Source organism: Acidovorax sp. GW835-FHT14G06 (genome assembly GCF_058793595.1).
In genome coordinates, this window is record NZ_JBXAGA010000006.1 from 281,300 (window position 1) to 336,251 (window position 54,952).

Annotated in this window: 55 protein-coding genes (2 of these 55 cut by a window edge); 30 read left to right on the forward strand and 25 right to left on the reverse strand. The window is 65.4% G+C overall.

Features of this window, described 5'->3' with window-relative positions:
* Window positions 1-693 carry the 5' portion of a heavy metal translocating P-type ATPase gene (locus AC1Q64_RS12845; RefSeq protein ID WP_492251583.1) on the reverse strand. The gene continues 1,569 nt to the left of window position 1, outside the view, so the window shows 693 of its 2,262 coding nt (coding positions 1-693); its start codon is at window positions 691-693; the stop codon falls past the left edge of the window.
* Window positions 694-859: 166 nt separating this feature from the next.
* Between AC1Q64_RS12845 and AC1Q64_RS12850 the strand changes: the two genes are divergently transcribed.
* Together AC1Q64_RS12850 and cueR are read left to right on the forward strand one after the other, a co-directional pair.
* A complete protein-coding gene (locus tag AC1Q64_RS12850; protein WP_121421756.1) occupies window positions 860-1,063 on the forward strand; it encodes a heavy-metal-associated domain-containing protein in 204 nt (67 codons plus the stop codon).
* 32 nt (window positions 1,064-1,095) lie between these two features.
* Entirely contained in the window at window positions 1,096-1,638 is a 543-nt protein-coding gene (gene cueR / locus AC1Q64_RS12855) for a Cu(I)-responsive transcriptional regulator (RefSeq protein ID WP_492251584.1), read from the forward strand.
* A 65-nt stretch (window positions 1,639-1,703) separates the two neighbouring features.
* On the opposite strand, the gene AC1Q64_RS12860 is transcribed toward cueR, so the two are convergent.
* Window positions 1,704-2,561, reverse strand: coding sequence for a TetR/AcrR family transcriptional regulator (locus AC1Q64_RS12860; RefSeq protein WP_492251585.1), 858 nt, complete (start codon window positions 2,559-2,561; stop codon window positions 1,704-1,706).
* 155 nt (window positions 2,562-2,716) lie between these two features.
* Here AC1Q64_RS12860 and AC1Q64_RS12865 point away from each other — a divergent pair, with 155 nt between their 5' ends.
* The 10 genes from AC1Q64_RS12865 (at window position 2,717) to AC1Q64_RS12910 (ending at window position 14,146) form a co-directional block, all read left to right on the forward strand.
* The gene (locus AC1Q64_RS12865) at window positions 2,717-3,580 is read left to right on the forward strand and encodes an ABC transporter ATP-binding protein (RefSeq protein ID WP_492251586.1); all 864 of its coding nucleotides are present in this window, start codon (window positions 2,717-2,719) and stop codon (window positions 3,578-3,580) included.
* Window positions 3,577-4,458 carry a branched-chain amino acid ABC transporter permease gene (locus AC1Q64_RS12870; protein WP_492251587.1) on the forward strand — a complete coding sequence of 294 codons (882 nt, stop codon included), beginning with the start codon at window positions 3,577-3,579 and terminating at the stop codon, window positions 4,456-4,458. The genes AC1Q64_RS12865 and AC1Q64_RS12870 overlap by 4 nt, the downstream gene beginning before the upstream one ends.
* A 94-nt stretch (window positions 4,459-4,552) precedes the next feature.
* Window positions 4,553-5,590 carry a branched-chain amino acid ABC transporter permease gene (locus AC1Q64_RS12875; protein WP_492251588.1) on the forward strand — a complete coding sequence of 346 codons (1,038 nt, stop codon included), beginning with the start codon at window positions 4,553-4,555 and terminating at the stop codon, window positions 5,588-5,590.
* Window positions 5,591-5,607: 17 nt separating this feature from the next.
* Entirely contained in the window at window positions 5,608-6,786 is a 1,179-nt protein-coding gene (locus AC1Q64_RS12880; protein WP_492251589.1) for an ABC transporter substrate-binding protein, read from the forward strand.
* Window positions 6,787-6,799: 13 nt separating this feature from the next.
* On the forward strand, window positions 6,800-7,618 hold the full coding sequence (locus AC1Q64_RS12885) for an ABC transporter ATP-binding protein (RefSeq protein WP_094289924.1): 819 nt from the start codon (window positions 6,800-6,802) through the stop codon (window positions 7,616-7,618).
* On the forward strand, window positions 7,615-9,417 hold the full coding sequence (locus tag AC1Q64_RS12890; RefSeq protein ID WP_492251590.1) for an AMP-dependent synthetase/ligase: 1,803 nt from the start codon (window positions 7,615-7,617) through the stop codon (window positions 9,415-9,417). Before AC1Q64_RS12885 ends, AC1Q64_RS12890 begins: the two co-directional genes overlap by 4 nt.
* An 86-nt stretch (window positions 9,418-9,503) precedes the next feature.
* On the forward strand, window positions 9,504-10,337 hold the full coding sequence (locus AC1Q64_RS12895; RefSeq protein WP_492251591.1) for an enoyl-CoA hydratase/isomerase family protein: 834 nt from the start codon (window positions 9,504-9,506) through the stop codon (window positions 10,335-10,337).
* Between the two features lie 167 nt (window positions 10,338-10,504).
* A complete protein-coding gene (locus AC1Q64_RS12900; RefSeq protein ID WP_291433579.1) occupies window positions 10,505-11,278 on the forward strand; it encodes a pirin family protein in 774 nt (257 codons plus the stop codon).
* Between the two features lie 32 nt (window positions 11,279-11,310).
* Window positions 11,311-12,063, forward strand: a complete 753-nt coding sequence (locus AC1Q64_RS12905) for a gamma-glutamylcyclotransferase (RefSeq protein ID WP_291433581.1) — start codon at window positions 11,311-11,313, stop codon at window positions 12,061-12,063.
* A gap of 220 nt (window positions 12,064-12,283) precedes the next feature.
* Window positions 12,284-14,146, forward strand: coding sequence for a beta-galactosidase (locus tag AC1Q64_RS12910; protein ID WP_492251592.1), 1,863 nt, complete (start codon window positions 12,284-12,286; stop codon window positions 14,144-14,146).
* A gap of 127 nt (window positions 14,147-14,273) precedes the next feature.
* Here the strand turns inward: AC1Q64_RS12910 and AC1Q64_RS12915 are convergent, their stop codons facing one another.
* On the reverse strand, window positions 14,274-15,329 hold the full coding sequence (locus tag AC1Q64_RS12915) for a recombination-associated protein RdgC (RefSeq protein WP_291433585.1): 1,056 nt from the start codon (window positions 15,327-15,329) through the stop codon (window positions 14,274-14,276).
* Window positions 15,330-15,674: 345 nt separating this feature from the next.
* On the opposite strand from AC1Q64_RS12915, the gene AC1Q64_RS12920 reads away from it, so the two are divergent.
* The gene (locus AC1Q64_RS12920; RefSeq protein ID WP_291433586.1) at window positions 15,675-16,247 is read left to right on the forward strand and encodes a Spy/CpxP family protein refolding chaperone; all 573 of its coding nucleotides are present in this window, start codon (window positions 15,675-15,677) and stop codon (window positions 16,245-16,247) included.
* 1,188 nt (window positions 16,248-17,435) lie between these two features.
* Here AC1Q64_RS12920 and AC1Q64_RS12925 read toward each other — a convergent pair.
* Entirely contained in the window at window positions 17,436-22,328 is a 4,893-nt protein-coding gene (locus tag AC1Q64_RS12925) for an EAL domain-containing protein (protein WP_492251593.1), read from the reverse strand.
* A gap of 310 nt (window positions 22,329-22,638) precedes the next feature.
* Between AC1Q64_RS12925 and AC1Q64_RS12930 the strand changes: the two genes are divergently transcribed.
* Together AC1Q64_RS12930 and AC1Q64_RS12935 are read left to right on the forward strand one after the other, a co-directional pair.
* Entirely contained in the window at window positions 22,639-23,094 is a 456-nt protein-coding gene (locus AC1Q64_RS12930; protein WP_291433588.1) for a MerR family DNA-binding transcriptional regulator, read from the forward strand.
* A 46-nt stretch (window positions 23,095-23,140) separates the two neighbouring features.
* Window positions 23,141-23,632, forward strand: a complete 492-nt coding sequence (locus AC1Q64_RS12935; RefSeq protein ID WP_492251594.1) for a PaaI family thioesterase — start codon at window positions 23,141-23,143, stop codon at window positions 23,630-23,632.
* Window positions 23,633-23,649: 17 nt separating this feature from the next.
* On the opposite strand, the gene AC1Q64_RS12940 is transcribed toward AC1Q64_RS12935, so the two are convergent.
* From AC1Q64_RS12940 to leuA, 3 genes are all read right to left on the reverse strand, one after another.
* On the reverse strand, window positions 23,650-24,750 hold the full coding sequence (locus AC1Q64_RS12940; RefSeq protein WP_492251595.1) for a 3-deoxy-7-phosphoheptulonate synthase: 1,101 nt from the start codon (window positions 24,748-24,750) through the stop codon (window positions 23,650-23,652).
* Between the two features lie 93 nt (window positions 24,751-24,843).
* The gene (locus AC1Q64_RS12945; RefSeq protein ID WP_291433591.1) at window positions 24,844-25,353 is read right to left on the reverse strand and encodes a C40 family peptidase; all 510 of its coding nucleotides are present in this window, start codon (window positions 25,351-25,353) and stop codon (window positions 24,844-24,846) included.
* Window positions 25,354-25,524: 171 nt separating this feature from the next.
* Window positions 25,525-27,222 (reverse strand): 2-isopropylmalate synthase, encoded by a 1,698-nt coding sequence (gene leuA, locus AC1Q64_RS12950; RefSeq protein WP_492251596.1) that lies wholly within the window; start codon window positions 27,220-27,222, stop codon window positions 25,525-25,527.
* Window positions 27,223-27,630: 408 nt separating this feature from the next.
* Here leuA and AC1Q64_RS12955 point away from each other — a divergent pair, with 408 nt between their 5' ends.
* From AC1Q64_RS12955 to AC1Q64_RS12980, 6 genes are all read left to right on the forward strand, one after another.
* On the forward strand, window positions 27,631-27,984 hold the full coding sequence (locus tag AC1Q64_RS12955) for a YciI family protein (RefSeq protein WP_291433595.1): 354 nt from the start codon (window positions 27,631-27,633) through the stop codon (window positions 27,982-27,984).
* A gap of 207 nt (window positions 27,985-28,191) precedes the next feature.
* Window positions 28,192-28,608: a YciI family protein gene (locus tag AC1Q64_RS12960; protein ID WP_291433597.1), complete on the forward strand. Its 417-nt coding sequence runs from the start codon at window positions 28,192-28,194 to the stop codon at window positions 28,606-28,608.
* A 25-nt stretch (window positions 28,609-28,633) separates the two neighbouring features.
* Window positions 28,634-29,170, forward strand: a complete 537-nt coding sequence (locus tag AC1Q64_RS12965; protein ID WP_291433599.1) for an SRPBCC family protein — start codon at window positions 28,634-28,636, stop codon at window positions 29,168-29,170.
* Window positions 29,171-29,244: 74 nt separating this feature from the next.
* Entirely contained in the window at window positions 29,245-29,664 is a 420-nt protein-coding gene (locus AC1Q64_RS12970; RefSeq protein ID WP_492251597.1) for a VOC family protein, read from the forward strand.
* On the forward strand, window positions 29,665-30,957 hold the full coding sequence (locus AC1Q64_RS12975) for an RNA polymerase sigma factor (RefSeq protein WP_492251598.1): 1,293 nt from the start codon (window positions 29,665-29,667) through the stop codon (window positions 30,955-30,957).
* A 48-nt stretch (window positions 30,958-31,005) separates the two neighbouring features.
* A complete protein-coding gene (locus AC1Q64_RS12980; RefSeq protein WP_291433605.1) occupies window positions 31,006-31,533 on the forward strand; it encodes a GFA family protein in 528 nt (175 codons plus the stop codon).
* A 22-nt stretch (window positions 31,534-31,555) separates the two neighbouring features.
* Here the strand turns inward: AC1Q64_RS12980 and AC1Q64_RS12985 are convergent, their stop codons facing one another.
* From AC1Q64_RS12985 to AC1Q64_RS13000, 4 genes are all read right to left on the reverse strand, one after another.
* A complete protein-coding gene (locus AC1Q64_RS12985; RefSeq protein WP_291433607.1) occupies window positions 31,556-32,053 on the reverse strand; it encodes a ribonuclease HI family protein in 498 nt (165 codons plus the stop codon).
* Window positions 32,050-32,313 (reverse strand): DUF3297 family protein, encoded by a 264-nt coding sequence (locus AC1Q64_RS12990; RefSeq protein ID WP_015011863.1) that lies wholly within the window; start codon window positions 32,311-32,313, stop codon window positions 32,050-32,052. The genes AC1Q64_RS12985 and AC1Q64_RS12990 overlap by 4 nt, the downstream gene beginning before the upstream one ends.
* A 78-nt stretch (window positions 32,314-32,391) precedes the next feature.
* Complete coding sequence (locus AC1Q64_RS12995; protein WP_492251599.1) at window positions 32,392-32,973, reverse strand: NnrU family protein; 582 nt, start codon at window positions 32,971-32,973, stop codon at window positions 32,392-32,394.
* A gap of 196 nt (window positions 32,974-33,169) precedes the next feature.
* On the reverse strand, window positions 33,170-33,778 hold the full coding sequence (locus AC1Q64_RS13000; protein ID WP_492251600.1) for a 3'-5' exonuclease: 609 nt from the start codon (window positions 33,776-33,778) through the stop codon (window positions 33,170-33,172).
* Between the two features lie 146 nt (window positions 33,779-33,924).
* Between AC1Q64_RS13000 and AC1Q64_RS13005 the strand changes: the two genes are divergently transcribed.
* On the forward strand, window positions 33,925-35,334 hold the full coding sequence (locus AC1Q64_RS13005) for a serine hydrolase domain-containing protein (protein ID WP_492251601.1): 1,410 nt from the start codon (window positions 33,925-33,927) through the stop codon (window positions 35,332-35,334).
* Window positions 35,335-35,351: 17 nt separating this feature from the next.
* Here the strand turns inward: AC1Q64_RS13005 and AC1Q64_RS13010 are convergent, their stop codons facing one another.
* The 5 genes from AC1Q64_RS13010 to dinG all read right to left on the reverse strand — a co-directional run bounded on the left by AC1Q64_RS13010 (window position 35,352) and on the right by dinG (window position 40,633).
* Entirely contained in the window at window positions 35,352-36,614 is a 1,263-nt protein-coding gene (locus AC1Q64_RS13010; protein WP_492251602.1) for an extracellular catalytic domain type 1 short-chain-length polyhydroxyalkanoate depolymerase, read from the reverse strand.
* A gap of 58 nt (window positions 36,615-36,672) precedes the next feature.
* Window positions 36,673-37,098: a hypothetical protein gene (locus AC1Q64_RS13015; protein WP_056057652.1), complete on the reverse strand. Its 426-nt coding sequence runs from the start codon at window positions 37,096-37,098 to the stop codon at window positions 36,673-36,675.
* A 297-nt stretch (window positions 37,099-37,395) separates the two neighbouring features.
* Entirely contained in the window at window positions 37,396-37,899 is a 504-nt protein-coding gene (locus AC1Q64_RS13020) for a pyridoxamine 5'-phosphate oxidase family protein (RefSeq protein ID WP_492251603.1), read from the reverse strand.
* 149 nt (window positions 37,900-38,048) lie between these two features.
* On the reverse strand, window positions 38,049-38,408 hold the full coding sequence (locus AC1Q64_RS13025; RefSeq protein WP_291437983.1) for a zinc ribbon domain-containing protein YjdM: 360 nt from the start codon (window positions 38,406-38,408) through the stop codon (window positions 38,049-38,051).
* Between the two features lie 62 nt (window positions 38,409-38,470).
* The gene (dinG, locus tag AC1Q64_RS13030) at window positions 38,471-40,633 is read right to left on the reverse strand and encodes an ATP-dependent DNA helicase DinG (protein ID WP_492251604.1); all 2,163 of its coding nucleotides are present in this window, start codon (window positions 40,631-40,633) and stop codon (window positions 38,471-38,473) included.
* Window positions 40,634-40,796: 163 nt separating this feature from the next.
* Here dinG and AC1Q64_RS13035 point away from each other — a divergent pair, with 163 nt between their 5' ends.
* Window positions 40,797-41,096 (forward strand): hypothetical protein, encoded by a 300-nt coding sequence (locus AC1Q64_RS13035; RefSeq protein WP_492251605.1) that lies wholly within the window; start codon window positions 40,797-40,799, stop codon window positions 41,094-41,096.
* Between the two features lie 101 nt (window positions 41,097-41,197).
* Here the strand turns inward: AC1Q64_RS13035 and AC1Q64_RS13040 are convergent, their stop codons facing one another.
* The 3 genes from AC1Q64_RS13040 to pdxR form a co-directional block, all read right to left on the reverse strand.
* Window positions 41,198-43,066, reverse strand: coding sequence for a B12-binding domain-containing radical SAM protein (locus AC1Q64_RS13040; RefSeq protein WP_492251658.1), 1,869 nt, complete (start codon window positions 43,064-43,066; stop codon window positions 41,198-41,200).
* Window positions 43,067-43,196: 130 nt separating this feature from the next.
* Window positions 43,197-43,775, reverse strand: coding sequence for a gamma carbonic anhydrase family protein (locus AC1Q64_RS13045; RefSeq protein ID WP_492251606.1), 579 nt, complete (start codon window positions 43,773-43,775; stop codon window positions 43,197-43,199).
* Window positions 43,776-43,877: 102 nt separating this feature from the next.
* Entirely contained in the window at window positions 43,878-45,347 is a 1,470-nt protein-coding gene (gene pdxR / locus AC1Q64_RS13050; protein ID WP_492251607.1) for a MocR-like pyridoxine biosynthesis transcription factor PdxR, read from the reverse strand.
* 108 nt (window positions 45,348-45,455) lie between these two features.
* On the opposite strand from pdxR, the gene AC1Q64_RS13055 reads away from it, so the two are divergent.
* Window positions 45,456-45,935 (forward strand): OsmC family protein, encoded by a 480-nt coding sequence (locus tag AC1Q64_RS13055; RefSeq protein ID WP_492251608.1) that lies wholly within the window; start codon window positions 45,456-45,458, stop codon window positions 45,933-45,935.
* Window position 45,936: 1 nt separating this feature from the next.
* Window positions 45,937-46,572: an FMN-binding negative transcriptional regulator gene (locus tag AC1Q64_RS13060; RefSeq protein WP_291437990.1), complete on the forward strand. Its 636-nt coding sequence runs from the start codon at window positions 45,937-45,939 to the stop codon at window positions 46,570-46,572.
* 108 nt (window positions 46,573-46,680) lie between these two features.
* Here the strand turns inward: AC1Q64_RS13060 and AC1Q64_RS13065 are convergent, their stop codons facing one another.
* The 3 genes from AC1Q64_RS13065 to AC1Q64_RS13075 form a co-directional block, all read right to left on the reverse strand.
* On the reverse strand, window positions 46,681-48,084 hold the full coding sequence (locus tag AC1Q64_RS13065; protein ID WP_492251609.1) for a homoserine dehydrogenase: 1,404 nt from the start codon (window positions 48,082-48,084) through the stop codon (window positions 46,681-46,683).
* 126 nt (window positions 48,085-48,210) lie between these two features.
* On the reverse strand, window positions 48,211-48,360 hold the full coding sequence (locus tag AC1Q64_RS13070; protein WP_156358827.1) for a hypothetical protein: 150 nt from the start codon (window positions 48,358-48,360) through the stop codon (window positions 48,211-48,213).
* Window positions 48,361-48,429: 69 nt separating this feature from the next.
* Window positions 48,430-48,675 carry an ATP-binding protein gene (locus AC1Q64_RS13075; protein ID WP_291437993.1) on the reverse strand — a complete coding sequence of 82 codons (246 nt, stop codon included), beginning with the start codon at window positions 48,673-48,675 and terminating at the stop codon, window positions 48,430-48,432.
* Between the two features lie 70 nt (window positions 48,676-48,745).
* On the opposite strand from AC1Q64_RS13075, the gene AC1Q64_RS13080 reads away from it, so the two are divergent.
* A complete protein-coding gene (locus AC1Q64_RS13080) occupies window positions 48,746-49,048 on the forward strand; it encodes an acylphosphatase (RefSeq protein ID WP_492251610.1) in 303 nt (100 codons plus the stop codon).
* 11 nt (window positions 49,049-49,059) lie between these two features.
* Here the strand turns inward: AC1Q64_RS13080 and AC1Q64_RS13085 are convergent, their stop codons facing one another.
* From AC1Q64_RS13085 to AC1Q64_RS13095, 3 genes are all read right to left on the reverse strand, one after another.
* Window positions 49,060-49,860, reverse strand: a complete 801-nt coding sequence (locus AC1Q64_RS13085; protein ID WP_492251611.1) for a DUF72 domain-containing protein — start codon at window positions 49,858-49,860, stop codon at window positions 49,060-49,062.
* A 61-nt stretch (window positions 49,861-49,921) separates the two neighbouring features.
* On the reverse strand, window positions 49,922-51,241 hold the full coding sequence (locus AC1Q64_RS13090) for an ATP-binding protein (RefSeq protein WP_492251612.1): 1,320 nt from the start codon (window positions 51,239-51,241) through the stop codon (window positions 49,922-49,924).
* A complete protein-coding gene (locus tag AC1Q64_RS13095; RefSeq protein WP_492251613.1) occupies window positions 51,238-51,999 on the reverse strand; it encodes a response regulator in 762 nt (253 codons plus the stop codon). The genes AC1Q64_RS13090 and AC1Q64_RS13095 overlap by 4 nt, the downstream gene beginning before the upstream one ends.
* 179 nt (window positions 52,000-52,178) lie before the next feature.
* Between AC1Q64_RS13095 and AC1Q64_RS13100 the strand changes: the two genes are divergently transcribed.
* The 4 genes from AC1Q64_RS13100 to AC1Q64_RS13115 form a co-directional block, all read left to right on the forward strand.
* Window positions 52,179-52,691, forward strand: a complete 513-nt coding sequence (locus AC1Q64_RS13100; protein ID WP_056056836.1) for a DUF2147 domain-containing protein — start codon at window positions 52,179-52,181, stop codon at window positions 52,689-52,691.
* Window positions 52,688-53,410, forward strand: a complete 723-nt coding sequence (locus AC1Q64_RS13105; RefSeq protein ID WP_492251614.1) for a cytochrome c biogenesis CcdA family protein — start codon at window positions 52,688-52,690, stop codon at window positions 53,408-53,410. Before AC1Q64_RS13100 ends, AC1Q64_RS13105 begins: the two co-directional genes overlap by 4 nt.
* Before the next feature lie 36 nt (window positions 53,411-53,446).
* Entirely contained in the window at window positions 53,447-54,019 is a 573-nt protein-coding gene (locus AC1Q64_RS13110; RefSeq protein WP_492251615.1) for a thioredoxin family protein, read from the forward strand.
* A gap of 71 nt (window positions 54,020-54,090) precedes the next feature.
* On the forward strand, window positions 54,091-54,952 hold the 5' portion of the coding sequence (locus tag AC1Q64_RS13115; RefSeq protein ID WP_492251616.1) for a serine hydrolase domain-containing protein. Its footprint extends 461 nt past the window's final position; the window shows 862 of its 1,323 coding nt (coding positions 1-862); its start codon is at window positions 54,091-54,093; its stop codon lies beyond the right edge, outside the window.

Consider the following 54,952-nt stretch of genomic DNA (forward strand, 5'->3'; position numbering starts at 1 on the left):
GCGGATGGCGGCCGTGGTCTGCCGCTTGGCGCGCGCCTCCAGCCACTTGCCCAGCAACACCAGCGTGACCACCACGGCCGACGCCTCAAAGTACAGATGCGGCACATGCCCTGGGTGATCGGTGGGCGCCGTGAGCCACAGCCACATCGACAGGCCCCAGCCCGCACTGGTGCCCAGCGCCACCAGCAAGTCCATGTTGCCGCTCAGCGCCTTGGCCGCATGCCAGCCCGCCTTGTAAAAGCGTGCCCCCAGAATGAACTGCACCGGCGTGGCCAGCACAAACTGCACCCAGGCCGGCAACATCCAGTGCTGGCCGAACAGGTCACCGATCATGGGCAGCACCAGCGGCGCCGACAGCAGCAGCCCGATGCCCACGGGCATGAAGCCCGCCCAGGGCGGCAGGTCCTCAGGTGCATCCTCCTGCCCCGCCGCACGCGGCTCGTAGCCCGCGTTGCGCACCGCGCGGCGCAGCAGTGCCTCCATGGCGGCAGCATCGGCGCCCACGCTGGTGGCAAAGGCAATGCGGGCGGATTCGGTGGCCAGGTTTACCGAGGCCTCCTGCACGCCCGGCACCTTGCGCAGCGCACGCTCCACGCGGCCCACACAGCTTGCGCAGGTCATGCCGGAAATGCCCAGGTCCAGCGAGTGGACGGGCTCGGGCGCGGTGTTGGGGGTTGTGGTGATGGTGTTCATGGCGGGGATAGTGATCCTTGACGTGATGGCAAGGTCAAGCATTGATATTGATCAACCCTCACACCATGAGTGTCTTGAACGGCGTTTGACTCTGCCACGATGTCAAGCTTCAACATTCGCTTCGGTCGCATCAACGGCCGTACTCCAACCACCACAAGGACACACCATGGCAACCACCACCACATTCCAAGTGCAGGGCATGACCTGCGGCCACTGCGAACGCGCCGTCACCCAGGCCGTGCAGCAGGTAGACCCAGACGCCCAAGTCCGCATCGACCGCGCCAGCGGCAAGGTGGACGTGGACAGCACCGCACCGCGCGAAGCCCTGGCCGCCGCCATTGCCGAAGAAGGCTACACGGTCGCGGCCTGAGCGCCATCCACCCACCCAGCGAGGGCCACACCATGACCACGCCCCATTCCACGCGGACCACGACGGGCCAAGCCGCCAAAGGCAGTAAAGGCAGCACCAAGGCCGCCACAGCGCCCCGCGCCCTCTCCTGGCCCGTGCCCATCGGCGTCGCTGCCCAGCGCGCGGGCATCTCGGCGCGCATGGTGCGGCACTACGAATCGCTGGGCCTCATCAGCGGCGTAGGCCGCACCGACAGCGGCTACCGCCAGTACACCGAGGCCGACGTGCACGCCCTGCACTTCATCCGCCGCAGCCGCGACCTCGGCTTTTCGATGGAAGAAATCGCCGAACTGCTGGGCCTGTGGCACGACCGCAGCCGCGCCAGCAGCCAGGTCAAGCGCATCGCGCAGCAGCACATCGACGACCTGAACGAACGCATCGCCCAGATGCAGGCCATGCAGCGCAGCCTGCAAACGCTGGTGTCCTGCTGCCAGGGCAACGACCGGCCGGACTGCCCGATATTGGATGACCTGGCGGCAGGGCAGGCAGAACACCAAGCACCCAGGGCACCGCGCAAAACTCTATCAAATCAATAGCTATTAGCGCAGATTTCACCGGCGCTTCTGGTGGTTTTTGTTTGATATCTGTGCTGGCAGGCCCGTCAAACACCACCAGACCGTGCTGAGGGCTTGGTCTTGCCAACCGCGGTCTTTCGGCGGGGAGAGGGCGCAGGCGCAGCGCCAGCAGGTGGAACCAGGGCCTGCCCAGGCCGCCGCAGCACCCCCTCACACAGCGTCGCAATGCACTGTTGCGCCACCTGCTCGGGCGTGTACTCGCCGCCGGGCTGGTACCAGCGGCCGATCCAGCTCAAGGCGCCCGCAATCACAAAGGCCGTCATCTTCGGGTCGCACGGCTGCAGCGATCCTTCTGCCACGCCCTCGGCCACCAGGCGGCGAAACTCCTGGTCGATGGCGGACTTGAGGCGCCGCAGCTCCTTGCGGCTCTCAGGCGGCAGCTGCTCGTCGCCCACGCGGATCAGGCACATGCCGAAGTCCATGGTGACGATGCGCGCGTACACCTGCATGCAGGTCATGAGCTGGTCAATGGCCTTGCCGCCAGCGGCACGCGATGCCTCGATGCCCTCCAGCATCATGTCCAGGCCCTGGCGCACGCACTGCAGCAGGATCTCGTCCTTGTTCTTCACGTAGTAGTACAGCGTGGGCTTGGTCACGTTCAGGCGCGCTGCGATGTCGTCGAGCGAGGTGGCGTGAAAGCCGCGTTCGTTGAACAACTGGGCCGCCGCCTGCAGCACGGCGTTGCGCTTGGCCTCGCGCTGGCGCTCGCGGTGCGACACCGGAGGCCAGGGCGAAGCCGCTGCGGCATGGGCGGGCGCAGGCACGGCCTTGGCCTGCTTGGCCGCTTTGACCGGCGCAGCCCGCTTGGCAGCGGGTGAAGAAGACGGCGCTGCGGCGGTGGAGGTGGCGCTGCGGCGGCGGGGTGCCACTTTGGCGTGGGGCATGGATGGCAGTTCCTCGGGAAAGTACGGATGCTGATGAGGGTCGCGGCTTCCAGAATCTACTTGCGAGTAAACAGTTTACGCACAAGTAGGAAATTTGCGCTGGGTTCCATCGAAATTTCTGTCAAAAGCTGCAGTCAACCCGTATTAGAAAGCCAATGGAGACAACCCCTTCCGGCCCCACTGCTGCCACGCCCCTGCTGCAGGTGCAGGGCGTGACCCTGGCGTTCGGTGGCGTGAAGGCGCTGACCGGTGTGGGGTTTGATGTGCAGCCGGGCTCCATCACCGCCGTCATCGGCCCCAACGGCGCGGGCAAGACCTCGCTGTTCAACACCATTTCGGGCTTTTACCGGCCCAGCCAGGGCTCGATCCGCTTTCAGGGGCAGGACATCACCCGCGTGCCCGCGCCGCAGCGCGCCAAGCTGGGCCTGGGCCGCAGCTTTCAGAACATTGCGCTGTTCCGGGGCATGACCGTGCTCGACAACATCAAGCTCGGCCGCCACGCGCACCTCAAGACGAACGTGCTCGACGCCCTGTTCTACCTGGGCCGCGCGCGCCGCGAAGAGGCCGAGCTGCGCCGCGACATCGAGGAGCGCATCATCGACTTCCTCGAAATCGACCACATCCGCCACGCGCCCGTTTCGGCCCTGCCCTACGGCCTGCAAAAGCGCGTGGAGATGGCGCGTGCCCTGGCCATGCAGCCGCAGATTTTGATGCTGGACGAGCCCGTGGCCGGCATGAACCGCGAAGAGACGGAAGACATGGCGCGCTTCATCCTCGACGTGCGCGAGGAGTGGGGCGTGACGGTGCTGATGGTGGAGCACGACATGGGCATGGTGATGGACCTGTCGGACCACGTGGTGGTGCTCAACTTCGGCCAGGTTATCGCCCAGGGCACACCGGCCACCGTGCAGGCCGATCCGGAAGTCATACGCGCCTATCTGGGCGCAGGCGACGTGGGCGACCTGCGTGCCAAGCTGCGGGCCAGCGGCCACACCACCAATGCACAGGGAGCCGCATGATGGATTGGGCCTACCTGTTTGAAATCAGCCTCACCGGCATTGCGGGTGGCGGGCTGTATGCGCTAGCGGCGCTGGCCTTTGTCATGGTCTACAAGGCCACGCGCGTGGTGAACATCGCCATTGGCGAGCTGCTCATGATGGGCGCCTACCTGTTCTTCACCTTCGCTGCCACGTTTGCGCTGCCGCTGTGGCTGGCCATTCCGGCTGCAGTACTGGGCACAGGTCTGCTGGGCGCGGTGATCGAGCGCACCATGATCCGGCCACTGCTGGGTGAACCGCCGATCTCGGTCTTCATGGTCACCGTGGGCCTGGCCTCTGTGCTGGTGGGCCTGGTCGAAATGATCTGGACGGCCGACCAGCGCCGCCTGCCCGACTTCATGCCGACGCAGCCCATCATGGTCGGCGATGCGTTCCTGGCACCCAAGGTGTTCTGGGGCGCGGTGATTGCCATCGTGTTCATCGCAGCAGTGCTGGTGGTGTTCCGCTTCTGGCGCGGCGGTGTGGCCCTGCGCGCTACGGCCAGCGACCAGGCGGCCGCGTATTCGGTGGGCATCAACGTGCCGCGCGTGTTCTCGCTGGCGTGGGTGGCATCGGCCATGATCGCCGCGATCTCCGGGATCATCGTCGGCTCGATTGGTGGCATCTCGTCCAGCATGGGCGTGTTCGGTCTGTCGGTGCTGGTCGTCGTCATCGTGGGGGGGCTCGACAGCGTGCTGGGCGCACTCATCGGTGGTGTGCTCATCGGACTCATCGAAGCGCTGGCCGGGGCCTACCTGGGCGGCGAATACAAGCTGCTGGCCACCTTCATCGTGCTGGTCGCGGTGCTGCTGGTGCGACCCTACGGCCTGTTCGGCACCCACGAAATCGAGAGACTGTAAAAACATGAACCCCCACGTTCATCACCTCGTGTATTCACTGCCCCCCAAGGGGGCGCAGGCCTCCCTTGGGGCGGCCCGGCGGCGGGCCTGACCTATGCGCATCGGAACCCTCAAGGAAACCTACATCGCCGACGCGGCGCTGTTCGACTCGCGCACGCAAAAGGTGTGGCTGGCCGTGGGCGCTGCGCTGCTGGTGCTGTTCCCGTTCATGGCCAGCGACTACTGGCTGTACCTGGCCTGCCTGGTCAGCATCAACGTGGCCAGCGCCACGGGGCTCAACATCCTCACGGGCTACACAGGGCTCGTGAGCCTGGGGCAGGCAGCCTTCATGGGCCTGGGCGCCTACACCGTGGCCGTGCTGGAAACCAAGGTGGGCACGCCGTTCATCCTGAACCTGCTGGCCGGTGGTTTGGTGGCCATGCTGGGTGGCATCGTGGTGGGTATCCCATCGCTGCGCGTCAAAGGTCTGTACCTGGCGATTGCCACGATTGCCGCATCGTTCATTGCGCACTTCATCTTTGCCAACTGGAAGTTCACCGGTGGCACCGGGGGCCTGAGCGTGCCGCCCGCCAAGCTGTTCGGCATGGAGCTTGATACCTCGTTCCACCTGTACTGGCTGATCGTGCCCGTCACCCTCCTCATGCTGCTGGGTGCGGCCAACCTGTTTCGCACGCGCGTAGGCCGTGCGTTCATCGCCATTCGCGACCGCGACATTTCGGCCGAGGTGCTGGGCATTCCGCTGCTGCGCTACAAGCTGCTGTCGTTCGGGCTTTCGTCGTTCTACGCGGGTGTGGCAGGCGGGCTGTGGGCGTACTTCTTTCGCGTGGTCACGCCCGAGAGTTTTCCGCTGCTCATGTCCATCTTCTTCCTGGCGGCCATCATCGTGGGCGGCATGGGCTCCATCCTGGGCGGCATCCTGGGCGCAGTGTTCATGACCATGGTGCCCGAGCTGCTCAAGCTCGTCGTGGGCCTGCTGCCCGGCGGCACGGAACTCACCGTGTTCCTCTCGCCCGTGCGCACCGTCATTTTTGGTCTGCTCATCATCGGTTTTCTCGTCTTCGAGCCCCATGGCCTGGCCGAAGTGTGGCGGCGCGTCCGTCGTTTCTTCCATCTCTGGCCTTTCAGAAACTAAACCACCAGGAGACACGCATGCACAAGACCCTCACCTCACCACGCCGCCGCACACTGCTGGCCGCCGCTGGCGCCGCCGCACTCACCAGCCCGCTGTCGGTGCTGGCGCAGTCGGGCGAAGACATCGTGATTGGCGGCTCCATCCCGCTCACCGGCGTGTTCGCGTTTGCGGGCGTGGGCATCAACGCAGGCATTGGCGACTACGTGAAGATGGTCAACGACGCGGGCGGCATCAAGGGCCGCAAGCTCAAGTACGTGCCCGAGGACACGGGCTACAAGGTCGACGTGTCCGTGGCCGCGTACAAGAAGATCACCAGCCAGAACAAGGTTCATCTCTACTACGGCGACTCCACAGGCTTCTCCAAAACCATCAACCCCGAGCTGGACCGCGCGGGCACCACGCTGATGGCCGGGGCCTCGTTTGCATCAGAGCTGAACGACCCCGCCAAGTACCCGAACCAGTTCCTCGTGGGCCCCGACTACACCGAGATGTTCGGCATCCTGCTCAAGCACATCGCCAAAGAGAAGCCCGGCGCCAAGGTGGCCTTCGTGTATTCCGACTCGGAATTCGGCCGCGACCCCATCGAGAAAAGCGAGGCCGAAGCCAAGAAGCTTGGCCTGTCGGTGCCCGTCAAGATCATGACGCCCGCCGGCAGCGTGGATGTGTCCACCGAAGTCATCAAGCTGCGCCGCGCAGCCCCTGACTACACCATCTTCCACGGCTACATCCTCGCGCCCATCCCCGAGTTCATCACCCAGGGCAAGCAGCAGGGCATGACCAGCAAGTGGATGGGCACCTTCTGGACCATGGACAGCTCCACCGTGATGAAGATGGGCGACGCCGCCGACGGCTTCATGGGCGTGATGCCCTACCGCTATTACTACGACACCGAGAAGGCGCCCATGCTGGAGAAGATCCGCGCACTGCGGCCCGAGTACCAGAGCACGGCCTACATCCAGGGCTTCCTGGCCGCCATGCTGTTCACCGAGGCGGCCAAGCGCACGCTGGATGCGGGCAAACCCCTCGATGGCAAGAACCTCAAGGCTGCACTCAACAGCATCAAGGACTTCGACACGGGCGGACTCATCGGCGTGCCGATCACCATCAGCGGCAACTCCATCCCCGTGGGCCGTGTGTACCGCGCCGACATGAAGGCGCAAAAAATGGTCGCAGCATCGGACTGGATCAAACTCTGACCTCGCCTTTGCCATGACCCAGCCAACCCCGGCCCACGTCCTCGAAGTCAACAACATCGAGGTCATCTACAACAAGGTGGTGCAGGCCCTGCGCGGCCTGTCGCTGGCTGTGCCGCGCGGGCAGATCGTGGCGCTGCTGGGCAGCAATGGGGCGGGCAAGAGCACCACGCTCAAGGCCATCTCGGGCCTGCTGGCGCTGGAGGATGGTGTGGTCGAAAGCGGCAGCATCCACTTCAATGGCCAGCCCACGGCCGCCGTGGCCCCGCAGCAGCTGGTGCGCAACGGCCTGAGCCACGTGATGGAAGGCCGCCGCGTGTTTGAAGACCTCACGGTCGAAGAGAACCTAGTGGCCGCCACCTATGCACTCACGGGCCGCAAGGATGCAACGCCGGATTTCGACCTGGTCTACAGCTACTTTCCACGTCTGCATGAGCGGCGCAAGGGCCTGGCCGGGTACCTGTCGGGCGGCGAGCAGCAGATGCTGGCCATTGGCCGCGCGCTCATCGCGCAGCCCCAGCTCATCCTGCTCGACGAGCCCTCGCTGGGGCTTTCTCCGAAGCTGGTGGAAGACATCTTCACCATCATCGCGCGCATCAACGCCGAGCGCGGCACCAGCATGCTGCTGGTGGAGCAGAACGCCACCGTGGCGCTGGCCGTGGCGCACCGGGGCTACATCATGGAGAACGGCAAGATCGTGATCGATGGCACGGCCGAACGCCTGGCCAACGACCCGGATGTGCGCGAGTTCTACCTCGGCATGGGTGGCGGTGGTGAGGCGAAAAGCTTCAAGGACATCAAGCATTACAAGCGTCGCAAACGTTGGCTGTCATGAGCACACTTCCCGAACTCACCCTGCCCCAGATGCTGCGCGAACGCGAACGCACTGATTCGCAGCGCATCGCCATCCGGCAAAAAGACTTCGGCATCTGGAAGCCGTTCAGCTGGGCCCAGTACCACCTGCGCGCCAGCCACTTCGGCCTGGGCCTGCGGGCACTGGGCCTGCCTGCGGGCGGGCATGTGGGCGTGATCTCCGAGAACCGCATCGAATGGGTGCTGGCCCAGATGGGCGCGGGCCTGGTAGGCGCCGTGACGGTGGGCGTGTACCCCACCAGCCCCACCAACGAGGTGGCCTATGTGGTGGGCCATGCCGACATCGAGATCATGGTTTGCGAAGACCAGGAACAGACCGACAAGCTGCTGGCCGCGCTGCCCGAGCTGCCGCGCCTGAAAAAGATCGTGGTCATGGAGACCAAGGGCCTGCGCAGCTTTGCGCCCCAGGTGCGGCAGTTCATCACCACGTTTGACGAGGTGGAACGGCTAGGCGCGGCATCCAATCAACAAACCATCATCGACGACGCGCTCGGACACCAGACGCTGGACGATGTGGGCCTGATGATCTACACCTCGGGCTCCACCGGTAAGCCCAAGGGCGCGATGATTTCGTACCGCAACATCCGGGGCGTGGTGCCTGGCATCGTGGACCGGCTGGAGCTATCGCGGGACACCACCCACCTGTCGTACCTGCCGCTGTGCCACGTGGCCGAGCAGATGCTGACCAGCTTTGTGCCCGTGTACCTCGGCTCGCAGGTGAACTTTGGCGAATCCATCCGCACCGTGCAGGAAGACCTGCGCGAGGTCGCGCCCACCATGTTCCTGGGCGTGCCGCGCATCTGGGAAAAACTGCACGCCGCCATCCACATCAAGCTGCAAGAAACCGGCGGCCTGCGCCGCGCGCTGTTCCACAAGGCCTACAACGCCTGCAAGCCGCTGGCCGAAAAGCCGCGCAGCGCCTGGAGTGCTGGCGACAAGCTGACCTTTGCTGCCAGCTACTGGCTGGTGTTCCGCGCGCTGCAGAACTTCATTGGCCTGCGCAATGCCCATGTGGCACTCACGGGCGCCGCGCCCATTCCGCCCGATGTGGTGCGATTCTTCCGCGTTCTGGGCGTACCGCTCATCGAGGTGTATGGCCTGACCGAATCCACCGGCATGGTCACGGGCCACCGGCCGGACCATGTGGTGGTGGGCACCGTGGGCGTGCCCACGCTGGGCGTGGAGCACCGCATTGCTGACAACGGAGAGCTGCAGATCAAGGGCGACATGGTGTTTGTGGGCTACTACAAGAATCCTGAGGCCACGGCCAGCAGCATCATCGACGGCTGGCTGCATACGGGTGACGTGGTGCGCGAGGAGCAAGGCCAGATCAAGATCGTGGACCGCCTCAAGGACATCATGATCACGGCCGGCGGCAAGAACCTCACGCCGTCCGAGATCGAGAACACGATGAAGGGCAGCCCCTTCATCAAGGAATGCATCATCGTGGCCGAGGCGCGCAAGTTTGTCGGCGCGCTGGTGATGATCGACTACGAGACCGTGGGCAAGTGGGCCGAGGCACGGCGCATTCCGTTCACGCACTTTCGCTCGCTGGTGGAGCACCCCGAGGTGCGTGGCCTCATCGACGCCGAAATCAACCAGGGTAACCAGCGCTTGGCGCAGGTCTCGCAAATCCGCAAGTTCCACCTGCTGACCAAGGAGCTGGACCACGACGACGGCGAGGTGACCGCGACCATGAAGGTGCGTCGCTCCAGCATCTACAAGACCTATGCGTCCGAGATCGAGGCGCTGTACCAATAGCCCTGGGCTCAGCGCATTGGGACCCACTTACTATCAAAACAGGAGCTGATAGCGCAATATCCACTAGCGCTTGAAGCGGATTTGACATGAAAAAAACCGCCACAGACCCTGCAGCGTCCTCCACCGCACCGTCCGCGCCCGCCCCACAGCCGCCCCTGCTGCTGGAGCGCATCGGCGCCATCGCCACGCTACGCTTCAACCGGCCCGATGCACTCAACGCCATTGACGTGCCCATGGCCAACGCTTTCCTCGCAGCCGTGCAGACCCTTGCCGCCGACCCTGGCGTGCGGGCCGTGGTGCTGTGTGGCAACGGCCGGGGCTTCATGGCCGGGGGCGACCTGGCCACGCTGCGCGCTGACCCAGTGCAGGGCGCCATCGACATCCTCACACCGCTGAACCAGGCCCTGCTGCTGATGGCGCAGATGAATGCCCCTGTCATCGCGCAGGTGCACGGTGCGGCCGCAGGTGCGGGCTTGAGCCTGGTGCTGATGGCCGACTATGTCATCGCCGCCGAAGGTACGCGCTTCAACCTGGCGTACATCAACCTGGGCACCAGTTGCGACGTGGGCGCATCGTGGGCGCTGCCGCGCATCGTGGGCGTGCGCCAGGCGCTGGAGATTGCGCTGCTGGGCGAAGCCTTCACGGCCGACGACGCACTGCGCCTGGGCCTGGTCAACCGCGTCGTGCCTGCCGCCGAACTGGACCGTGCCACCACCGCCCTGGCCCAGCGCCTGGCCAGCGGCCCCACGCTGGCTTACGGCGCGATGAAGCGCCTGATGCGCGCGTCGATGGACCACACCCTGCCCGAGCAACTGACCGCAGAAAAAGACGCCTTTGTGCACTGTGCGAGCACCGAAGATTTCCGCGCAGGGGTGGAGGCTTTTCACCAACGCCAAAGCCCGCAGTTTGTGGGGCGCTAGTCCGACATCCCTTTTCTTTCATATTCCCTGTTGTGCCATGGCCGCCCTGCGCAGGCATTGGTCACGGTTCCAGAACACACCGTTTGCCCGCCCCCGGTTTATCCCGGCGCCGAGGCCGTCTACAGTCCACACAGTGTCACCACTGGATGCGCGAAAGACAAATCCCCATGATCACCGTCCGTCCCTCCTCCGAACGGGGCCGGTCCTCCACCGGCTGGCTGCACAGCGCCCACAGCTTTTCGTTTGGCGATTACTTTGATCTGCGCCACCAGGGCCATGGCAACCTGCAGGTGCTCAACGACGACACCGTGGCGCCTGGCAAAGGCTTTGGCACCCACGGACACCGCGACATGGAGATCGTGAGCTATGTGCTCGAAGGCGCCCTGGCCCACCAGGACAACCTGCACGAACGCACCGGGCAAGGGCCCGTCACCACCACTGCATCCAAACCACCAGATCCTGATCCTGCAGCGGCCCCCACGGGCATCCTGCGCCCCGGCGACGTGCAGCGCATGAGCGCGGGCTGGGGCGTACGGCACAGCGAGTTCAATGCGCTGCACGACCAGCCCACCCATTTTCTGCAGATCTGGATCAAGCCCCTGTTCACAGGCATCCGCCCCAGCTACGCGCAAAAACACTTCCCACCCGCAGACCGCAGGGGCCGCCTGGCGCGCATTGCCTCACGCAGGGGAGACGACGGCTCCGTGAGCATGAACGGCGACGCATCTATCTGGGCAGGCCTTTTCGATGGCGACGAAACCGCCACACAGGTGCTGGACCCCGAGCGCCTGGCCTATGTGCATGTGGCCCGGGGCACGCTGCAAGTCAACGGCGTTGTTCTGTCCGGCGGCGATGGCGCCTTGCTGGACGGCGAGAGCACGATGACGCTGCACGACGGCAGCAACGCCGAGGTGCTGGTGTTTGACCTGGCGCGGCGTTAAACCGCCTGATCAAAGCGCATGGAACTGGCGGTATGACCCCCGACAACGCATTCCTTCACTTGCCCGAGCTGCAGGGCCGACTGACCCCCGCCCATGCCTCGGGCCTGCGGCTTACCGACGAGGTGCTGGCCGAATGGGACGCACAGGCGCGCTGCCAGGGCCTGCCCGCCCACTGGCGCCTGCCCGACAGCGAGGTCGAGCGCTCCCGCCGCGAGGTGCTGGCGACCATCCACGCGCAGCAAGACCCCCTGTGGGTGTTTGCCTATGGCTCGCTGATGTGGAACCCCGGCTTCCATTTCGACGAAGTGCGCCGCGCCCGCCTGCCCGGTTTTGCACGCCGCTTTGCGCTGAGCACCACCATCGGCCGGGGCACACCCGATTGCCCGGGCCTGGTGCTGACCTTGCAGCGCAGTGGCGACGCAGACCCGCAAGGCTGCGAGGGCCTGGCATTTCGCATCCCGGCCCCCTTGGTGGATGACGAATCCCGCCTGCTATGGCGGCGCGAAATGATCACCGGCGCCTACTGCCCTCAACTGCTTCCTTTGCCCACCCCCCAGGGTGAGGTGCAGGCTCTGGTGCTGGTGGCCAACACGGCCCATATCCATTACCAGGGCGATCTGACGCTGCAGGCAACGGCCGCGACGATTGCCACCGCCTGCGGGCGCATTGGCAGCAACCGGGACTACCTGGAGCAGCTGGTGCGGCAGCTAGATGTGCTGGGAGTGAAAGACGGGTATGTAGAAGTGCTGCACAAGCGAGTGGCACAAGAGAAACCAACTACCTGAAATCTGCGGCAGTCCGTGCCCAAGGGTACAACCCTTGTAACCACCGGGTTCGTCCCCGACAAATGCGGGCATGGTCCATGAAACAATAGTGAAGAAAACGTCTATGCCCATAGTTCTTCCTTCTCCTAACACTAGGCGCTCTTCGCGTGAAAGTATTGCTCAAACCTCTTGAGATTCGGAATACAGGGGCAGCGCCTCAAATTTATTCATAGCCCCTCCCATGAAAAAAATTATCTTTATCGCAGCATTTCTTTTTTCTTCTATCGCCTTTGCCAACACTCTCTCGTCCAAGGGACCTGTCTCAAGCATCATTGTGATGCCTTGGGATATCAATCAGGATGCCAATTTACTGAAAAGCATCAAAAAACATGGCTTTAGTCATGTGACTTTCTATCTGAATTGGTCCGACATTGAGAATCAAAAAGACCAATATCAATTTTCCCACTATTACAAGTATCTTGATGCAATTGTCAACAGCGGACTTTCTCTGATACTGGTCCTCGACATGGGGGGGCGATCATATCTCGATGAAAATGGAAAAAAAATACCGGATACATCCACGGTACCCGCATGGATCTATAAGAATCATCCAGACTTAGTAATGAAAAATTTTTCTGGAGACTATCAATGGCAATTAGATTTCACCGACGAATTGATTAAAAATAAATCAACGGAATTCGTTGAAAAAACAGTTCTCCATTTCTCCAATCGCTACCCTAGAAAAATACTTGGCTTTGCAATAGGCCTACAGGAGGAGCATGAGATCAAATATGGACAAACTGGCTACCAATGGCGTGACTACAAGGAATCTACTCAGCGGGATTTTTTAAAAAAGTATGGCACATCCCAACCTAGGATCGACTACAACAACAACATTCAACTTGGCCCCCAAAAGATCGAACCGCTTCTCCACGCGCACAAGGAATACCGAGAAAACCGACTCCGTAATGCCACATGTCTATATGCCAAAGTAATCCAAAAAAGTGGATCCTTGGCAATAGGTTACTTCGCGGAGACCTTCACCTCGCATGACGCCATCTATGCAACTGGTGTTGTGGAAAAATTGGCAGACTGCATCGATATTGCCGTTATAGATTTCAATTTCTATGATGGATATAAACTTATTCCAGACACGGATGTTCTTCCTACGCTCGCCAACTACCTGGCTTCATTAGGATATAAGCAAATCATGGTAGGAGCCTATGCCGAAGTATGGGAAAGGCAAAAGAAAACTCATGAGCTGATTCCTTACATCAACCACACTATCACTCAAGCGCTTTCTCAGGCTAACGTCATTGGCTTCGAAGTGGGAGGCTTTCAGCGCCAGGCAACTGCAGGTCAGTCAGCAACTATCGATACGGAAAAGCTCAGTACCATTTCGATCAAGTCGCCAAATGACAAGTCAGCGCCTCAGAAACAAAAGATCAGGATTGGTATTCTGGGCTCCTCCACAAATTTCTATGTCTGGCATGGAGAACGAAGTGCAGGCCGGAACATCCATCGGGACGCGCTGTTTGCGGCGTACAAAATCCTTAGTAGCCAGCCAGAACTGGATGTTCATGTTATTGGTGAAAAAAATCTGCTTCAGGAAGACCCCATCATTCAAAGTTTTGATGCCATCTTGGTTCCGCACCAAGCAGCGCTACCGCAAAGCATCAAATCCAAACTGACCACCTATTGGAAAGAAGGGGGTACGCTTATTCAGGACATGCGCCTTGGAGAGTTTGATGAAAATGGGGCAGCAACTGCCGACTGGATGAACGAGGTTTTTGGTATTTCCAAGATAAAATGGAAAAACAAAGGCGGCGTATTTTTGATCGAAAATGAAATCTACCGCCTCAAACCGTCGTCTCGCCTCTACACCAGCTACGCTTCCATAACCCCCCGCCAGGGTTACAAGCTGCTGGCGACAGACATCCTGCATCGCGATACGGGCATCATGGTGCGGGGCGAGCGCACCCTGGCCTTTGGGTTCATGCCGCAGTTGGTCGAAGACAAGACAAAGGAAGCCTGGAGAAAACTGTTCCTCCGCGAAATCATGAACGTAGTGCCTAAAAAATCAGCCCCCATGCAAGCGAAGTAGCGTTTTTTAGGGCGCGATGATTTGCACAATCCACCGACTTGATCAGTGCACCCCGCGCAACGGGCTCACACAGGCCCCTTGCTGACAAGGCTCAAAGCGCAAGGTTCCAGGGCTCTCCTTGCCCTGCTCAGAACGGCGCCGACTCCGGGTCCGTATCCACCGGTACCTCTTTGGGCCCGGTCACCACACCACCGCCAACGGTTTTGTGTGCGGGTGTGGATGGGGAAGGCGCTGAAGGTCGCGCGGCAGGAGCTGAGCTTGTCATAGCCACCGCCTTTGCCGCGCTGGCCACCCCACTCTCAGACTCCCCCCCCAGCGCCTCTATCAGATCCGGAATCAGCTTGACCAGCTCGCCCGTGGCAATGGCAACGTCCGTGTCAAAACCGCCGTCGTCCGCCTTGGTGCCTTCAAACACCGTGTCCAGGAACGACACCTTCTTGATCTGAAGGCCTTCGGTGAGCATGAAGCTCACACGGTCGTCCCAGGTGAGGGCGAGTTTGGTGGGCAGCTTGCCAGCGTCGATGTGGGCCTGCACCTCCTCGATGTCCAGTGGGTGGCGGGCGTAGCGCACCACGGCTTTTTCTTCGTTGGCGCTTTTCAGTTCGCACTCGCGGTCCACAGTGAAGCCTACTGGGGGCTCCTGTTCCTTGAGCCAGTGGGCCATGGCGGCTTGCGGGCTGGTCTGGGTGTCGAGCAGCGATACCGACAGGCCAGGCAGCGATTCGACCAGCAAGGTCACCACTTCATCGGCGCGGCCCTGGCTACCGGTGTCCAGCACCAGCAGACGCGAAGCGGTGTCGATCCAGATCCACATGGACCCCTGCTTGGTGAAGGCCATGGGCAGCAGGTCCAGCTTGGCCTCGTCTTTCAGCTCCTTGCTTTCCTTCTTGCCGGGTTTGCGGCCAGTTTCCTTTTCGATGCGTTCGGCCTTTTCCTTCACCTTGCGGGCCAGCACGCTGCCGGGCAGCACCTTGGTCTCGACCATGAAGCGCAGGATCCACTGCCCGCCCACAGACTCGACCAAGGGGCCATGCAGTTCGCCCCGGGGCGGCACCCAGCCCAGCGACTTCTCCTGCGTGGCGCCACATTCCTGGAACGGGGCCTTGGCCAGGGCCTCTTCCACTTGCGTCAACTCGACCTGCCATTGCGGGGCAATGCGGTACACGATCATGTTCTTGAACACGGAAAACCTTTGGTTGGGGTCGCTGCGAACAACGACACAGACACGGAACCCGCCATTGTCGGCGGTCGCCACGCAGGCGCCGGGCCGGTGGGGCGCTGACAGCCTTTGAGGGACCTTCAGGGGACTATGAACGCTATGCTTTCAATAGCAAACAAGGCATAAGTGACTAGCGCATAGGCAGTGATTCGCCCAAATAATTGCCTGAAGCTGCTTTGCAAGCGTTCGCCACAACTTTACACAGCCTCACCCAACGCGCACGGTGGCGATACGTGAGCGGCAGACACTGGACCCCAATCGCTGAAACGGTCGTTGCAGCGAGCTCACCACCGTGAAAGGACTTCCACAATGGCATCCCGTTTCTCCCACCACATCTCTCACCGTATTGCCGCCACCGCCCTGCTCGCCGCCATGGCGTTGCCCGTGCTGGCACAGCAGCCTCCTGCCACGCCTCCTGCATCACCCGCAGCCCCGGCCAAGGCCGCCGAGGGCCGCCATGAACGCCACCATGGCGACATGGCACAGCATCACGCCAAGCGGCTGGCAGACCTCAAGGCCCAGCTCAAACTGACCCCCGCCCAGGAACCCGCCTGGACCTCCTTCACCACCGCCATGCAACCCGGCGAACGCCCCGCCCGCCTGGACCGCCAAGACATGGACAAGTTGACCACCCCTGAACGCATCGACCGCATGCGGGCACTGCGCGCCCAGCACGCTGCCGAAGCCGACCGCCGTGGCGAAGCCACCAAGACCTTCTATGCCACGCTGACCCCCGAGCAGCAAAAGACCTTTGACGCCAAGGCCCACCGGGGTCACCCCATGGGTGGCATGCGGGGTGGCGAAGGCCGCCACGGGCACGGAGACCACCACGGCGGCATGCGCGGGGGCGAAGGCCGCCCAGCACCCGCTCCGGCCAAGTAAGGCCCCAGGACAGGCCAACGCCTGACGATCGTGGGCGGCCAAGGCCCAGCCGGTACTCCTACACCGCCAACCCGGCGTTCTTCACAGAACGCCGGGTTTTTTTGTTGTGCGGCCAGCCCGATAGGGAGCAACGGACCGCACAACCCGACACGACTGTGGATAACTCTGGGCACAGTTCTGGCACAACCAGGCAGTTATCCACACAAAAAGCCGCCGCCCGAAAGTTGTTGTCGGTGAGCCCCGCACTTTGTGCAAGCCGCCCCACATACTTTGCCGCGACGTAAGTGCGCGCCAGCATTGAAGAAAAAGTGCTTGTCCACACAAACATGCGTTCTCTACTACTACTGCTATTTATATATAAAGCTATTAAAGAATAACCAGAACCCCAACTCCGGGGTACCGATCACACGGCTGTGACATGCCGTTCTGCCCATGGGGGGCCTGCCAGTAAGAACATCACCACCAGGCAGTGGTGACAACAGCTCCAACGGCTCTGCCGATCACTCATGCCCTCTGGGGTATCTACAGGAAGTTGTTGGCCGGTGAAAACGGCGTTCCTACCTGGTGCGGGGGATGCGCCACACCAAGGTGCACAGCGCTGCATTGACCGTCATTCGTACCGGTTGGAACGACCCCGCCAGCTTCCCCACCCTGCGGCGGTACAGGAATCGTTGCATCACAAACCCTTATTGCTATTAATTTATGAGCAAACAAGGCATGTATTCGTACGCTACCAGCCGTTTTGATCCAGATTTCTGCCACCTATGCGCCCGGTGCGTAAAACTGGGGACAGTTCTGGCACAACCGGGGGCTTATCCACAGAAAAGTGCGATCAGCACCTTTTGTCCCCGCTCGGACGACAACGAGAGCAGGGCTTGGTGCACAGGGTTGCTGGCAGGCTAAGTGCGCGCCAGTGCAGACAAAAATGCAGTTGTCCACACGCAAGACCGCCCTCTACTACTACGACTATGTATTTATAAAAGAAATAAGAAGAAGACAGAGGACAACCATGCAGGGGCTACCGGTCGGGAGTGGACCGAAGCGAAGCCGGTGCGCCAGAGGTACCTGCCCCATCACTCGAATGAACGGAAGGGCCTGAAAAGGTCGGGAAGGGCCGCGGACGAAAAAAAACAGGCCGGGGCCTGTGGTGTGGTGAAAAGCAGGCCCAGACAGGCCCCTGGAGGTCGCTTATCCCTGAGAGGTGCGCAGGAAGGCGTCCAGAACGTCCACAGACAGCGCTCGGCTGAAGAGGTAGCCCTGGTAGAGCTGGCAGCCCGCGCGTGCCAGCAGCGCGCATTGCTCAGGGGTTTCCACGCCTTCTGCGATCACTTCCAGCCCCAGGCTGCGCGACAGCCCGATGATGGTGTCCACAATCGCGGCGTCGTTGGGGTCGGTCAGCAGGTCGCGTACAAAGCTCTGGTCGATCTTGAGCTGGTCGAGCGGCATGCGCTTCAGGTAGCTCAGGCTGGAGTACCCGGTGCCAAAGTCGTCCAGCGAGAAGCCCACTCCGTAGGACCGCAGCGCAGTCATGGTGGCGATGGTGGTCTCCATGTCTTCCACCAGCAGGCTTTCTGTCAGCTCCAGCTTGAGCTGGGCCGACGGCGCACCGGTGATGGCGAGCACACGTGCCACGTCATCCACAAAACTGGCGTGGCGGAACTGACGCGAACTCACGTTGACGGCCATGGTCAGGTGCGACAGGGCTGGGTCGCTCTGCCAGCTGGCCAGCAGCTTGCACGCGGTGTGCAGCACCCAGCGGCCCAGCGGCAGGATGAGGCCGGTTTCTTCGGCCAGCGGGATGAACTGCGCGGGCGACACCATGCCGCGCTGCGGGTGGGCCCAGCGCACCAGCGCCTCCACCCCTACGCAGCGGCCCGACTGGTGGATCTGCGGCTGAAAGTGCAACAGGAACTCGTCCTGCGCCAGCGCAGAGCGCAGGTCGGTCTCCAGCCCGGCGCGCGCCGTGACCACGGCCTGCATGTCGGGGTCAAAAAAGCGCAATGTATTGCGGCCGGCCGTCTTGGCCTGGTACATGGCCAGGTCGGCCTGCTTGAGCAACTCGCCCACCGTGGTGTGCTCCCCGGTGAACGGCGCAATGCCAATGCTGGGCGTGCTGCGGTATTGGTAGCCCTGCAGCGCATAGGGTACGGCCAGCATGGCCAGGATTTTTTCGCCCACGCCCCGGGCGTGCAACGCCAGTTCATGCGGTTTGGGGCTGAGTTCTTCGAGCATGACCACAAACTCATCGCCGCCCAGGCGGGCCACCGTGTCCACGCTGCGCACGCAGGTGTTCAGGCGATGCGCCACCTGTTGCAGCAGCAGGTCACCCTGGTCGTGGCCCAGGGTGTCGTTCAGGGTCTTGAAGTTGTCGAGGTCGATGAACAGCAGTGCCCCGCCCTGCTGGCGCCGCTGCGCTGTGGCCAGTGCCTGGTGCATGCGGTCCATCAGCAGCATGCGGTTGGGCAGGCCAGTGAGTGCGTCGTAGAACGCCAGGCGCTGGATCTCGCGCTCGCTGGCCTTGCGCTGGCGGATATCGGTGTTGATGGCCAGGATGGACTGTGGCTGGCCGTCATCGCCACGCACCAGCGTCCAGCGGCCTTCCACCTCGATGGTGCTGCCGTCGCGGTGGCGCTGCACGATCTCGCCGGTCCACTCGCCCTGCTCCAGCACCGTCTGCGTGGCATGCCGGAAATGTGCAGGATCTTCATAGAGCAGCGTTTCAATCGACTGGCCCAGGGCCTGCAATTGCGACCAGCCGTACAAGCGCTCCGCACTCTTGTTCCAGAAGATGATGCGGTGTTCCAGGTCACGCACCAGGATGGCGTCCTGCGCCTTGTCCAGCAGCGATGCCTGGTGGCGAATGCGGGTGTCGGCCTGCTGCCGCTCGATCTCGGCCGATGCCCGCGAGGCAAAAATTTGCAGCGTGGAGGTGATGAAATCCGTATCCGCAATGGCCTGCCGGAACAGCACGAACACAATGCCCACCACCTCGCCGTCGGCGTTGCACAGCTGCTGGCCCACATAGGCCTGGGCGCCCACCTGGCGCAGCACGGGGGCTTCGGGGTAGAGCTGCTGCACCTTGTCAGTCACCACATGGGTGCGCTGGGACATCAGCAACAGGCTGGGCGTGCCGGCCAGGCTGTATTCGTCGTTGGGCAGCATCTGGCCATCAAGCACGGCAGCCAGTGTCATTACCCTGGGAACTTCGCCCAGCGGCTGGGGGAGCAACTGCACCACACAGCCACCCTGGGCGTCGAGTGCGTCGGCCATGTTGCGCACCAGCTGCACAAAAAACTCGGTGCCAGTGCTGGCTGACACCGCAGCCGCCACCTTGAGCACGGAGGCCTGCAACCGCTGCTGCGCCTTGTGTGCGCGCAGGCTGGTGATGCCGATGGCCAGGTCGTTGGACAGCTCCTGCAGCAGTGCCGCTTCTTCCGGGCTGATCTGCAGCACGTCGGGCGCGTACAGGTAGAGCAGGCCAAAGCTGCGTTCTTGTGCATGGTCGCGCGCATGTTCACGCAGCGGCAGGCAGATCACCCCGTGAAAGCCATGCTCCAGCATGCGCTCGGTCCAGTCGGCAAAGTCGCCTTCGGTGCGGATGTCCTGCACGATCACTGGCTGGCCGGTGCGCACCGCAATGCCCGCCGGGCCCCGGCCGTAGGGGTCGTCGGCCGACCAGCTCAGTTGCAGGTTTTCCAGATAGTTCTGGTTGTAGCCCGCATGGGCCACGGGGCGGATGGATTTGCGCTCGTCGTCCAGCGCAAACCCCACCCAGCCCATGCGGTAGCCACCGATGTCCACCGCAATCTGGCAGATGGCCTGCAGCAGTGCGGCCTCGGACGTGGCGCGCACCAGGGTTTCGTTGCATGCGCTCAGCAGGCGCTGGGCACGGCCCATGCGCGCCAGCTCGCGCTCGGTGCGCAGGCGTTCGGTCACGTCGGTGGCCAGCACCTGGCGGGCTGGGCGCCCGTTGAAGCTGATGCTGCCCGCCGTGATCTCCACATCCATGAAGCTGCCGTCTTTCTTGATGTGGCGGCTGATGACAGGAGTGTTGCGCTGCTCCATCGGAACGGCGCGGATGTTGGCCTCGACGTTGGGGCGACGCTCAGCGGGCCACAGGTCGAGCATCGACATGTTCAGCAGCTCGGCTTCGGTGTAGCCGTAGTGGCGCTCCATTGACCGGTTGACGGCCTGCAGCTGCAGGGTTTCACGGTCATACACCCACATGGGATGCGGGTGCTCGTCAAACAGCATGCGGTATTGCTGCTCGGACGCATGCAGCTGCCCGGCCACATGCCGCAACTGCACCATGGCACCCAGCGACTCGGTCAGGATTTCCAGGTGCGCCACATCGCGGCGTGAAAACGCATTGACCTTGTCAGACGTGACCTTGAGCGACCCCACGATGGCATCGCCGCTGCGCAGTGGCACGGCCATCACCGACCGCACGCCGTGGCGGTGTGGCATCGAGGCCATGTCCCAGCCCTCGGCCTCGGTGTCGTTGCACACCACGGTCTGGCCCTTGCTGAGCGCAGGCCACAGCAGGCTCTCATCCACCGCCAGAAGGTTTCCCACCGGGCGCACATGGTCGCCGGCCGACGCCTGCGCCACCAGCTGGCGGCCTTGCAGCAGCTCCACCATGGCGCCACGCGCTTCGGTCTGGCGCAGCACGGTGCTGGCCACCAGCTGCAGCACTTCGGGCAGCGGCATGTCCAGCGACGAGATACGTTGCTGCACCTGCAGCAGTTCGGCATGGTTTTGTGCGTCGCGCTGGGCGTCCAGGTCGGCCAGCTTCTGGGCGCTGATGTCGGTCATGCCACCCACCATGCGCACGGCCTTGCCCCGCAGGTCTCGGATCAGGAAACCACGGTCCAGCACCCAGGCGTAGCTGCCGTCATGGCGGCGAAACCGGTATTCGTCTGACCAATGGTTGGCAGTGCCGTTGATGGCAGCATGGATGCCTTCAAGCACTTTTTTACTCTCATCAGGGTGCAGCCGCAAGGTCCACGAGGTGCTGTCGGGCGGCAACTCGTCCAGGGGGACACCGAACAGGGTCTGTATGCCCTCGTTCCACCACATCGCATCGGTGTGCAGGTTCCAGTCCCACACCGCGTCTGCCGTGGCGCGCGAGACCAGGTGAAAGCGCTCTTCGCTTTCGCGGCGGGCCTGCCGGGCCTGGTGCTGGGCCGAGATGTCCTGAAACGCCCCCTGTATCCGCAAGATGCGGCCCTCGGTGTTGCGCACCGCCTGCCCGGTGGTGCGCACCCAGAAGTGACGACCCGCCAGTGTGACAAGTTCGCCCTCCAGGTCAAACGGTGTGCCGTGGCGGATGCAACTCTCAAACGCTGCCTGCATGGCCTGCCGGTGCGGGGGCAGGTACAGCTCCATGATCTGTTCCACCGAGCCCATGCGTCCCGCAATGCCGAAGGCGGCGGCGATCTCCTGCGACCAGTTCAGCTGCAGGCTGGGCAGCTCTACGATCCACCCGCCGATGCGGGCCATGTGCCCGGCCACGCGCAGGGTCTCGCTCTGGGCCACCAGCTCGGCATGCATCCTGTCGCGCTGCTGCACCAGGTCGGCCAGTACCTGCTTTTGGCGGCGCAGTTCCAGTTGCACCATGGCCTGCTCAGCCAGTATGCGCAGCCCCTGCAGCTGTTCGGCCTCGATGTGGCGGGGAATGGAGTCCAGTACCGCCAGAGTGCCCAGCGCCTGCCCTTCGGGTGTAATCAACGGCACGCAGGCGTAAAAGCGCACATGCGGGCTCTGCGTGACCAGCGGGTTGTGGGCAAACACCGGATGCTCATGCGTATCGCTGACCACCATAGGCTCACGGCTGCCACTGAGTGCATGCGCGCAGAAAGCAATCGCGCGCTCGGTCTCCCTGAACGGCACGCCCACTGCGGCCTTGAACCACTGCCGGTCGCTGTCCACGAAGTTGACCACCGCCATGGGGCACTGGCACACGCGCGCCGCCAGCGTGACCAGCTGGTCAAAGCTGTCTTCTGCCGGTGTGTCGAGGATCGCGTAAGACTGCAGTGCCTGGAGCCGTGCGGCTTCTGCGGTGGCTTGCGCTGGTGGCATGGTCAGTCCACCGTGACGCTGCTGCGTGCGCACACACCCAGCCTGGTCAGGGCGACCATGGCATAGGCAGCGGGGCGGAGCAACGTCGGCAAGGCAATCGGGCAGTAGGTGGATGCGTGCAATGCGGCCACACCGCACACGTGGGTTCACAGGGCCATGGCCACTGTGTCAAAGAGTGTCAATGCTACACCGCACAGCCCCTGCTTGCGACGTGTGCCCATGGGGGTTTCTCCCAAAAAACACAGTGTTATTGCTTGGGGCAGTCACCCAGGCAACCTTCGCGCAGCGCGAGGCTTGCTAATGTGGCCCCATGCAGATTTCCGAACTCGCACAGCAGGCTGCGGTATCCGTCCACGCGTTGCGCCACTACGAGCGGCTGGGGCTGATCCACCCCGAGCGCCGGGCCAATGGCTACCGCGACTACCCGGCCCCCATGCGGCGCGAAGTGGTGTTCATCGCCATGTCGCGCCAGCTGGGCTTCAGCCTGCCGCAAATTGCACTTCGCCTGGACGAATACCGCGCGGGCACGCTGGGCATTGACGACATGGTGCAGGCCTTGCAGGAGCGTGTGGACGCGATCGACCAGCAAATGACCGCGCTGCAGTCCCAAAAAACCACCGTGCAGGCGCACCAGGCCTGGTTGCGCGGCCAGTTGCTCACGAAGCAGCGATCAAAAACCCAGGGTCGGCAGACACCCTTGGGCGCAGCCACTGCATCTACCAAGCCCTGGCCGCGTGTGCGTGCCCCGTCAGCCCGCAAGCCCTAGACCACTCGCAGCACCCAAACACCCCCATCCCCTGGAGACCACCGCCATGACAGCCCCACTCACACCCGCGTCCCGCGATGCTTTGTCCAACGCACCCCATAGCAGCGTGGAAACCCTGAAGGCCGTCGTGTTGGCCATGCCGATGGCCCGCACGCTGGGGCTGCGCTTCGTCCATGCCGAGCCCGGCCGGGTGGAGGTAGAGATCCCGGTGAGCGAGGCCTTCAGCTTTCGCCCCGGCCAATTGCAGGCCACGGCGGTGTTTGCGGTGGCCGACTTTGCGGCGGTGGCGGCAGCAGGCAGCGTGTTGCCACCCGGCTGGACCAATGCCACCGTGGACACCACCTTGAAAATTGTGGCCCCTGCCCAGGGCGCATGCCTGCGGGCGCGGGGTCGCGTGGTGGATGCGGGGCGCCTGCTCACCGTCTGTGCCGCCGACGTGTGGGCGGTGGATGCCGCCGGGCAGGAGCGGTTGTGCGCCACGCTGCTGGCGACCGCGCGCAATGTCGACCTGGGGGCTACACGCCCACCCCGGGGCTGATCGCTTCGCAGCGCCCGTCAGGCTTTCTGGCGCCGTGCCCGCACCGCCGCCGCCAGTCCTTCAAGCACCGGCACGGTTTGCGCCAGGCTGATGCAGGCATCCGTCACTGACACGCCATGCGTCAACGGCTGGCCGGGCACGATGTCCTGTCGGCCTTCCTGCAGGTGGCTCTCGATCATCAGGCCGGTGATGCGTGCGTCGCCTGCGGCAATCTGTTGCGCCACTTCTGCCGCCACTGTGATCTGGCGCTGGTGCTGCTTGCTGCTGTTGGCGTGGCTCACGTCGATCATCACCTGTTCGCGCAGGCCTGCGGCCTGCAGCAGCGCACAGGCGGCGTCCACGTCGGTCTTTTGGTAGTTGGGCTGCTTGCCGCCCCGCAGGATCACGTGGCAGTCCTGGTTGCCACGGGTCTCAAAAATGGCCGCCTGGCCCATCTTGGTCATGCCCATGAAGGCGTGCGACGCCTGTGCCGCCTGGATCGCGTCGCTCGCCACCTTGATGCCACCGTCGGTGCCGTTCTTGAAACCCACCGGGCAACTCAGGCCGCTGGCCAGCTGGCGGTGGCTCTGGCTCTCGGTCGTGCGCGCGCCGATGGCGCCCCAGCTCACCAGGTCGCTGATGAACTGTGGCGAGAGCAGGTCCAGAAACTCGGTGCCCACGGGCAGACCGGTGACCAGCACGTCCAGCAGCAGCTTGCGCGCCAGCTCCAGCCCTTCGTTGATGGCGAAGCTGCCGTCCAGGTGCGGGTCGTTGATATAGCCTTTCCAGCCGACGGTGGTGCGGGGCTTCTCAAAGTACACGCGCATCACGATCAGCAGGTCGTCCTTCAGCGAATCGGCCTGTGCCTTCAGGGCCTGGGCGTATTCCATGGCTTGGGCATGGTCGTGGATGGAGCAGGGCCCCACCACCACCACCAGCCGGTCGTCCTGCCCATGCAGCACGCGCGAGATGGCGGCACGACTGGATTCAACCAAGGCCTGCGCAGCCTCGGGTGCGGGCAGCCATTCCTGCAGCAGCGCCGGTGTGATGAGCGGTCGCACGGCCTTGATGCGCGTGTCATCAATGCGCGTGGTGTCGTGGGTGGAGATGGGGGTGGCGGAGCGGTGTGCGTGGGTCATGGTGGCTCCGATTGTCGCGGAGCTGGATTGCAGCCCCTTTTGGCGACCGAACCAGGGCATGGCCGTCAGCACTGGCTGCGGGGGGGAAACTATCTACGGCCTGCGAAACGCCGCGTTCTGCCGCGCCCAGTGGCGCGACTGCAGGTGGTCCACGCGCACCGTGCCACCCGTGGAAGGCGCGTGCACAAAGCGTCCTTCGCCCACGTAGATGCCGGCATGGCTGGGTTGCCGGCCTGTGCCAAACACCACCAGATCGCCTGCGCGCAGTTCGCTGCCGTCGATGGGGAAGCCCCAGGTGTTGAGTTGCGCCACCGTGCGCGGTGGCGGCGTACCCACCTGGTTGCGGTACACATAACCGATGAGGCCGCTGCAATCAAAACCCGAGTCGGGGGTGTTGCCGCCGTAGCGGTACGGCGTGCCCACCAGGCCCAGCGCGTGGATGGCAATGTCATGCGCCTGCTCCGCCGTCAGCGGCGGCGTGGTGCGGATGGGGCCCGATGCATTGGGTGAAGAAGGTGGCGGCCGTGAGGTGCCGCAGCCGGCGAGCACCAGCAGGGCGGCAGTACAAGCGGCGGCAAGGCCCGGACGAAGAAGAGCGCGCATGCACGCGAGGGTAATGGATGGAGCGCGGGACCTGTACCTACCCCACCGGCGGTCTGGGGATATTGGCCAACAATGCCGCCAGCGCTTGTCCATCCAGCGCCAGCAGCTATCTTTTTACAACACCCCAAGGATCCTTGTCGCTCCGTTCGCGCAGAGGTTCCCGTGTGCCTGTCACGCCACTGCAGTTGCGATGGCGTCCGTGGCGGCGCGCCGCGCCATCAGCCGATTGGCCACGCTCACGATGGCTTGCACCGAGGCGGTCACGATGTTGTGGCTGGCGCCTGCTCCAAAAGTGGAGCCTGCCACGCCGTCCATGGCAGCTTCCACAATGGCCATCGCCTGCGCGTTGGCGCCCGTTCCGGTGGCGCGTTCCTCGTAGTGGTCCACCCGCAGTGGCAGGCCCAGTGCATCCACCGTGGCGGCAATCGGCCCGTTGCCCTGGCCGCGCAGGGTCTGCCGCGTGCCGTCGATGGTCACGTCCAGCTCGATGCCCTGGCCGTCTTCATCGATGCGGTGGCTGTGGCAGGTGATGGCGGCCTGTGTTGTGGCGTGTACGGGGGCCTGCAGGTAAGTGGCCTGGAACAGGCTCCACAACGCATCGCCTGTCATCTCGCTTTCGCTCGCGTCCGTCTGGCGCTGCACCACGGCGCTGAACTCCACCTGCATGCGGCGCGGCATCACCACGCCATGTTCACGTTCGAGCAAGAAGGCGATGCCACCCTTGCCCGACTGGCTGTTCACGCGGATCACGCTGTCGTAGGTACGGCCGAGGTCGGCCGGGTCGATGGGCAGGTAGGGTACTTCCCACAAGGCGTTCGGGTCTTGCGCGGCAAAGCCCTTCTTGATCGCGTCCTGGTGCGAGCCCGAAAACGCGGTGAACACCAGGTCGCCCGCATACGGGTGGCGTGGATGCACGGGCAGCGAGGTACATTCCTCGGCAATGCGCGCGACCGAGGTGATGTCCGAGAAGTCCAGGTTCGGGTGCACGCCCTGCGTGTACATGTTGAGCGCCAAGGTCACGATGTCCACATTGCCGCAGCGCTCGCCGTTGCCAAAGAGGCAGCCTTCCACGCGGTCGGCCCCAGCCATCATTGCGAGTTCTGCCGCCGCCACGCCGGTGCCCCGGTCGTTGTGCGGGTGCACTGACAGCACGATGTGCTCGCGCGGTGTGAGGTGGCGATCCATCCACTCGATCTGGTCGGCAAACACGTTGGGCGTGGCGTTTTCCACCGTGGTGGGCAGGTTGATGATGACGGGGCGGCCGGGGCCGGCGTTCCACGCGGCAATCGCGGTCTGGCAGGCCTTGAGGGACACGCTGAGTTCGGTGGCGCTGAAGGTCTCTGGCGAGTACTGCAAGGTCCACTCTGTGCCCGGCTGCACATCGGTGAGCTGCTTGAGGTAGCCCACATGGTGCGCGATGAGCTGCATCACCTGCGTCACGTTCATGCCAAACACGATGCGCCGCCACGCGGGCGCGGTGGCGTTGTACAGGTGCACGATGGCGCGGGGTGCGCCTTTCACGGCCTCCACGGTGCGTGCGATAAGGTCCTCGCGCGACTGGGTCATGACCATGATGGTCACGTCGTCGGGGATGAGGTTTTCGTCGATGAGGCGGCGCACAAAGTCGAAATCGATTTGCGACGCGGCCGGAAAGCCGACTTCGATTTCCTTGAATCCGATGCGCACCAGCTCATGGAAGAGCTTCATCTTGCGCTCGCCGTTCATCGGCTCGAACAGCGCCTGGTTGCCGTCGCGCAGGTCGGTGGAGAGCCACACGGGCGCGCGGGTGATGCTGCGGGTGGGCCATTGGCGGTCAGTCAATGCGACGGCGGCAATGGGCTGGTATTTGGTAGCGGGCTTGGCAATCATGAGGGGCTCCACGAACGGTGTGTGCGGTGTGCAAGACAAGCACGGTGCACGGGTCAGACGAAATCAATACGAATGACATCCCCTGCAGCCCTTTGCGTGTGCAAAGGCTGGTTCGCGGGCCGGGGTCAGGGGGAGATCAGGTGTTGCGCAAAACGGCAACGGTGGCGAACGCAGGCAGACCCCGGCCAAGCACTAGGCCTAGCGATAGGGTGGATAGGAACATGCTGCGTTGCATAGGGAACCAAAGATAGCACAGCCATGTTGCAGGGCGCAATAAACTTTGGCTAAATCAGCCATTGGCGCCCATATGACAAGCACTGAAAGCTATCAAATTCATAGTACTAGCCGCTGATACGATGGTGCTTTTTGCGCGTACCCGCACGGCCCGGCGTTACCCAAGGAGATCCCATGCCCTACATGCTGCTCATCATGGAACCCCACGGCCAGCGCGCCGAGCGCGGGCTGGAAGGTGGCCAGGAGGCCTATGCCAGCATGCAGCGTTTTGGCCAAAGCCTGCAGGCCCGCGGCCTGCTGCGCGCCAGCGAGTCACTGGCCTCGACCGAGCAGGCTGTGCGGTTGCAGGTGCGCGAGGGGCAGGCCCGCCTCACCGACGGACCGTTTGCCGAGACCAAGGAAATGGTGGGCGGCTTCTTTCTCATCGACTGCGCCACGCGCGACGAGGCCATTGCCATCGCCCGCGAATGCCCGGCCGCCGCCTGGGCCACGGTGGAAGTGCGCGAGGTGGCGCCCTGCTTTGTGTGAAACCGGGTGCGCTGGGCTAGGCTGGGCAGCGCCATGCACCCTTGCGGAAGCACTTGGCTCCACTCCGCCGAGTGGGCTTCCAAAAAATAAATCCGAACTCGCTCCCTTCGCTGTCGAAATCGCGTCTTCCCGTTCGTCGTGCAGAAGAAGGCCCTGGATTGCGCCATGGCCAGCCCCTTCTATCCACAACCTCTGGAGGACATTTCCATGCGATTCATGATCATCATCCAGGCCACCGCCGAATCAGAACAGGGCTGCAAGCCGACCGCAGCCCTGATGACAGCGATGGCCCGCTACCACGAAGAACTCGCGCGGGCCGGTGTGCTGCTGGACGCCAGTGGCCTGCAGCCCTCCTCCAAGGGCTGGCGCGTGGGCTACGGCACCAGCGGCACCCGCACCGTCACCGACGGCCCGTTCACAGAGACCAAGGAGCTGATCGCGGGCTACACACTCATCCAGGTGCGCAGCCGCGATGAGGCGCTGGAATGGACACGCCGCTTCCCCAACCCGCGCGGCGAGGGCCTGGATGCCGAGATCGAGGTGCGCCAGCTGTTCGAGATGGAAGACTTTGCCGGTGTGGATGGTGTCGAGCAGTTCCGCGACCTTGAAGCCCTGCGCGGCTGATGCCATGACACGAAAGGCATCCTCCATGGTCAAGACCATCGCCCTCGTGCTGCTGGCGGCCCTGGCGCTGCTGCTGGCGTTTGCCGCCACCCGCCCCGACACCTTCCGTGTGGAGCGCAGCCGCGTGATCCCCGCACCGCCTGAGCGCCTGTATGGGCTCATCCATGACCTGCGCCAGTTCAACACCTGGAACCCCTACGAGCGCAAGGACCCTGGCATCCAGGGCGAATACAGCGCCACCACCACCGGCCCAGGCGCGCGCTATGCCTGGCGGGGCGACAAGGTGGGTGTGGGCAGCATGGAGATCGTGGACGCCACCGCTCCCCGGCGTGTGGGCATGAAGCTCGACTTTGTGAAGCCCTTTGAAGCCCACAACGAGGTGGAATTCACTTTGCAGCCCGAAGGCGCGGGCGCCACCCGCGTCACCTGGTCCATGCAAGGCCCCGTGCCCTACCTGGCCAAGATTGCGCACCTGGTGTTCAACATGGACCGCATGGTGGGGCAAGACTTTGAAGACGGGCTGGCCAACCTGCAGGCCGTTGCACAAAAGCCCGGCGCCTGAACCACCGGCCCCTCTGCAGCCCTTTGCCAAACACACCTGTTTCGCCTTACCTTCCAACCCTTCGGGAGACCTTCATGCACAAACACATCTTCGTGAACCTGCCCATTGAGAACATGGCCCGCTCGCAGGCGTTCTTCCGCGCGCTGGGCTACGAGTTCAACCCCGAGTTCACCAACGACCAGGGTGCCTGCCTGGTGATGGGCGAAAACCTCTTCGTGATGCTGCTGGTCAAGAGCTTCTATCAAACCTTCACCGACAAAACGATTGCCGACGCACGCACCACGTCGGAGGTGCTGGTGTGCTTCTCGTGCAGCAGTCGCGAAGAGGTCGATGCGCTGGTGGACAAGGCCGTGGCCGCAGGCGGCACCACACCGCGCCCGGCGCAAGACCTGGGCTTCATGTACTCGCGCAGCTTTGACGACCTCGACGGCCACACTTGGGAGTTTGTGTACATGGTGGACGCCAGCCAGGCCAAGGGCTCTGAGAAGGTGTGAATGAATCCCTCTGCGCTGCCCGACCACGGTGCCCTGCACCGCAGCATCGACTCGGTGTGGCGTATCGAGGCCGCGCGCATCATCGCCAGCGTGGCGCGCATGACACGCGATGTGGGCCGGGCCGAAGAGCTGGCGCAGGACGCTTTGCTGGCCGCGCTGGAGCATTGGCCCAAAGACGGCCTGCCCGCCAACCCGGCCGCGTGGCTCATGACGACCGCCAAGCGCCGCGCCATCGACCACCTGCGCCAGCAGGCCCTGCACCAGCGCGAGCACGAGGCCCTGGGCCACGACCTCGAAGCGCTCGAAGCCCAGTACGCGCCCGATGTGGTGGACACCCTGATGCACGCCGAACAGGACGACATCGGCGACGACCTGCTGCGCCTGATCTTCACCGCCTGCCACCCCGTGCTGCCCACCGAGGCGCGGGTGGCGCTCACGCTGCGGCTGCTGGGCGGCCTCACCACGGCCGAGATCGCGCGCGCCTTCCTGGTGCCCGAGCCCACCGTGGCCCAGCGCATCGTGCGTGCCAAGCGCAGCCTCACGGCCGCGCATGTGCCGTATGAAGTGCCCGGCGCGGCCGAGCGCGCGCCGCGCCTGGCCTCGGTGCTGGAGGTGATCTACCTCATCTTCAACGAAGGTTATGCCGCCACGGCGGGCGACGACTGGATGCGCCCTGCGCTGTGCGGCGAGGCCCAGCGTCTGGTGCGGGTGCTGGCCAGCCTGGTGCCCGGCGAACCCGAGGTGCAAGGCCTGGTGGCGCTGCTCGAAATCCAGGCCTCGCGCCTGCCCGCGCGCACCGATGCGCAGGGACAGCCCGTGCTGCTGATGGACCAGGACCGCGCGCGCTGGGACCACCTGCTGGTGCGTCGGGGGGTGGTGGCGCTCGACAAGGCTGAGCAGCTGGCCCGCGCAGGCCACGCCTGGGGGCCCTACGCACTGCAGGGTGCGATTGCCGCCTGCCATGCCCGTGCCAGGCGCGCCGAAGACACGGACTGGGCCCACATCGTGGCTCTGTACGACGCGCTGCTGCAGGTGGCGCCCTCCCCCGTGGTGGCGCTGAACCGCGCCGTGGCCGTGGGCATGGCCGAGGGGCCGGAGGCCGCACTGGCGCTGGTCGATGCCCTGGCAGGCGACCCGCTGCTGCGCCACTACCACTGGCTGCCCAGCGTGCGCGGCGACCTGCTGGCCAAGCTGGGCCGGCGGGCCGAGGCGCGCGCCGAGTTCGAGCGCGCAGCCAGCCTCACCCGCAACGCGCAGGAAAAGGCGCTGCTGCTGGCCCGTGCCTGCAGCTGAAGGCCGGTGTTGTGCTCCCCCTCACCCCGCTGCAAGGACACCCCCCTCATGCCCCACCCTGCCCCTGAATACCCGCTGGAAGGCGGCTGCACTTGCCGCCATGTGCGCTACCGCCTGTTGGCGCCCCCACTGTTTGTGCACTGCTGCCACTGCCGCTGGTGCCAGCGCGAAAGCGGCGCGGCCTTTGCGCTGAACGCGATGATCGAGGCCGACCGCGTGGAGCTGCTCGCAGGCACCCCGGCGATGGTGCACACCCCGTCAGCAAGCGGCATGGGACAGCAGATCGCGCGTTGCCCGCGCTGCCAGGTGGCGGTCTGGAGCCACTACGCAGGCGCGGGGCCCGTGATGGCGTTTGTGCGCGTGGGCACGCTGGATGCGCCCGACCACCTGCCGCCCGACATCCATATCTTCACGGCCTCCAAACAGCCCTGGGTGGTGTTGCCGCCGGGGATGCCCGCCGTGGCGGAATATTACGAACGCGAGGGGTTGTGGCCTGCGCAAAGCATCGCCCGTCGCCAGGCGGTGCTGCCGCGCATCCAGGCCTACCGTGCGGCTGCAGGGCTTGACCCGGCCTGATGGCGTGTGCCGGGTGAGGGGCTCAGCGCCGGCGGCGCTTTTTGATGGTCTGGCCTTGCGGCGTGGCTGCCTTGGGTGCCAGCCCAAGGGCGGCGCGGGCCAGCGTATCGGCTGCGCCATTGCGGTGGCGGGGAATCCACTGGACCTGGGCTTGTGGGAACAGCCGCAGTGTCTGGCGTGCTTCGCCAAACAGCGTTGCCAGTCGCGCAATAGGTGCCGCTGGATGACCGCCCAACTGCTCCACCAGCACGCTGTTGTCGCTGAACACCTGCACCGGCGTCGATGCTGCCAGCCCTTGCTGCGCCAGCCACTGCAGCGCCTGCATCAGCGCGCGCAGCTCTGCCTCGTTGTTGCAGCCGGTGAAGGTGGTGGCTTCGGAGATCTGGTGCTGCACGGTCCCGTCGGGGCCGGTCAGCACGGCCCCCAGGCCCATGCGCCCCGGGTTGGGCCAGGCGCTGCCGTCGCAGTGGATCACCCAGGCGCCGGGGGTGAGCGGTGCGGCCGCCTGTGCGGCTGTCACTTGTAGAAAGCTTCTACCGTGCCTTTGATCTTGATGAGCAGCGGCTGGCCCTTGCGGTCCACCGTTTTGCCTGCGGGCACCTTCACCCAGCCTTCGCTGATGCAGTATTCCTCCACATCAAAACGCTCCTTGCCGTTCAGGCGGATGCCGATGTCGTGCTCGAACACGGCGGCCACATGGTGCGGGCTGCGGGGGTTGACCGACAGGTGGTCGGGCAGGGGCGGCAGGGCGGGGGTGTTGGGGGTGGTGGCTTCGGTCATAGAGGTCTCGGCGAGAAAGGAGAAAACGCAAAGCGCGGATTCTCCGGCATTTGGGGTGCTGGCCTTCCCAGCGTTCGATCATCGCCCCAGCGGCGCCACGCCGATCAGCCACGCATGACCCCAGAACGCAAAGCCCGCCCAGGCCACTGCACCCACCACCACAGCCGCCGCCGTACCTGCAGCGCTGCCTGCCGCGTACACGGTGCCCTGCGCCCGGTCGCGCTGGCGTGCGGCGCGAAAGCTCAGCACCGCCCACAGCAGGAAGCTGCCAAACAGCAGCACGTCGGCCAGGTTGCCGTTGGACAGCAGATGTGCCAGCGCCCACACCTTCACCCCCAGCACCATAGGGTGGTGCAGCCGGGCCTTGATCGCATTGCGCGGCACATAGGTGGCAGCCAGCAGCACAAAGGCGATCAGCGTCAGCAGCGCCGCCGCGTGCCGTATGCCGATGGGCGGCACCCACAGCACCACGGGCTGCTGCCGCGCCAGGCCGTAGCCCCAGACGATGAGCGCCAGGCCCACGGCCGAGACCAGCGAATAGAGCCCCTTCCACGGCATCTCCCCCATGCGCGCCCGCGTCTGCGTGCGCCAGCCATCGGCCACGATGCGCACCGAGTGCACGCCGAGAAACAGCACCAGTCCCAGTACCAGAAGCCACATGGTCAAGCCTTTCATTCGAGGGGGATCAAGGGTCGTCGCAGCGCAGCTGCCTGTTGTCCACTGGCGAGTATGCCGCCTGTTTTCTGAAAAATTGAAGCCAGAAGTGCCCGTAGCGCTTATGAATCATGCGCTAGTAGCTATATTTTTGATAGTGATAGTCCCTTGCCTCCTAGGGAAAAGAGACAAGGCTCTGTCACTACTCAGCATGTTTTGCCAGCAGCGCCCCCACTGCCGGTTTGGCGCAGCGCTGCAGCGTTTGCAGCAGTGCGTAGCTGGGCTCGGCCACCCGCCAGCGGGTGCGCAGGTCGTGCTGCATGCGGGCCAGCAGCGCAGCGGCCATCTCGGCATCGGCCAGCGCCCGGTGGGCCTGGCCTGTGCGCGGCAGGCCGTGGTAGTCCACCAGCGTGCCCAGCTTGTGGCTGGGCGCCTGCGGATACAGGCGCCGCGACAGCAGCACCGTGCACGCAAACGGATGCGGCGCGGGCAGCCCGGCCAGGGCCAGCTCGGCCTGCCAGAACTTGCTGTCGAACGATGCGTTGTGCGCCACCATGGGCGCATCGCCCACAAAACGCGCGGCATCCTGCATCACCTGTGTCGCGTCGGGCGCGGCGTTAACCATCGCGTTGGTGATGCCGGTGAGCTGGGTGATGAAGGACGGAATCCACACCCCGGTCTTCATCAAACTCTGGAATCGGTCCACCACCTGGCCCTGCTCCAGCAGCACGATGGCCACCTCGGTCGCGCGCGCGCCCTGGCCGGGCGAGACGCCGGTGGTTTCAAAGTCGATGACGGCGATGGGGGGCATGGGCTTGCGTGCGAAAAGGAAGGATTGTGCCGCCGCACCTGCGCGCCATCCTGTGCGCCCTGCGGGCCTGTGTGTCCACGTGCCCATCCAAGTGGGTGGCCTACACTGCCCCACCCCGTTTCTGGATGCATGGAGCCGAGCAACCCATGAAGAACCACACCACCCAACCCGCCTGGCTCCATGCCGCCCTGGACTACCTGCCGCAGTGGCTGGACCTGCAACTGGAGCGCTACCGCCAGCCCGGGTGTTCCGTGGCCATTGCACGCGGCGGCGAGACCGTGGCCGAGCTGGCCCTGGGCGTGGCGGACATGCGCACCCACCAGCCCCTCACGCCCCGGCACCGCCTGCGCATTGCGTCGCACTCCAAGAGCTTTACGGCAGCGGGCGTCATGCTGCTGCGCGAGCAGGGAAAGGTCGGGCTGGACGACCCCATTGGCCGCTATGTCGATGGCCTGCACAAGGACCTGGCCCGGGCGCGCATTGGCGAGCTGCTCTCGCACAGCGCGGGCGTGACGCGTGACGGGCCCGATGCCGGCCAGTTCCTGGACCGGCGGCCGTATCTCTCCCGCGCCGAGCTGCTGGCGGACCTGCGCCACAAGCCACCGCTGGAGACGGGGGTGCAGCTCAAGTATTCGAACCACGGCTACGGCCTGCTGGGGCTGATGATGGAGCAGGTCACCGGCACGGAGTACGCCAGCTGGATGGTGCGCCATGTGATCGACGCCGCAGGCTTGCAGGAAACCGTGCCCGACATGCCGCGCCTGGCGCGGGACGCCCCGATGGCCTTGGGCCACAGCAGCGAGTTTCCGTTCGGTCAGCGCCTCATCGTGCCGGGCGACAACCGGTGCGATGCCATGGCCCCGGCGGCCGGGTTTGTATCCACCGCGTCGGATGTGGCCCGCTTCTTTTCGCAGCTGGCGCCCGACAGCCAGCGCAGCATCCTGTCGCCCGCGAGCCGCCGCGAGATGGCGCAGCGCCGCTGGCGCGACCCCTGCAACCTGTTCGAGTCCCACTACGGCCTGGGCACCATGCTCAGCGCGCCGGGCCCGCGTGAATGGATGGGCCACACCGGCAGTCTGCAAGGGTTCCTGTCACGCACCGCGCGCTACCCCGCGCTCGATTTGACGGTGACGGTGCTCACCAACGCGCAGGACGGCCTGTCCACGGAGTGGGTGGAAGGCATTGCCAGCATCTTGTTTGCGTTCCAGCAGCATGGTGCGCCGGGCAAAAAGGAAGCCGCCTGGGCGGGGCGCTGGTGGAGCCTGTGGGGCGCCAGCGACCTGGTGCCCATGGGCAAGGTGGTGTGCCAGGTGGTGCCCGCCATGTTCGTGCCCTTCAACGCCGCCACCACGGAGCTGGCCATCACCGGGCGCGACACCGGCGTGGTCCAGAAAGCCTCGGCCTACGCCAGCCCCGGCCAGCTGGTGCGCCGCGTGCGCGATGCCAGCGGCGCCGCCACCGAGCTGTGGGTGGGCGGCACCCAGCTGTTGCCCAAGGACGCCATGGTGGCCGAGGCCACCCGTCGCTATCGCAAGGCGCGCCGCACTCCGCGCTGATCCCGGCGGCCCGGGCCTCAGCGCTTGGGGTGCGCTGCAAAAAACCGCAGCATCTCCGCCGTGGCATTGACCCCGGCAGGGTCGGTGTGGCTGCCACCCGCGTGCCCACCGGCCCACGCGTGCCCTGCGCCGTGCAGTACCCAGTGTTCTGCCACCACCGTGCCAGTCAGTGCGCTGGCCGACGGGGCGCCACCCGCCACGGTGTACACCTTGCGGGTGTAGCTCTGGCCACCACGGGACTGGCCCTGGTGCACGGTCTCCACCGTCGTCTGGCCGTCACCAGGGGCTGTGGCCAGTGCTGACAGCGTTGCCTCGATGAGCTGTTCACCGTTGTGCGCATGTACGGTGGTGTCGGCGTCGCCGTGGAACACGATGATCGGCGGGGGCGGCAGGGCTGGTGCGTGAGCGACGTGGTGCGCAGCGGCACCCAGTTTGGCCCCGTTCTTCATCGCCGACAGTGCGCCCATCACGTTGTGCGCTGCACCCGCCTGCAGGCCGGAGTGCACGCCCACGGCCGCAAACAGGTCGGGGTATTCGCGGCCCAGCAGCGCGGCCATGGCGCCGCCGGCCGACAGCCCTGCCACGTAGACGCGTTGTGCATCCACCGGGTGGCGCGCCATCACATCCCGCAGCATGGCCACGATCAGCGCGGGTTCGCCGCTGCCCCGGTGCTGGTCGCCGGGTCGAAACCAGTTCCAGCAGCCGTTGGGGTTGGCGCCGTGGGGTTGCTCGGGGTACAGCACCAGGGCGTTGGCGGGCGCGGCTGCGTCGTTCATGCCCGTGCCGGTCGCAAAGTCCACCGGGTTCTGCGTGCAGCCGTGCAGCATCAGCACCAGCGGCATGGTGGTGCCTGCCGTGGCACCCGGGGGCACGTACAGGTGGTAGTGGTGCGGGTTGTGCCGAGCGCCCGGGTGGGTGAAGGCCACGCGGGTGAAGCTGCCGGCGGGCTCCGCCAGCGGGCGGTGGCTGGCGGCGGGGCGTGCTGTGGCCGAGGGCTGTGCCTCTGCGGTCGGTGTGTGGGTGCTGCGGTCGATGACCACGGCGTCTTCCACCTCTTGCGCGGTGTGGGCACTGCGCCAGCGGGGGGCGTTCCCTGTCGTGGGTTCGGGCGCGTGCAGCGAGGGGGCGCTTGTGCTGGCGGGTGCGGGAGGGGGGCCATGGCGCGCCACGGTCTCGCCCAGAGTTTGTTGGATGGCCCGCGTGGCATCGGCCAGTTGGCCGCTGCGCACCAGCTGGGTGGCTTCGCCCATCAGGCGCTTGAGGTTCAGGTTCCAGTCCATGGGGACTCCTTGGTTATTGGTGCGGGCATGGGCGATGCGCTGCGGTTTGTGTACGGATTCAATGCATGCGCCCGGCCAGCGCGGCCTTGACGGCTGCACTGGCGTGGAACGCGCCCAAGACCGTCACCGAGGCGATCGTGGCCTGCGCCAGTGCGGGCGGCACGTCGTCGTCGATGCTGGCCAGGCCCAGCACACGGATCTCTAGCGCCTGGCCTGCTGCCAACACGGCCTCCAGCTCGGCCCGGCCAAAACGCTGCAGTCCCAGCACAAGCATCTTGCGGGCCACCACCTGGCGCACCGCGTCGTTCTGGGCGGTCAGCTGGTTGCGGATGGCGGTGCGGATGAAGTCGGTGCGGTTGGCGTAAAAGCCTTCGGACACCAGCAGGTCAATGTGTCCCAGGTCTACAAAACCGAGGTTGATGGTGACCTTCTCGGACTCGGGCACCTTGCTGCGTGCGGGGGCGGTGGGAACCAGGTTGCTCATCAATCACACTCCATAAAACATCCAATCAGATGGTGTATGGATGGAATATGGATGGTGGTTGGCTGCTTTGCAAGAGCTGCCCACAAAAAATGGGGCCTACGGACCCCAGGAGGTACTGCATGCGTTCACTACCAAAATAGTAGCAAACAAACCATGTTTCTGCAGCGCTAGCGCCCAGTTTTGCCTGGAGTTTGCCCCGGGGACCCACAGGATGGCGGTGCAGATGCTGCACCGCTGTGGGGAAAGGCGCTCAACTCACACCCTGCAGGCCGATCCCGAGGGGTTGTCCACAGGCGCTCAGTACAGCGTGAGTTCCTTGTGCTCGCCCAGGCTGCGCGGTGGCTCTCCGGTGATGGCGGCCTTGGCCATCTGGAACAGCTGCACCATCTTGCTCTCGTCCACGTTCCAGTATTCGGCGTGGCGAACGCGCACCACCAGCAGTGCCAGGTCCGGGTCGGACACGCCGCCCGGGAACCACGCCTTGGCCATGGGCGACCACAGGGCTTCCTTGAGCGCGCGGTCGTCCACAAACCGCGCCTGGCCTGACACGGACACATAGCTGTCCTCGTCCGGGTCGGCATACGACACATTCACCTCGCCGTCGGTCAGCAGGCGCTCGTACAGCTCGCCAGACTGGGGGATGAAGAAGTACAGCTCGGCCTGTTCATCGAGCTGCCGGTTTTGTGTGGTGAGCGGGTGCGCGTGCAGCATGCCCGTGGACGTGCGGTGCGTGAGCATGCCAAAGCGGATGTCCTTGATGAGCTTCCACAAGGTGTCGCGGGCGGGGGAGTTGGGGTGCATGGGGCCTCCAGCAGGTGGTGGGGAATCAATCGATCAGTGCGGGCACTGCAATTGGTTGACTCTAGGCACCACGGGGCGGCCAGGGCGTCGGCGGGGAGCGCCGATGCCTGTGGGCGGTTGTCTGACACGAGGGGCGCCGCCCTCCTCCATCAGGCCTTTTTCAAGAACTCCGACTTCAGCAGCATGCTGCCCAGGTCCGTCTTGCAGTCCACGTTGTGGCCGTCTGCACCATCCACCAGGCGGATGCTCTTGATCTTGGTGCCCTTCTTGAGCGTGGACGACGAGCCCTTGACCTTGAGGTCCTTCACCAGGATCACCGCGTCGCCGTCGGCCAGCGGGTTGCCGTTGGCGTCACGCACTGCGCCATCTCCTGCATCGTTTGCCTCTGACTCGGTGGCGTCAGCCACCTGCGGCCATTCAAAAGCGCAGTCGGGGCACACATAGTTGCTGCCATCGGGGTAAGTGTTCTCCTGGCCGCATTGGGGGCAGGCGGGAATGGTGTGGGGCATGGTGGGGTCCTCTCTGTCGTTGTTGTAGTGGTTGTGAAATCGGTGCGCAAAGTGTCGCCGCTTCACAGCGGCGCGCGTTGCTCCAGCGCAAACGGTGGCAGCCCTTTGAGCAGCCGCTGGCCGTAGCTGGTGCGCGTCAGGCGCTTGTCGTAGCAGTACACATGCGCCATGTCTTCTTCGGTGCGGATCGCGCGGCCCACCCATTGCGCCAGGCGGATGGCGGTGGCGGGCACCACCAGCTCGCTGAAGGGGTCGCGCCCCACGGCGCGCAGCCACTCGGCGCGGGCTTCGCCCACGGGGTCGTCGGGCGGGGCGAAGGGCAGCTTGGTGATGAAGACCGACTCGCACAGGCGCCCCGGCAAATCCAGCCCCTCGCCAAACGACTGCATGCCGAAGATGACCGAGGGCTCGCCGTTTTCCACCCGCTCGCGGTGGCGGCGCAGCAGCTGCGTACGCGGCAGTGCGTTCTGCACTAGGACCACACTGCGCATGGCGGTGGGCAATGCGTCCACAGCCTGGCGCATCTGCTCGCGCGAGGTGAACAGCACCAGCGCGCCGTATTCCACACGCGCAATGTCGTGCAGCAGCGCATCGACCATCTCGGTGGTGAACTGCGCGGCGTTCTTGGGGTCGGCGCGTGTCTCGGCGGCAATCAGCGTGCCCTGCGCGGCGTAGTTGAAGGGGCTGGGCACCTCCAGCGTGGTGGCAGCTTCGTCGCCGTGCAGGCCCGCCTCGCGCAAGAAGAAGTCAAAGTGCCCGCAGCTGGTGAGTGTGGCCGAGGTGAGCACCGCACCGCGCACCGCGCTCCACAGGTGGTTGCGCAGCGTGGTGCCGGGCAGGATGGGGCTGGCGTGGGCCTTGACCACGATGAAGTCGCCATCCACCTCCAGCGTGAACCACTTGGCGGCGGGTACTGCGCCTTCGGGCGCGTCCTGCAACAGCAGCTGTGCTGTGGCGTGCAGCTCTTCCAGGCGCGGGGCCAGCATGCCGATTTGTGCGTACAGCGTGGACAGGCGCTTGGCCTCGTCGGGCTTGTCGCGCATCTCGGCGCGCAGTGCCTTGCTGATGGCGCGCAGGGCGTCGAGGAAGCCCTCGGCGCTGGCGGCCAGCAGGCCCAGCGGAGCAATGAGTTGTTCAGGCAATTCGCCACGCGGCACGCGAACACGCGCCGGGCCCCAGGCGCTGGGCTGGCTCTTGAGCTGGGCGCCATACACATCCATCACGATGCGCGCCAGGTCCTGCAGCGTCTGCCGCAGCTGGGCCGAGTGTTTGGGGATGTCGGCAATCTCTTCGACCTCCAGCAGTGCCCCAATGCGCAGGCCCCGGCTCGACAGGCGCTCGATCCAGGTGATGCGCGACAGGTCCATGCTGCACGCAAACTGGTCGAGCGCCGTGGCGGGCAGATGGTGGGCTTCGTCCAGCACCAGCAGGCAGTTGTCCAGCTCGGGCAGCACGCGCGCGCCCAGCGATGACAGCAGCAAATCGTGGTTGGCCACGATCACCTGCGCGCCCACCAGCTCCTTGCGCTTGTCGTAGTAGGTGCACTGGCTGAACGCCGGGCAGTGCTTGCCGGTGCACGAAGCACCTTCGGCCGCCACGGGGCTCCACACCTCGGGCTCGGGGGGCGTGTCAAGGCTGTCGCGGTCGCCATCCCACGCGCCTTTCGACAGCGTCTGCGCCATCGTCGAATAGAACTGCATGCGCGCCTCGGTCTCGTGCCGGGGGCGCTTGGCGCGGGCGGCGGCTTCTTCCTCAGCAAACAGGTCGTCTTCGCCTTCTTCCTCAGCCTCGCCCGTGCCGGCCAGGCGGTCGAGCTTGAGCTTGCACACATAGCGCCCGCGCCCCTTGGCCAGCGCAAACTTGAAGGGCTGCGGCATCAGCGCGGCCAGCGCGGGCAGGTCCTTGTTGACCAGCTGCTCCTGCAGCGCCACCGTGGCCGTGGAGATCAACACCCGTGTGCCGCGCGACAGCGCCAGCGCAATGGCCGGTGCGCAGTACGCCAGCGACTTGCCCACGCCCGTCCCCGCCTGGATGACGGCAATGGCGCGCGTGGGCGCTGCTTCGCCGCTCTCTTCATCCACCTTGCCCAGCGTGGCCGTGCTGAACGTGCGCGCCACCTGCTCGGCCATCAGCCGCTGGCCGGGCCGGCTGCGAAAACCCTCGGTGGCTGACACCACCGCATCGAAAGATTCAAGGGCCTGCGCGGCCCACACCTGTTGAGACATACAGTAGTGTCGCATGGCTTGGGGGGCCAACGGCTCCAAGGTTTGACGCCCACCGTCTCCATCGCCTGTCGGGTACATGGCCTGTGGGCCTACAGGGATGCGGCGGTGGGCTTTTTACGATGCACCGGACCGGACAAACTGCTGTCCGAACCCAGGAGACCCTATGCCCCGCCCCTCAAACCGCGATGAGTCCACCCCGGCTCCCACCGCACCAGAACCCTCGGTAGACACCACCAAGCGCCAGGCCCCCGGCCCCAAGACGCAGGGGCCGTTGAAGGCGGGGCAGTCTGCCGCGAAGGAAGAAAAGCCCAAGCTCCCCCACGAGCGTGATGAGTCGGTGGACATGACCCATGGCGAACCGGACGCTCAAATCGAGCAGGCCTACCGTGATGTGCAGCGTGGGTTGCAAGACACCGACCGGGGACCACCGGCCGACAAGGCTTACCAAAAGCAAAAGCATTGAACCTATCGCATTTGCTATTACATGTATAGCGCACGACGCATATGCAACGTGCGCTAGCGGCCACTTTGGCTTGAAGGTTGCGGCTATGTCGGTCGTTGCATTCACCCCCGCTCGCGCAGCGCCCGCTCAATGCGGTCACGCCGCACCGTCGTCTTGGGCACCTTGAACGGGAACCACGTGCGCACGTCTTCTTCGAGCCCGATGCCGTGCATGTAGTTGTAGATGGCCTTCTTGAGCGCGCCGCCCAGCGCGTCGTGGTCCACGCCCGTGGGGTCGATGAAGGCCACGTCGTTCTTGGCAAAGTCGCCTGGCGGCAACGGCGCCAGCGTCACGCCGTATTCCTCGGGGTTCTTGCCGACGGGCGAGTGCACGGTGCAGGCAAAGCGGTGAAAGAACCCGCTCTGGATGCAGCCATTGGCGAACAGCTGGCGCACGTATTCGAGCGCGTCCACGGTGTCTTGCACCGTCTGCGTGGGAAAGCCGTACATCAGGTACGCATGCACCAGGATGCCCGCGTCGGTGAACGCCCGCGTCACGCGTGCCACCTGGTCTACCGACACGCCTTTTTTCATCAGCGTGAGCAGCCGGTCCGACGCAACTTCCAGCCCGCCCGAGATCGCAATGCAGCCACTGTCGGCCAGCAGCTCGGCCAGGTCGGGGGTGAAGGTTTTTTCAAACCGCACATTGCCCCACCAGCTGATGCCCGCGTTGCGCGCAATGAGCTCGGTGGCCAGGGCCTTGAGCGCCTTGGGCGGCGCGGCTTCGTCCACAAAGTGAAAGCCGGTCTGCCCCGTCTCGCGCACGATCTGCTCGATGCGGTCGGCCAGCACTCCAGCACTCGCGCCCTCGTAGCGGCTGATGTAGTCCAGGCTCACGTCGCAGAAGCTGCACTTCTTCCAGTAGCAGCCGTGCGCCACGGTGAGCTTGTTCCAGCGCCCATCGCTCCAAAGGCGGTGCATGGGGTTGAGCATGTCCAGGAGCGACAGATACCGGTCCAGCGGCAGGCCGTCCCAAGTGGGTGTGCCCACCTCGGCGAAAGCGATGTCGGCTTCCATCATGTTGATGTACTGCACCGCGCCATCGTCACCGCGCACGAAGGTGCGAACCAAGCGTTGCCGGCCACGCTCGCCGCGCAGATGTTCCAGCAGCGCCAGCAGCGGACGCTCACCGGCGTCCAGCGTCACGTAGTCAAAGAAGTCAAACACACGCGGGTCGGCTAGCTCGCGCAGCTCGGTGTTCACAAAGCCGCCGCCCAGCATGGTGGCGATGTGCGGGTATCGTGCCTTGATGGCCTGCGCAATGCGAAACGCCGCGTACACGGACCCCGGGAACGGCACGGACAGCAGCACCACGCTGGGCTGGTGCTTGGCAATCGCCTCGTGCGTGAGCTGCTCCAGCATCTCGTCCACCAGTGTGGGCGTCGCAGCGAGTGCTTGGGCCAACGGGTCAAACGTGGGCTGGCTGCCCGCCAGCGATTCGGCATAACGCACGAACTCAAAGCGCTCGTCCACCGCATCGCGCAGCACGTCGGCCAGGTCGTTCAGGTACAGCGTGGCCAGATGCTTGGCCTTGTCGTGCAGGCCCAAAGCACCAAAGGCCCATCCCAGCGGGTCGCCGCCCTCGTCGTCCACATACACATCCAGCGTGGCAAAACGCGGACCCTCGGGCAGGTAGTTGCGGCCCACGATGCGGTGCGCCAGCGTGCTGTCGCGCCCCTGCAAAAAGGCAATGGCGGGGCCAATGGTGGCGAGGTAGCGGTCCTTTTGCGCCGCAAAGCTCTGCACGGCAGGGCGTTGCTTTTTGGCGGGCAATGCATCCACCTTGGCGGCCACGGCGCGTAACCCCTCGGGCGAGAGCAAACGCAGCACCAGTGCCAGCGCCAGGTCTTCCTGGAACGCGGTGACGCCGCGCGAACGCAGAAAGCCGGTGAGGTAGGCGGTGGAGGGGTATGGCGTGTTCAGCTGCGTCATCGGGGGGATGACGGAGAGCACGCGCAGCGGTGGGGCGGGAGGGGCGACGGCAGACATGGTGGGGAAAAGCAATGGGGCGATGCGGTGCCGCCGCAGGGGTCGTGGAACCCCCGATTATCCCGGCCCGGCTTTATCCCTGGTGGGCTGGGGGCGCAGGGTGCACCTCAGCCGCACCGGGTGTGCCCGCCAGATAGTTGTTCTTCACCCGCACATAGTGCTCGGCGGAGTACTTGAGGTATGCGATATCGGCCTCGGTCAGCGCGCGCTGGCGCACCGCAGGGCGTCCGATGTACAGGTACCCGCTCTCCAGCACCTTGCCGGGTGAGACCAGGCTGCCCGCGCCCAGCATCACACGGTCTTCGATGATGGCGTCATCCATCACGATGGAGCCCATGCCGATGAGGCATTCGTTGCCGATGCGGCAGCCGTGCAGGATCACCGAGTGGCCCACGGTGACGTAGTCGCCGATGACCAGCGGGGATCCCTCGGGCTTGGCCGCGTTGCGGTGCGAGACATGGCCCATGGTCAAGTCTTGCACATTGCTGCAGCGGCCCACGGTGATGCGGTTCACATCGCCACGCAGCACGGCGTTGCACCACACCGAGCTGTCGTCGCCGAGGGTGACGTCACCGATGACTTGTGCGCTGGCGTGGACGAAAACGTTGGCGCCCAGCGTAGGGGCGGTATCGAGGTAGGGGGCGAGGGGCATGGTGCAAACGCAGCGAAGGCAAAACCCTGGAGCGTAGTGCAAATGGGGTGGGCCCTCAGCCCGCATGGGGCGACATGGACTGCGGTGGGGCGCCCTCGGTAGTCACAGCCTGCGTGCCAGCACCCCCACCACCCGCGCCGCCGTTCGAATCTCTGTCTCGTCATACCCTGCATACCCCAGCAGCCACCCCCTGCGCGCTGACTGCATGGCATAGCGCGACAGTGGCGCCAGCATGACACCCGCAGCCAGTGCCTGGCGGCTCAGGGCTTCGTCGTCGGTGCCGGGTGCCACCTCGTGCAACAGGTGCATGCCCCGGTCACTGGGTTGCAGTTGCCACGCCCCACCGCTCGCATCGGCCAGCGCACCGATCAGCACCCGCTGGCGCGCCTGGTACAGCTCGCGCATCTGTCGCAGATGCCGCAGCAGATGGCCTTCGGCAATGAAGCGCGCCAGCACCGCCTGCGTATCTCCCGGCGCGTGCCGGTCGGTGATGGCGCGGGCCATGGCAAAGGCTTCCACCAGTGCGGGCGGCACCACCACAAAACCCAGGCGCAGGCCGGGGTGCAGCGTCTTGCTGAAGGTGCCCACGTACAGCACCCGCTCCGAGCCCGGCAGGCTGCACAGGGCGGGCACGCGCTGGGCCTTGCCATCGTTCTTGCCGTACTGGAACTCGCCGTCGTAATCGTCCTCGACCACCCAGGCGTCGTGCGTGCGCGCCCACTGGAGCAGCGCCTGCCTTCGCGCCAGGCCCATGCACACGCCGGTGGGGAACTGGTGCGTGGGTGTGACGACGGCCATGCGCGCGTTCGGCCATTGCGCCGCAGCGGTGTCGATGTGCAGGCCGTCTCCATCCATGTCCACCGGCCGCGCCAGCGCGCCGTGGCCCAGCAGGCTGGCGCGGATGCCGGGGTAGCCGGGGTCTTCCACCAGCACCTCGTCGCCCACGTCCAGCAGCAGCCGCGCAATCAGGTCAATGCCCTGCTGCGAGCCCGAGCACACCACCACCTGCGCCGCATCGCAGCGGATGCCGCGCGAAGCCCACAGCCATTGAGCCACGGCCTGGCGCAGGTCGGGGTCGCCGGCCGGGTCCAGGTACTGCGCGCGTGCGCTGCGCTGACCGGGGCGGGCCTGGCGCGCGAGGCGGTCCCACAGCGCAAACGGAAAGGTGTCCACCTCGGGCGCGCCAATGCGGAACGCGCGTGCCGCCACATGCGGCGGGCGCCAGCGGGCAGCCGTCTCGGCAATGAGCTGCCCGCGCTGCGACAGGCCGCGCGGCGGTGCCACCAGCCCTTGTGTGGGCGGTGCGGCTGCGGCCTGCGAGACATAGGTGCCGTCACCCACACGCGCTTCCACATACCCTTCGGCCTGCAGGCGCTGCACGGCCCACAGCACGGTGTTGCGCGACACGCCCAGGCTGGCCGCATGCTCGCGCGATGGCGGCAGGCGGGTGCCCGCCGGCAGCCGGCCCTGTTCGATGGCGTTGCGCAGCTGCTCGTACACCTGCTGGCGCAACTGGCCCAGGCGCCCGTCCCGGGAGGCGGTGGTTTGGGAATTGGCTCCGGCAACTGGCATGAATTGGCCCTTTGGATGTGGCGATGCAGTCATAAACTGAAGAACCATTGTAGAAATCCCGGGCTTGTGCTTCCTACGAGGCCCGGCCACCGCAAGAAAGACCCACCCATGGCCGAGTACACCGCCACCATCACCTGGTCCCGTGGCAACGACGACTTTCTGGACAAGCGCTACCACCGTGCCCACACCTGGCAGTTCGATGGTGGCGCCACCGTGGCCGCGTCGTCGTCGCCCCATGTGGTGCCGCTGCCGTACTCCGATGCGGCGGCGGTGGACCCGGAAGAAGCCTATGTCGCAGCCTTGTCGAGCTGCCACATGCTGTGGTTCATGGACTTCGCCAGCCGCGCGGGCTTTCGGCTCAACCGCTACACCGACGCGGCCGTGGGCACCATGGCCAAAAACGCGCAGGGGCAGCTTGTCGTCACCCACGTGCAGTTGCGCCCCGTCACGCGCTTTGATGCGGCCCACGCGCCCAGTGCCGCACAGCTCGACGATCTGCACCACCGCGCCCATGCGTCCTGCTTCCTGGCCAACTCGGTCAAGACGCAGATCGACTGCGCGCCGGTGCTCGAAGTGGAAGGGGGTTGACATGGCCAACGCCAACCGGCAGTTTCAGGTGACGGACCCGGCCGTGCTGCATGCGCTGGTGCGCACGCAGCCCCTCGCCACACTGGTTATCGCCCATGAGGGAGCGCTGCACGCCAATCACATCCCGCTGTACCTGGACCCAACGCGCGGCCCGCAGGGCACACTGATCGGCCACGTGGCCCGCGCCAACGCGCTGTGGTCGCTGCTGCCCCAGCAGGCGGTGGCGGTGTTCCATGGCCCGCAGGCCTATGTGTCGCCCTCGTGGTATCCGTCCAAGGCCATCGATGGCAAGCAGGTGCCCACCTGGAACTACGCCACCGTACATGCCCACGGCGCACTGAGCGCGTTCGACGACCCGGTGCGCCTGCGCGCCATCCTGCACACCTTGAGTGAGCAGCACGAGGCCCACCGCCCGGACCCCTGGCGCATCGACGATGCACCGCCCGACTACATCGACAAAATGCTGCGCGCCATCGTGGGCATCGAGCTGGCGGTGGAGCGCTGGGAGGGCGTCTGGAAGGTGAGCCAGAACCGCACCGACACCGACCGTGCCGGCGTGGTGCAGGGCCTGATGGCGGAGGGCACCAGCGCTGCCGAGGACATGGCGGCGCTGGTGCTGGGCAAGTTGATGGGGTGATGCAGCGGGCGGTGAATATCAAATTTGATAGCAACCAGGGCATGGTGCACTAGCGCTACCGCCCGGTTTGACCCTCAAACCCCGCGCGGACCCGTTTTCAGCCCACTTTCACCCTTCCAGCATCTCCACCCGCAGTGCCACCACCGGGCCGGCCACCCCAGGGTGTGCCGCCAGCGCAAACACGGCCAGGTCCACCGTGGATTGCGCCACGGCGTCGGTCAGCACCAGCACCTGGGGGCCGGTGCCTGGGGGCAAGGCCTTGTCGTGCGCCAGTGCCACCTGCAGCACCGGCACGTGCTGCGCAGCCAGCCAGGCGCCCACGGCCTCGATCTGCTGCGCGCTGTGCACCGGCACCCGCAGGTAGTGGCGTGTGTGCACGGCCGCACGGGGCAGCACCGCCAGTTGCTCGTCCACCGCGTGGGGGTGGAAGCCCAGGTGCGGCACGCGCTGGCCCGCGTGGGTGCCATCGAGCCGCGCCACATCCACCAGGTCCGCAATCACGGCCGATGCCGTTGGCTCCGACCCCGCGCCTGCGCCGTAGTACATCGTCACGCCCGAGGCATCGCCCTTGACCATCACGGCGTTCATCGACCCGTTCACATGCGCCAGCAAATGTGTGGCGGGCACCAGCGCGGGCTGAACGCGCAGCTCTACCCCCTCCACGTTGCCTTCCGCGTCACCGTCCTTGCGCCGCTTGGCCACGCCCAGCAGCTTGATGCGAAAGCCCAGTTGCTCGGCGCAGGCCACGTCCAGGCCCTGCAGTGCGGTGATGCCCTCCACCTGCGCATCGGCAAAACGCACCGGCATGCCAAACGCATTGGCCGCCAGCAGCGAGATCTTGTGGGCGGCGTCGATGCCTTCGATGTCAAACGTCGGGTCGGCCTCGGCGTAGCCCAGCGCCTGGGCCTGCGCCAGCGCCTCGGCAAAGCCCACGCCTTCGTCGCGCATCTTGCTCAGGATGAAGTTGGTGGTGCCGTTGATGACGCCCGCCACCCACTCAACGCGGTTGGCCGTCAGGCCCTCGCGCAGCGCCTTCACGATGGGGATGCTCACCGCCACCGCACCCTCATAGGCCACAGCCACGCCGTGTTGGCGTGCCGCGGCAAAGATCTCGTTGCCATGCACGGCCAGCAAGGCCTTGTTGGCCGTGACCACATGTTTACCCGCGCGGATGGCTGCCATCACCCATTCGCGCGCGGGGCCGGTGCCGCCAGCGGCCTCCACCAGCACATCCACGTCGGGGTGGGTGGCGACCTGCATGGGGTCGTTGGTCAGCGCCACGTCCTTGCCCACCACGCTCATGGCGCGGGCCAGGCTGCGGGCGCAGACCACCACCAGCTTGATGCCCCGGCCCGCACGGCCCGCAATCAGCGCCTGGTTGCGCGCCAGCACGCGAAAGGTGCCTGCGCCCACGGTGCCAATGCCGATCATGCCCACGCGCAGGGGGCGCATGGCCGTGGCGGACGATGGCAACAAAGGGGCTTCGAGGGACGGGACGGGGTCGCGGACCATGGACTTCTCCGGCTAACAAACAAACAAACAAAAAAACCCAGCTGCCAGAGCTGGGTTTCGTGCATTCGTCTTGGGGGAGAAGAGAGCGATCACCAGGTGGCTGCCGAAACGGCCACCTGCGCGTGCTCAGGTGGCCGCGGTGGTAATGGTGGTAATCATTCGTGCACCCAGTGCCCGCTGCTCACCATTGGCCCGCGTGAGTGCGGGCGGCATCATGCCCATGCCTTGGAAGGCAGCGGCGCGTGCGGTGGTGATGGGGAGGGAGGTGAACGACATGGAAGGCGCAGTGTACCGGATGCGGGCCGGGGCCCGTCAACCCACTGCTGCGCCTGTGGCGCAATGGCCTCACGGGGCCTTGGTGGCTGCCACGCGCACCATGCGGATCGCATCGAACGGGCAGCGCACCGCACACAGCGCGCACCCGGTGCAGCCGGGCGCATCGTGCAGGGTGGAGCACTTGGGCCCCCAGGGCCCCGTGCCCAACACCTGCAGCGACAGCACATGCGGCGGGCACACCGCAATGCACCAGCCGCAGCCGGTGCAGCGCTGGGGGTCGATGGTGGGCAGGGCCTTGGGGGTGGTGGTGGTCATGTGGTGCGGTGGTGCTGGCAGTGTGCCCCTGGAGCGGGCTCCTCACAAGGAGCGCGCTACAGTGCCCCCCATGAATGCAGAACACCACTCCACCATCACCCGCCATCTGTTGATCACCGGCCATGTGCAGGGCGTGGGCTACCGCTGGTCCATGGTGCAGGCCGCCAATCGGCTGGGCGTGACGGGCTGGGTGCGCAACCGCCAGGATGGCCGCGTGGAGGCCTGCGCATGGGGCACAGAGCATGCCGTGCTGGCCCTCATCGACTGGGCGCAGCAGGGGCCTGTGCATGCGGGGGTGGAGCGTGTGGTGGTGGGCAATGTGCCTGATGGGGGCGAGGCCCCGCAGGGGTTTGTGCAGCGAGAGACGCTGTAGCTGCTCCGCTGCTATGTGCGTAGGCCCAGTTGCCTCAGCAACTCCATCGCCCCCGCAGGCGCCCGCTCCTTCGCCCCGTTGATGAAGTACACGAACACATCGCGCGGCTGTTCGCCGCCCGTCCAGGTGCGCACGCCATCGGCCCACTGTGCAATCGCCTCGGGCGTGTAGCCGGTGGGCACATCGGCCTGACTGAGCATCAGCCGCAGGTAGGCAAAATCGGCCTCTGCATCTGCGATGGCGGGAAATTTCTCGGAGTCCGTGTAGACCGGCACGCAGTCGTATTGGCGGGCCAGTGCCACGAACTCTGGCGTGGCAAAACTCGGGTGGCGCACATCCAGCGCGTGGCGCAGGCGCAGGCCGTCCACCTGTTGTGGCAGCAGGGCCAGAAAGGCCTCGAAGTCCCGTGGCTCAAACACCTTGGTCGGCATGAATTGCCACACGATGGGCCCGAGCTTGTCCTTCAGCTCCGAGATGCCACTGTCGACAAACCGCGCGATCGAATCACCGGCCTCCGCCAGCACACGGCGGTTGGTCGCAAAGCGGTTGGCCTTGAGCGAGAACACGAAGCCTTCGGGCGTTTCATCACGCCACTTGGCAAAGGTGGGAGGTTGGAAGGTGCTGTAGTAGGTGCCGTTGACCTCGATCGCCGTGAGCTGCCGGCTGGCGTATTGCAGCTCCTTGCTGTGCGCCAGCCCTGCGGGGTAGAAGCTGCCGCGCCAGGGCTCGAAGGTCCAGCCGCCGATGCCGACGCGGATGCGTGGGTTGCTGGCGCTGATCTCGCTCTGCGGGGTGCTGACAGGTGTGTCCACGGCGTTGCCCTTTTGAGAGTCCACGGAGCGGCCACTGTAGCAGTGGCGATTGCGCACATGCCTATGCTGGGAGTACCTCTGGCAGCTCCACCCGCGCTTCCAGCCCCTGCGCGCCATCCACTCGTGGCCCCAGCACCAGCCGCCCGCCCAGGGCCTTGGCCAGCTCGCTGGCAATGGCCAGGCCCAGACCGGTGCCACCGGTGCCCCGGTTGCGCGAATCTTCCAGCCGCACATAGGGCTGCAGCACGGCGGCGAGGTCCGCCGGGGGGATGCCGGGCCCGTGATCGATGACACGCACCAGGCACTGGCCTGGCCTTTCTGCCTCCAACGTCAGCTCAGCGGCGCCTGCAAACTTGAGCGCGTTGTCCACCAGGTTGCACAGCAGGCGGCGCAGGGCCTGGGGGCGGGTGTCGCAGGTCACATCCACTGCCTGCAGCACTTGTACCGGCAGGCCGGCATCGGCGTAGTCGCGCGCAATGCTCTCCACCAGCGCGCGCAGGTCCACGCGCTGCGGGGGCTCGCGCACGGCCTGCGATGAGCGCGCGTAGGCAATGCCCTCTTCCACCAGCGACTGCATTTCGGCCAGGTCGGCGTGCAGTTTGTCGCGCAGCGTGGTGTCGTCCAGCAGATCCGCGCGCAGGCGCAGCCGGGTGATGGGTGTTTGCAGGTCGTGCGAGACGGCGGCCAGGATTTGCATGCGTTCCTGAAGATGCGCCTGGATGCGCTGCTGCATATGGTTGAAGGCAACGGCGGCGCGCACCACTTCGCGCGGGCCGTCTTCAGCCAGCGGTATGGTGGGGCGGTCGGCGCCCAGCGCATCGGCCGCATCGGCCAGCGTGCTCAGGGGCCGCGTGGCTGCACGCACGGCCCAAGCGCACAGGCCCACCAGCAGCGCCAGCTGCAGTGCCAGCGCGCCCAGCACCCAGTGCGATATCTGCAGCCGGGGCTCGTCCATGTCCACGGCCAGGGGAGTACCGTCGGCCAGGCGCAGTTGCAGCCGCAGCTCGATGCCCGGCACATGGGGGTCGATCACCTGCACCGGGCGGTCAGTGGGCAGTGTGGCCGCCACAGCGCTGGCAACGAGGCGGGCCAGCTGGGACGGGTCGGCAGGTGCGTCCAGGGGTTCGGCCAGTGCAAAGCGGTAGTTGCGGCGCGCCAGCCGGTCCACCCACTGCGCGCGCTCGGTGGCAGGCAGGCGTTCCAGCATGGCGACCGAGCTGGCCACGTCGCTGGCGAAATACGACACCATGGCCCGCCGCATGGTCATGCTGCGCTCGGTGAACGCCAGCACAAACGTCAGCGCATGCGCCAACGCCAGGCCCAGTGCCATCACCAGCAGGATGCGTCCGAACAGTGAGCGCGGCCACCAGCGCGACGTCATTGCGCAGCTCCTGCGGCGGCTGCCGCAGTTTGCACATCGGCGCAGAACACATAGCCTTCGTTGCGCACGGTCTTGATGTAGCGCGAGCCGCGCGCGCCATCGCCCAGCCGCTGGCGCACACGGCTCACCAGCAGGTCGATGGAGCGGTCGAACACATCGGCATCGCGCCCCTGTGTGAGCTGCAGCAGCTGGTCGCGTGTGAGGATGCGCTGCGGGTGGTCCAGCAGCACACGCAGCAGGCGGTATTCGGCGCCCGACAGCGCCACCACTGCGCCCGTGGCATCGAGCAGGTGGCGTGCGGTGGTGTCCAGCCGCCAGTCCCCAAACGTGAGGTGGCGCGCGGGCTCGGCCTTGGCCAGGTTGGGCGGCAGCATGCGCGTGCGCCGCAGCACCGCGTGGATGCGTGCCAGCAGCTCGCGCGCGGCGAAGGGTTTGGTCAGGTAGTCGTCCGCACCCAGCTCCAGGCCCAGGATGCGGTCCGCCTCGTCGCTGCGCGCGGTGAGCATGACGATGGGCAGCGGCGGCGCGCCCGGGCTGCGCAGCTCGCGGCACAGTGCGATGCCGTCGGTGCCCGGCAGCATCAGGTCCAGCACCAGCAGGTCGATGCGCTGCGTGGCCAGTACCTCGCGCATTTGCCGCCCGTCGGCGGCCACACTCACCTGCAGGCCCTGGCGCTGCAGGTACTCGGCAGCCAGTTCGCGGATGCCGGCGTCGTCATCGACGATCAGGATGTGGTCGGGAGCGGGCGTCGTCGTCATGGCGGCCATTGTCCGGGCTTTGGTGGTGCAGCGGTACGGGCTGGGTGGGCAGATATGTATCTCAACTTGTCTGCCCGGTGCATCGACAAGCGCGCATACCAAAAGCCCCTGGCCAGACAAATCGCCGATACCTGCGCTGGCTTCAATGAGGTCTTCCTGAACTTCACGAGGACCTTGCCATGAAACCATCCATCGCCGTGACCGCCCTGCTGACCCTGGGCCTGGCGCAGGCAGTCAGCGCGCAAGAGGCTGCGGCAGCGCCGCCAGCCGCTGTGGCACCAGCGCCGGGCACCGCTCACCCCAAAGCCCCCCTGGGCCGCTGGATCACCGAGAGCGGCAATCTGGAAGTGAACATCGCTCCTTGCAATCCCGCTGGCGGCAACGCCCTGTGTGGCAAGGTGGTGCGCGTGCTGGCCAACCGCTCCATGAGCGCGCCGGGCGCCGACATGGCGGCGGCCGACGCGCGGCCTGCGCTGGGCATGACCCTGCTGTCGGGCCTGCGCCCGGCGGAGGGCGGCAGCAGCGAGTACCAGGGCGAAATCTACAACCGCGAGAACGCCAAGACGTACCGCGTCAACCTGACGCCGGCCGAGCCGGAACAACTGCTGGTGCACGCGTACGTGGGCATTCCGCTGTTCGGAAAAACCCAGGTGTGGCGCCGTCCGGCGGCCGAGCAGGGGAGCGGGCAATGACCATGGCCACCACCTCGCCATGGCTGGCCGTGGCTGCCGGCATGCTCACGGTAGGGGCGCCCTGCGTGTTGCCCATGCTGCCAGTGGTGCTAGGGGCCTCGGTGAGCGGCGCCGACTCAGCGCAGCGCACACGCCCACTGTTCATTGCCCTGGGCTTTGCGCTGTCGTTCGCGGCGGTGGCACTGCTGTTCAGCAGCTTCACGCAGGTGCTGGGTGTGTCTCAGGAAGGCCTGCGCCGGTTTGCCGCTGTGATGCTGCTGGTGTTTGGCGTGCTCACGGTGTGGCCCCGGCCGTTCCAGTGGCTCAGCCAACATGCAGGCGGCGTGCTCAACCGCATGGCTAGCCTGGGCATGGGCAGCGGGGGCGGCAACTGGGGCGGACTGCTGCTCGGCCTGAGCCTGGGCGCGGTCTGGACACCCTGCGCCGGGCCGGTGCTCGCCTCCATCCTCACCCTCATCGCTACCGAGCCACCGGGGGTGGGCATCGCCGTACTGCTGCTCGCGTATTCCACCGGCGCCGCGCTGCCCATGCTGGCCATTGCCTACGGCGGCCAGGCTGCGGCCACCCATGTGAGCCGCATTGCGCGCCACGCGCACCGCGTGCAGCAGGTGTTTGGCGTGGTGGTCATCACTGTCGCGCTGGCCATGCTGTGGGAGGTGGATGGGCAGATCACCGTCTGGCTTACGCAGTTTTATCCCTCGGGCTGGGGCGGCCTGTAAGGGGCGACACCCCACCGATTGCAAGGAGCTTTCACCATGACATTGCACCCCTCTTCCCTGCGCTTTTCCGAGCGCCGCGCTTTCCTGGCGTCGATGGCCGCTGCACTGGCGGCCCCGGGCTTGGCGTATGCAGCGGGCACCGCCAGCCCCGCCGCAGCGCTGCCCGACTTGGGCGCTGCGCCCGAGTTCACCGGCATCGAGCGCTGGCTCAACTCCGAACCGCTGAGCCTGGCGCAGTTGCGCGGCCGCGTGGTGCTGGTGGACTTCTGGACGTACGCCTGCATCAACTGCATCCGCACCCTGCCCCATGTGAACCGCTGGGCCGAGCAGTACACGCCCCAAGGGCTCACCGTGGTGGGTGTGCACACGCCAGAGTTTCCGTTTGAGCGCCCGACCGCCAACGTAGAAGCCGCCATGCGCCGCCATGGCGTGAAGCACCCCGTGGCACAGGACAACCGCTACGGCACCTGGAAGGCCTACGGCAACCAGTACTGGCCCGCCACCTACCTCATCGATGCGCAAGGCCGCATTCGCTACAAGCACTTTGGCGAAGGCGAATACGAGCGCACCGAAGGCGTGATCCGCACGCTGCTGGCCGCGCGGGGCTGATCGGCCCGGCCGAATCCGTTTCCTTTTTTTGTTCTTCCCGTTCCACGTTTCTTGACCGAGGCCTTCTCACCATGCACTCTTTTCATCGCCACCTCACCCCTTCCTTCACCGCCGTCGCCTTGGCCTGCACCCTGCTGGGGGCCGCGCCTGACAGCCAGGCCCAGGCTCCGCAGCTGCCGCCGCCGGACGCCACCAACCCTGTGACCCTGCAGCTGATGCAGGGCTTCCCACCGGCGCCTGACAAGGTGGTGCGCCTGGCCAACATCCTCAAGTACCCCAACGTGCGCTGGGCCGCGCAGCACCTGCGCGAACTGGGGCCCACGGCCACCATCTGGCGCGGTGCAGCCGCGCCCAGCGCACTGCCCGCAGCGCCGCGTGCCTTGCCCGACACGCTGGCGTTTGCCGACGACAAGGGCGCGCCCACCACGCTGGCCGACTGGCAGAAGGCCACCTACACCGACGCCATGCTGGTGCTGCACCGGGGCCGTGTGGTGTATGAGCGTTATCACATCGGCATGCAGCCGCAGCAGCCACATGTGCTGTGGTCCATGAGCAAATCGCTGGTGGGGCTGCTGGTGACCGAACTCATCCAGGAAGGCGCCATCGACCCCAGTGCGCGCATCGTGCGTTACCTGCCTGAGCTGGCCAACAGCGCCTGGGCCGATGCCACCGTGCAGCAGACCCTGGACATGACCACCGGCGTCAAATACGCCGAAGACTTTGCGGACCCCACCTCCGGTGTCTTTCAGTACCTGGCCGCTGCGGGCCTGCAGCCTGCGCGCCCCGGCAGCAACGGGGCCAAGAGCATGGCCGAACACCTGCCCACCGTGCAGAAGGACGGTGAGCACGGCACCGCGTTTGCCTACAAGTCGGTGGACACGGAAGTGCTGGGCTGGCTGCTGCAGCGCGTGACTGGCAAGAGCTACGCCACGC

Excerpts from the sequence above, each read along its gene's own strand:
- AC1Q64_RS13025 (WP_291437983.1), bottom strand. The coding sequence starts at position 38,408 with ATGCCCCACACCATTCCCGCCTGCCCCCAATGCGGCCAGGAGAACACT.
- cueR (WP_492251584.1), top strand. The coding sequence starts at position 1,096 with ATGACCACGCCCCATTCCACGCGGACCACGACGGGCCAAGCCGCCAAA.
- AC1Q64_RS12890 (WP_492251590.1), top strand. The coding sequence starts at position 7,615 with ATGAGCACACTTCCCGAACTCACCCTGCCCCAGATGCTGCGCGAACGC.
- AC1Q64_RS13070 (WP_156358827.1), bottom strand. The coding sequence starts at position 48,360 with ATGTCGTTCACCTCCCTCCCCATCACCACCGCACGCGCCGCTGCCTTC.
- AC1Q64_RS12875 (WP_492251588.1), top strand. The coding sequence starts at position 4,553 with ATGCGCATCGGAACCCTCAAGGAAACCTACATCGCCGACGCGGCGCTG.
- AC1Q64_RS12945 (WP_291433591.1), bottom strand. The coding sequence starts at position 25,353 with ATGCGCGCTCTTCTTCGTCCGGGCCTTGCCGCCGCTTGTACTGCCGCC.
- AC1Q64_RS12965 (WP_291433599.1), top strand. The coding sequence starts at position 28,634 with ATGGTCAAGACCATCGCCCTCGTGCTGCTGGCGGCCCTGGCGCTGCTG.
- AC1Q64_RS13045 (WP_492251606.1), bottom strand. The coding sequence starts at position 43,775 with ATGCCCCTCGCCCCCTACCTCGATACCGCCCCTACGCTGGGCGCCAAC.
- AC1Q64_RS12930 (WP_291433588.1), top strand. The coding sequence starts at position 22,639 with ATGCAGATTTCCGAACTCGCACAGCAGGCTGCGGTATCCGTCCACGCG.
- AC1Q64_RS12905 (WP_291433581.1), top strand. The coding sequence starts at position 11,311 with ATGACCCCCGACAACGCATTCCTTCACTTGCCCGAGCTGCAGGGCCGA.
- AC1Q64_RS13040 (WP_492251658.1), bottom strand. The coding sequence starts at position 43,066 with ATGACGCAGCTGAACACGCCATACCCCTCCACCGCCTACCTCACCGGC.
- AC1Q64_RS12995 (WP_492251599.1), bottom strand. The coding sequence starts at position 32,973 with ATGTGGCTTCTGGTACTGGGACTGGTGCTGTTTCTCGGCGTGCACTCG.
- AC1Q64_RS12885 (WP_094289924.1), top strand. The coding sequence starts at position 6,800 with ATGACCCAGCCAACCCCGGCCCACGTCCTCGAAGTCAACAACATCGAG.
- AC1Q64_RS12900 (WP_291433579.1), top strand. The coding sequence starts at position 10,505 with ATGATCACCGTCCGTCCCTCCTCCGAACGGGGCCGGTCCTCCACCGGC.
- AC1Q64_RS13010 (WP_492251602.1), bottom strand. The coding sequence starts at position 36,614 with ATGGACTGGAACCTGAACCTCAAGCGCCTGATGGGCGAAGCCACCCAG.
- AC1Q64_RS12970 (WP_492251597.1), top strand. The coding sequence starts at position 29,245 with ATGCACAAACACATCTTCGTGAACCTGCCCATTGAGAACATGGCCCGC.
- AC1Q64_RS13100 (WP_056056836.1), top strand. The coding sequence starts at position 52,179 with ATGAAACCATCCATCGCCGTGACCGCCCTGCTGACCCTGGGCCTGGCG.
- AC1Q64_RS12880 (WP_492251589.1), top strand. The coding sequence starts at position 5,608 with ATGCACAAGACCCTCACCTCACCACGCCGCCGCACACTGCTGGCCGCC.
- AC1Q64_RS13065 (WP_492251609.1), bottom strand. The coding sequence starts at position 48,084 with ATGGTCCGCGACCCCGTCCCGTCCCTCGAAGCCCCTTTGTTGCCATCG.
- dinG (WP_492251604.1), bottom strand. The coding sequence starts at position 40,633 with ATGTCTCAACAGGTGTGGGCCGCGCAGGCCCTTGAATCTTTCGATGCG.
- AC1Q64_RS12860 (WP_492251585.1), bottom strand. The coding sequence starts at position 2,561 with ATGCCCCACGCCAAAGTGGCACCCCGCCGCCGCAGCGCCACCTCCACC.
- AC1Q64_RS13020 (WP_492251603.1), bottom strand. The coding sequence starts at position 37,899 with ATGCACCCCAACTCCCCCGCCCGCGACACCTTGTGGAAGCTCATCAAG.
- AC1Q64_RS13000 (WP_492251600.1), bottom strand. The coding sequence starts at position 33,778 with ATGCCCCCCATCGCCGTCATCGACTTTGAAACCACCGGCGTCTCGCCC.
- AC1Q64_RS13090 (WP_492251612.1), bottom strand. The coding sequence starts at position 51,241 with ATGACGTCGCGCTGGTGGCCGCGCTCACTGTTCGGACGCATCCTGCTG.
- AC1Q64_RS13035 (WP_492251605.1), top strand. The coding sequence starts at position 40,797 with ATGCCCCGCCCCTCAAACCGCGATGAGTCCACCCCGGCTCCCACCGCA.
- AC1Q64_RS12990 (WP_015011863.1), bottom strand. The coding sequence starts at position 32,313 with ATGACCGAAGCCACCACCCCCAACACCCCCGCCCTGCCGCCCCTGCCC.
- AC1Q64_RS12925 (WP_492251593.1), bottom strand. The coding sequence starts at position 22,328 with ATGCCACCAGCGCAAGCCACCGCAGAAGCCGCACGGCTCCAGGCACTG.
- AC1Q64_RS13110 (WP_492251615.1), top strand. The coding sequence starts at position 53,447 with ATGACATTGCACCCCTCTTCCCTGCGCTTTTCCGAGCGCCGCGCTTTC.
- AC1Q64_RS12960 (WP_291433597.1), top strand. The coding sequence starts at position 28,192 with ATGCGATTCATGATCATCATCCAGGCCACCGCCGAATCAGAACAGGGC.
- AC1Q64_RS12935 (WP_492251594.1), top strand. The coding sequence starts at position 23,141 with ATGACAGCCCCACTCACACCCGCGTCCCGCGATGCTTTGTCCAACGCA.
- AC1Q64_RS13080 (WP_492251610.1), top strand. The coding sequence starts at position 48,746 with ATGAATGCAGAACACCACTCCACCATCACCCGCCATCTGTTGATCACC.
- AC1Q64_RS12910 (WP_492251592.1), top strand. The coding sequence starts at position 12,284 with ATGAAAAAAATTATCTTTATCGCAGCATTTCTTTTTTCTTCTATCGCC.
- AC1Q64_RS12865 (WP_492251586.1), top strand. The coding sequence starts at position 2,717 with ATGGAGACAACCCCTTCCGGCCCCACTGCTGCCACGCCCCTGCTGCAG.
- AC1Q64_RS12850 (WP_121421756.1), top strand. The coding sequence starts at position 860 with ATGGCAACCACCACCACATTCCAAGTGCAGGGCATGACCTGCGGCCAC.
- AC1Q64_RS13005 (WP_492251601.1), top strand. The coding sequence starts at position 33,925 with ATGAAGAACCACACCACCCAACCCGCCTGGCTCCATGCCGCCCTGGAC.
- leuA (WP_492251596.1), bottom strand. The coding sequence starts at position 27,222 with ATGATTGCCAAGCCCGCTACCAAATACCAGCCCATTGCCGCCGTCGCA.
- AC1Q64_RS13105 (WP_492251614.1), top strand. The coding sequence starts at position 52,688 with ATGACCATGGCCACCACCTCGCCATGGCTGGCCGTGGCTGCCGGCATG.
- AC1Q64_RS13015 (WP_056057652.1), bottom strand. The coding sequence starts at position 37,098 with ATGAGCAACCTGGTTCCCACCGCCCCCGCACGCAGCAAGGTGCCCGAG.
- AC1Q64_RS12870 (WP_492251587.1), top strand. The coding sequence starts at position 3,577 with ATGATGGATTGGGCCTACCTGTTTGAAATCAGCCTCACCGGCATTGCG.
- AC1Q64_RS12980 (WP_291433605.1), top strand. The coding sequence starts at position 31,006 with ATGCCCCACCCTGCCCCTGAATACCCGCTGGAAGGCGGCTGCACTTGC.
- AC1Q64_RS13060 (WP_291437990.1), top strand. The coding sequence starts at position 45,937 with ATGGCCAACGCCAACCGGCAGTTTCAGGTGACGGACCCGGCCGTGCTG.
- AC1Q64_RS12920 (WP_291433586.1), top strand. The coding sequence starts at position 15,675 with ATGGCATCCCGTTTCTCCCACCACATCTCTCACCGTATTGCCGCCACC.
- AC1Q64_RS13055 (WP_492251608.1), top strand. The coding sequence starts at position 45,456 with ATGGCCGAGTACACCGCCACCATCACCTGGTCCCGTGGCAACGACGAC.
- AC1Q64_RS12955 (WP_291433595.1), top strand. The coding sequence starts at position 27,631 with ATGCCCTACATGCTGCTCATCATGGAACCCCACGGCCAGCGCGCCGAG.
- pdxR (WP_492251607.1), bottom strand. The coding sequence starts at position 45,347 with ATGCCAGTTGCCGGAGCCAATTCCCAAACCACCGCCTCCCGGGACGGG.
- AC1Q64_RS13075 (WP_291437993.1), bottom strand. The coding sequence starts at position 48,675 with ATGACCACCACCACCCCCAAGGCCCTGCCCACCATCGACCCCCAGCGC.
- AC1Q64_RS12940 (WP_492251595.1), bottom strand. The coding sequence starts at position 24,750 with ATGACCCACGCACACCGCTCCGCCACCCCCATCTCCACCCACGACACC.
- AC1Q64_RS13095 (WP_492251613.1), bottom strand. The coding sequence starts at position 51,999 with ATGACGACGACGCCCGCTCCCGACCACATCCTGATCGTCGATGACGAC.
- AC1Q64_RS12975 (WP_492251598.1), top strand. The coding sequence starts at position 29,665 with ATGAATCCCTCTGCGCTGCCCGACCACGGTGCCCTGCACCGCAGCATC.
- AC1Q64_RS12895 (WP_492251591.1), top strand. The coding sequence starts at position 9,504 with ATGAAAAAAACCGCCACAGACCCTGCAGCGTCCTCCACCGCACCGTCC.